This window comes from Caballeronia temeraria, from assembly GCF_001544795.2.
In the GTDB taxonomy this organism is placed as follows: Bacteria; Pseudomonadota; Gammaproteobacteria; order Burkholderiales; family Burkholderiaceae; genus Caballeronia; species Caballeronia temeraria.
In genome coordinates this window covers 1-56,379 of record NZ_FCOI02000012.1, presented here as the reverse complement: position 1 = coordinate 56,379, position 56,379 = coordinate 1, and the positions used below count along the sequence as shown (strand labels likewise).

At 62.5% G+C, this 56,379-nt stretch carries 53 protein-coding genes (1 of these 53 only partly in view); 23 read left to right on the top strand and 30 right to left on the bottom strand.

Translation table 11 applies throughout. The annotated features are described in order from the left end of the window. The 8 genes in view from AWB76_RS18445 to AWB76_RS18410 are tightly spaced (at most 33 nt apart) and all read right to left on the bottom strand, a layout consistent with a single transcriptional unit that may run on beyond the window. Window positions 1–490: the 5' portion of an SDR family oxidoreductase gene (locus AWB76_RS18445; protein WP_061161584.1), read on the bottom strand. It extends 320 nt beyond the left edge of the window; 490 of the gene's 810 nt are visible here — the first part of the coding sequence; the start codon lies at window positions 488–490; its stop codon lies off the left edge, out of view. Further along, on the bottom strand, window positions 487–1,347 hold the full coding sequence (locus tag AWB76_RS18440; RefSeq protein ID WP_061161583.1) for an IclR family transcriptional regulator: 861 nt from the start codon (window positions 1,345–1,347) through the stop codon (window positions 487–489). The genes AWB76_RS18445 and AWB76_RS18440 overlap by 4 nt, the downstream gene beginning before the upstream one ends. Next, on the bottom strand, window positions 1,344–2,204 hold the full coding sequence (locus AWB76_RS18435; protein WP_061161582.1) for an alpha/beta fold hydrolase: 861 nt from the start codon (window positions 2,202–2,204) through the stop codon (window positions 1,344–1,346). Before AWB76_RS18435 ends, AWB76_RS18440 begins: the two co-directional genes overlap by 4 nt. 7 nt (window positions 2,205–2,211) lie before the next feature. After that, window positions 2,212–2,739, bottom strand: a complete 528-nt coding sequence (locus tag AWB76_RS18430) for a cupin domain-containing protein (RefSeq protein ID WP_061161581.1) — start codon at window positions 2,737–2,739, stop codon at window positions 2,212–2,214. Window positions 2,740–2,772: 33 nt separating this feature from the next. Next, on the bottom strand, window positions 2,773–3,525 hold the full coding sequence (locus AWB76_RS18425; protein ID WP_061161580.1) for an SDR family oxidoreductase: 753 nt from the start codon (window positions 3,523–3,525) through the stop codon (window positions 2,773–2,775). Then, on the bottom strand, window positions 3,518–4,582 hold the full coding sequence (locus tag AWB76_RS18420) for an aromatic ring-hydroxylating dioxygenase subunit alpha (RefSeq protein WP_061161579.1): 1,065 nt from the start codon (window positions 4,580–4,582) through the stop codon (window positions 3,518–3,520). The genes AWB76_RS18425 and AWB76_RS18420 overlap by 8 nt, the downstream gene beginning before the upstream one ends. 18 nt (window positions 4,583–4,600) lie before the next feature. After that, entirely contained in the window at window positions 4,601–4,909 is a 309-nt protein-coding gene (locus AWB76_RS18415; protein ID WP_061161578.1) for a recombinase-like helix-turn-helix domain-containing protein, read from the bottom strand. Window position 4,910: 1 nt separating this feature from the next. Then, a complete protein-coding gene (locus AWB76_RS18410; RefSeq protein ID WP_035500201.1) occupies window positions 4,911–5,228 on the bottom strand; it encodes a non-heme iron oxygenase ferredoxin subunit in 318 nt (105 codons plus the stop codon). 425 nt (window positions 5,229–5,653) lie between these two features. On the opposite strand from AWB76_RS18410, the gene AWB76_RS18405 reads away from it, so the two are divergent. Next, a complete protein-coding gene (locus AWB76_RS18405) occupies window positions 5,654–6,727 on the top strand; it encodes a porin (protein ID WP_061161577.1) in 1,074 nt (357 codons plus the stop codon). 663 nt (window positions 6,728–7,390) lie between these two features. On the opposite strand, the gene AWB76_RS18400 is transcribed toward AWB76_RS18405, so the two are convergent. Next, complete coding sequence (locus AWB76_RS18400; RefSeq protein ID WP_061161576.1) at window positions 7,391–8,272, bottom strand: IclR family transcriptional regulator; 882 nt, start codon at window positions 8,270–8,272, stop codon at window positions 7,391–7,393. A gap of 124 nt (window positions 8,273–8,396) precedes the next feature. On the opposite strand from AWB76_RS18400, the gene AWB76_RS18395 reads away from it, so the two are divergent. The 3 genes from AWB76_RS18395 to AWB76_RS18385 all read left to right on the top strand — a co-directional run bounded on the left by AWB76_RS18395 (window position 8,397) and on the right by AWB76_RS18385 (window position 11,263). After that, on the top strand, window positions 8,397–9,251 hold the full coding sequence (locus AWB76_RS18395; protein ID WP_061161575.1) for a sulfite exporter TauE/SafE family protein: 855 nt from the start codon (window positions 8,397–8,399) through the stop codon (window positions 9,249–9,251). An 8-nt stretch (window positions 9,252–9,259) separates the two neighbouring features. Continuing rightward, a complete protein-coding gene (locus tag AWB76_RS18390) occupies window positions 9,260–9,535 on the top strand; it encodes a DUF1634 domain-containing protein (protein WP_244173395.1) in 276 nt (91 codons plus the stop codon). 105 nt (window positions 9,536–9,640) lie between these two features. Further along, window positions 9,641–11,263, top strand: a complete 1,623-nt coding sequence (locus tag AWB76_RS18385) for an FAD-dependent monooxygenase (protein ID WP_061161573.1) — start codon at window positions 9,641–9,643, stop codon at window positions 11,261–11,263. Here the strand turns inward: AWB76_RS18385 and AWB76_RS18380 are convergent. Next, window positions 11,244–12,068 carry a class I SAM-dependent methyltransferase gene (locus AWB76_RS18380; RefSeq protein WP_061161572.1) on the bottom strand — a complete coding sequence of 275 codons (825 nt, stop codon included), beginning with the start codon at window positions 12,066–12,068 and terminating at the stop codon, window positions 11,244–11,246. The genes AWB76_RS18385 and AWB76_RS18380 overlap by 20 nt on opposite strands. 164 nt (window positions 12,069–12,232) lie before the next feature. On the opposite strand from AWB76_RS18380, the gene AWB76_RS18375 reads away from it, so the two are divergent. The 3 genes from AWB76_RS18375 (at window position 12,233) to AWB76_RS18365 (ending at window position 17,051) form a co-directional block, all read left to right on the top strand. After that, on the top strand, window positions 12,233–12,979 hold the full coding sequence (locus tag AWB76_RS18375; protein WP_061161571.1) for a glucose 1-dehydrogenase: 747 nt from the start codon (window positions 12,233–12,235) through the stop codon (window positions 12,977–12,979). A gap of 96 nt (window positions 12,980–13,075) precedes the next feature. Continuing rightward, window positions 13,076–13,705, top strand: a complete 630-nt coding sequence (locus AWB76_RS18370) for a LysE family translocator (RefSeq protein ID WP_061161570.1) — start codon at window positions 13,076–13,078, stop codon at window positions 13,703–13,705. A 61-nt stretch (window positions 13,706–13,766) separates the two neighbouring features. Next, a complete protein-coding gene (locus AWB76_RS18365) occupies window positions 13,767–17,051 on the top strand; it encodes an adenylate/guanylate cyclase domain-containing protein (protein WP_061161569.1) in 3,285 nt (1,094 codons plus the stop codon). On the opposite strand, the gene AWB76_RS18360 is transcribed toward AWB76_RS18365, so the two are convergent. Continuing rightward, on the bottom strand, window positions 17,039–17,293 hold the full coding sequence (locus AWB76_RS18360) for a hypothetical protein (RefSeq protein WP_061161568.1): 255 nt from the start codon (window positions 17,291–17,293) through the stop codon (window positions 17,039–17,041). The genes AWB76_RS18365 and AWB76_RS18360 overlap by 13 nt on opposite strands. Window positions 17,294–17,631: 338 nt before the next feature. On the opposite strand from AWB76_RS18360, the gene AWB76_RS18355 reads away from it, so the two are divergent. From AWB76_RS18355 to AWB76_RS18330, 6 genes are all read left to right on the top strand, one after another. After that, window positions 17,632–17,874, top strand: a complete 243-nt coding sequence (locus AWB76_RS18355) for a DUF6723 family protein (RefSeq protein WP_061161714.1) — start codon at window positions 17,632–17,634, stop codon at window positions 17,872–17,874. 157 nt (window positions 17,875–18,031) lie between these two features. Continuing rightward, window positions 18,032–18,259 (top strand): hypothetical protein, encoded by a 228-nt coding sequence (locus AWB76_RS18350; RefSeq protein WP_061161567.1) that lies wholly within the window; start codon window positions 18,032–18,034, stop codon window positions 18,257–18,259. A 171-nt stretch (window positions 18,260–18,430) separates the two neighbouring features. After that, a complete protein-coding gene (locus AWB76_RS18345; RefSeq protein ID WP_061161566.1) occupies window positions 18,431–19,090 on the top strand; it encodes a recombinase family protein in 660 nt (219 codons plus the stop codon). 304 nt (window positions 19,091–19,394) lie between these two features. Next, complete coding sequence (locus AWB76_RS18340) at window positions 19,395–23,555, top strand: CheR family methyltransferase (RefSeq protein ID WP_061161565.1); 4,161 nt, start codon at window positions 19,395–19,397, stop codon at window positions 23,553–23,555. Between the two features lie 52 nt (window positions 23,556–23,607). Continuing rightward, window positions 23,608–24,612, top strand: a complete 1,005-nt coding sequence (locus tag AWB76_RS18335; RefSeq protein WP_061161564.1) for a chemotaxis protein CheB — start codon at window positions 23,608–23,610, stop codon at window positions 24,610–24,612. 18 nt (window positions 24,613–24,630) lie between these two features. Further along, on the top strand, window positions 24,631–24,861 hold the full coding sequence (locus AWB76_RS18330; protein WP_061161563.1) for a hypothetical protein: 231 nt from the start codon (window positions 24,631–24,633) through the stop codon (window positions 24,859–24,861). A 420-nt stretch (window positions 24,862–25,281) separates the two neighbouring features. Here the strand turns inward: AWB76_RS18330 and AWB76_RS18320 are convergent, their stop codons facing one another. The 7 genes from AWB76_RS18320 to AWB76_RS40430 all read right to left on the bottom strand — a co-directional run bounded on the left by AWB76_RS18320 (window position 25,282) and on the right by AWB76_RS40430 (window position 31,825). Then, entirely contained in the window at window positions 25,282–25,506 is a 225-nt protein-coding gene (locus AWB76_RS18320) for a hypothetical protein (protein WP_157696160.1), read from the bottom strand. An 82-nt stretch (window positions 25,507–25,588) separates the two neighbouring features. Further along, window positions 25,589–26,911, bottom strand: a complete 1,323-nt coding sequence (locus AWB76_RS18315) for a c-type cytochrome (RefSeq protein ID WP_061161560.1) — start codon at window positions 26,909–26,911, stop codon at window positions 25,589–25,591. After that, window positions 26,896–27,333, bottom strand: a complete 438-nt coding sequence (locus tag AWB76_RS18310; RefSeq protein ID WP_061161559.1) for a hypothetical protein — start codon at window positions 27,331–27,333, stop codon at window positions 26,896–26,898. The genes AWB76_RS18315 and AWB76_RS18310 overlap by 16 nt, the downstream gene beginning before the upstream one ends. Before the next feature lies 1 nt (window position 27,334). After that, complete coding sequence (locus AWB76_RS18305) at window positions 27,335–27,949, bottom strand: cytochrome c oxidase subunit 3 (protein ID WP_061161558.1); 615 nt, start codon at window positions 27,947–27,949, stop codon at window positions 27,335–27,337. After that, window positions 27,946–29,931, bottom strand: coding sequence for a cytochrome c oxidase subunit I (gene ctaD, locus AWB76_RS18300; protein WP_061161557.1), 1,986 nt, complete (start codon window positions 29,929–29,931; stop codon window positions 27,946–27,948). Before ctaD ends, AWB76_RS18305 begins: the two co-directional genes overlap by 4 nt. Further along, a complete protein-coding gene (gene coxB, locus AWB76_RS18295) occupies window positions 29,928–30,983 on the bottom strand; it encodes a cytochrome c oxidase subunit II (protein ID WP_074171373.1) in 1,056 nt (351 codons plus the stop codon). Before coxB ends, ctaD begins: the two co-directional genes overlap by 4 nt. A 497-nt stretch (window positions 30,984–31,480) precedes the next feature. Next, window positions 31,481–31,825: a hypothetical protein gene (locus AWB76_RS40430; protein ID WP_061161555.1), complete on the bottom strand. Its 345-nt coding sequence runs from the start codon at window positions 31,823–31,825 to the stop codon at window positions 31,481–31,483. 10 nt (window positions 31,826–31,835) lie between these two features. Between AWB76_RS40430 and AWB76_RS18285 the strand changes: the two genes are divergently transcribed. Then, window positions 31,836–32,732 (top strand): glycoside hydrolase family protein, encoded by an 897-nt coding sequence (locus tag AWB76_RS18285; protein ID WP_061161554.1) that lies wholly within the window; start codon window positions 31,836–31,838, stop codon window positions 32,730–32,732. Here AWB76_RS18285 and AWB76_RS18280 read toward each other — a convergent pair. The 3 genes from AWB76_RS18280 to AWB76_RS18265 all read right to left on the bottom strand — a co-directional run bounded on the left by AWB76_RS18280 (window position 32,710) and on the right by AWB76_RS18265 (window position 36,324). Then, window positions 32,710–33,330: a ParB/Srx family N-terminal domain-containing protein gene (locus AWB76_RS18280; protein ID WP_061161553.1), complete on the bottom strand. Its 621-nt coding sequence runs from the start codon at window positions 33,328–33,330 to the stop codon at window positions 32,710–32,712. The genes AWB76_RS18285 and AWB76_RS18280 overlap by 23 nt on opposite strands. A 21-nt stretch (window positions 33,331–33,351) precedes the next feature. Further along, window positions 33,352–35,148 (bottom strand): thiamine pyrophosphate-requiring protein, encoded by a 1,797-nt coding sequence (locus AWB76_RS18275; protein WP_061161713.1) that lies wholly within the window; start codon window positions 35,146–35,148, stop codon window positions 33,352–33,354. Between the two features lie 732 nt (window positions 35,149–35,880). After that, entirely contained in the window at window positions 35,881–36,324 is a 444-nt protein-coding gene (locus tag AWB76_RS18265) for an RcnB family protein (protein ID WP_061161551.1), read from the bottom strand. Window positions 36,325–36,500: 176 nt separating this feature from the next. Here AWB76_RS18265 and AWB76_RS18260 point away from each other — a divergent pair, with 176 nt between their 5' ends. Next, complete coding sequence (locus tag AWB76_RS18260) at window positions 36,501–38,453, top strand: potassium transporter Kup (RefSeq protein ID WP_244173393.1); 1,953 nt, start codon at window positions 36,501–36,503, stop codon at window positions 38,451–38,453. A gap of 3 nt (window positions 38,454–38,456) precedes the next feature. Here the strand turns inward: AWB76_RS18260 and AWB76_RS18255 are convergent, their stop codons facing one another. Next, window positions 38,457–38,675, bottom strand: a complete 219-nt coding sequence (locus tag AWB76_RS18255; protein ID WP_061161549.1) for a hypothetical protein — start codon at window positions 38,673–38,675, stop codon at window positions 38,457–38,459. 37 nt (window positions 38,676–38,712) lie between these two features. After that, entirely contained in the window at window positions 38,713–38,889 is a 177-nt protein-coding gene (locus tag AWB76_RS40985; protein ID WP_157696159.1) for a hypothetical protein, read from the bottom strand. Window positions 38,890–39,010: 121 nt separating this feature from the next. Here AWB76_RS40985 and AWB76_RS18245 point away from each other — a divergent pair, with 121 nt between their 5' ends. After that, window positions 39,011–39,388 (top strand): DUF3022 domain-containing protein, encoded by a 378-nt coding sequence (locus tag AWB76_RS18245; protein ID WP_061161547.1) that lies wholly within the window; start codon window positions 39,011–39,013, stop codon window positions 39,386–39,388. Window positions 39,389–39,399: 11 nt separating this feature from the next. Here the strand turns inward: AWB76_RS18245 and AWB76_RS18240 are convergent, their stop codons facing one another. Continuing rightward, window positions 39,400–39,984, bottom strand: coding sequence for a glutathione binding-like protein (locus AWB76_RS18240; RefSeq protein ID WP_061161546.1), 585 nt, complete (start codon window positions 39,982–39,984; stop codon window positions 39,400–39,402). Window positions 39,985–40,201: 217 nt separating this feature from the next. Between AWB76_RS18240 and AWB76_RS18235 the strand changes: the two genes are divergently transcribed. Continuing rightward, window positions 40,202–41,320: a GGDEF domain-containing protein gene (locus tag AWB76_RS18235; RefSeq protein ID WP_063936360.1), complete on the top strand. Its 1,119-nt coding sequence runs from the start codon at window positions 40,202–40,204 to the stop codon at window positions 41,318–41,320. 13 nt (window positions 41,321–41,333) lie between these two features. Here AWB76_RS18235 and metE read toward each other — a convergent pair whose 3' ends face one another. Further along, window positions 41,334–43,625 (bottom strand): 5-methyltetrahydropteroyltriglutamate--homocysteine S-methyltransferase, encoded by a 2,292-nt coding sequence (gene metE, locus AWB76_RS18230; RefSeq protein ID WP_061161712.1) that lies wholly within the window; start codon window positions 43,623–43,625, stop codon window positions 41,334–41,336. Between the two features lie 115 nt (window positions 43,626–43,740). On the opposite strand from metE, the gene AWB76_RS18225 reads away from it, so the two are divergent. Next, window positions 43,741–44,649 (top strand): LysR family transcriptional regulator, encoded by a 909-nt coding sequence (locus tag AWB76_RS18225; protein WP_061161544.1) that lies wholly within the window; start codon window positions 43,741–43,743, stop codon window positions 44,647–44,649. 3 nt (window positions 44,650–44,652) lie between these two features. Here the strand turns inward: AWB76_RS18225 and AWB76_RS18220 are convergent, their stop codons facing one another. Continuing rightward, window positions 44,653–46,308 (bottom strand): ATP-binding protein, encoded by a 1,656-nt coding sequence (locus tag AWB76_RS18220; protein WP_208606582.1) that lies wholly within the window; start codon window positions 46,306–46,308, stop codon window positions 44,653–44,655. A gap of 296 nt (window positions 46,309–46,604) precedes the next feature. Between AWB76_RS18220 and AWB76_RS18215 the strand changes: the two genes are divergently transcribed. Then, window positions 46,605–47,144, top strand: a complete 540-nt coding sequence (locus AWB76_RS18215; protein WP_061161542.1) for a DUF4142 domain-containing protein — start codon at window positions 46,605–46,607, stop codon at window positions 47,142–47,144. Window positions 47,145–47,174: 30 nt separating this feature from the next. Further along, the gene (locus AWB76_RS18210; protein WP_061161711.1) at window positions 47,175–47,558 is read left to right on the top strand and encodes a DUF1801 domain-containing protein; all 384 of its coding nucleotides are present in this window, start codon (window positions 47,175–47,177) and stop codon (window positions 47,556–47,558) included. Here the strand turns inward: AWB76_RS18210 and AWB76_RS18205 are convergent. Further along, window positions 47,555–48,385, bottom strand: a complete 831-nt coding sequence (locus tag AWB76_RS18205; RefSeq protein WP_063936359.1) for a class I SAM-dependent methyltransferase — start codon at window positions 48,383–48,385, stop codon at window positions 47,555–47,557. The two genes, AWB76_RS18210 and AWB76_RS18205, sit on opposite strands and share 4 nt — an antisense overlap. A 230-nt stretch (window positions 48,386–48,615) precedes the next feature. On the opposite strand from AWB76_RS18205, the gene AWB76_RS18200 reads away from it, so the two are divergent. Continuing rightward, the gene (locus AWB76_RS18200) at window positions 48,616–50,817 is read left to right on the top strand and encodes a TonB-dependent siderophore receptor (protein ID WP_082864471.1); all 2,202 of its coding nucleotides are present in this window, start codon (window positions 48,616–48,618) and stop codon (window positions 50,815–50,817) included. 214 nt (window positions 50,818–51,031) lie between these two features. Next, window positions 51,032–51,979, top strand: a complete 948-nt coding sequence (locus AWB76_RS18195; RefSeq protein ID WP_061161539.1) for a TauD/TfdA dioxygenase family protein — start codon at window positions 51,032–51,034, stop codon at window positions 51,977–51,979. A gap of 7 nt (window positions 51,980–51,986) precedes the next feature. Here AWB76_RS18195 and AWB76_RS18190 read toward each other — a convergent pair whose 3' ends face one another. Then, entirely contained in the window at window positions 51,987–52,490 is a 504-nt protein-coding gene (locus AWB76_RS18190; protein WP_061161538.1) for a DUF2165 family protein, read from the bottom strand. 248 nt (window positions 52,491–52,738) lie between these two features. Between AWB76_RS18190 and AWB76_RS18185 the strand changes: the two genes are divergently transcribed. Beyond that, entirely contained in the window at window positions 52,739–54,322 is a 1,584-nt protein-coding gene (locus AWB76_RS18185; protein WP_061161537.1) for an alanine/glycine:cation symporter family protein, read from the top strand. Between the two features lies 1 nt (window position 54,323). Here the strand turns inward: AWB76_RS18185 and AWB76_RS18180 are convergent, their stop codons facing one another. Beyond that, complete coding sequence (locus AWB76_RS18180) at window positions 54,324–55,073, bottom strand: carbonic anhydrase family protein (protein WP_061161710.1); 750 nt, start codon at window positions 55,071–55,073, stop codon at window positions 54,324–54,326. A 116-nt stretch (window positions 55,074–55,189) separates the two neighbouring features. Beyond that, the gene (locus AWB76_RS18175; protein WP_061161536.1) at window positions 55,190–56,086 is read right to left on the bottom strand and encodes a LysR family transcriptional regulator; all 897 of its coding nucleotides are present in this window, start codon (window positions 56,084–56,086) and stop codon (window positions 55,190–55,192) included. Between the last annotated feature and the right edge of the window lie 293 nt (window positions 56,087–56,379).

Sequence of the window (56,379 nt, the reverse complement as noted above, 5' to 3'; positions counted from 1 at the left end):
CCCGAGCGGATGAAGTCGCGACCATATGCGGCTCGGGCTGCAATGCGAGCAACGAATTCACGCAGACGATCGCGGGTGAGGGCGTGTCTTTCAGCATCGGCAGGAAGGCGCGCGTCGGACGGATGATGCTGAAGTACTTCAATTCCAGCTCGTCGCGCCATGCGTCGTCGGTGGTATCGGCGAAGGTGGATACGCGGCCTTGGCCCGCGTTGTTCACCAGCATGTCGACGCGGCCGAAGCGCGCCATCACTTGCGATGCGAACGCGTTCACCTGATCTGCGTCGAGCACATCGCAACGCGCTGCGAACAACGAGGCTTGTGGGAATTCGTTTGCGAGCGAGGCTTGCGCGTCATCGAGACGTTCGCTATCGCGCCCGCAAATAGCCACCGATGCGCCCGCCTGCAAGAACAATTTGGCCGTCGCGAATCCGATACCCGACGAACCGCCAGTAACCACAGCGACCTGTCCTGTGAGATCGATTTGAATCATTGCAACCCCAGAGATTTCATATAACGGTTCGATGCCGAAGCTCGCGCGGCCGGGCGATAGTTGAGCCGCATCGAGAGCGCATCGGCCGCTTCGCGAACCTTGTCGATGAGGCCGGTGCCGAGCAATGCGGCATCGATCTCGGGACGCGGGATCGTCGTGGTGATGACAGCGACGATGCGCCCCGTATCGTTGCGCACCGGCGCGGTGACGACCGAAATGCCGCGCTCGAACGACGACTGGCTCGTTGCGTAGCCGCGCTCGGCGTCTTCCTTCACGCGTTCATAAAGCTCTTCCACTGTTTCGGGCGTGGACTTCGTGAAGCGTTCGAGAGGCGCTTCCGGATAGAGCGCGCGCAATTCATCGAGCGAAAGATCGCCCATCAAAACGTGACCGTGTGTCGTCGCATGCGCGGGCAGGCGCGTGCCGACGTTCACTTTCACCGAGCTGAAGATGGGTGCGTGACTCTGCGCTTTCGCGACGAACACGACATCGCGGCCATCGCGAATGAGAATGTGACTCGTGAGACCGGTCGCATCGCGCAATGCTTCGATAATGGGCAGGCCGAGATCGGTCAGTTCGAGCGAGCTTAGGTATTCGAAGCCGAGACGCAGCACGGCAACGCCCAAACGATAGTTGCGATCCTTGTCCGCGCGCTCGAGAAAGCCGAGCGATTCGAGCGTTTGCAGCAGGCGGAAAACCGTCGTGCGCGGAATCCCCAGGCGCCGCGATAACTCGGGCGCACCGAGCACCGGTTCACGCGGCGAGAACTCGGTGAGAATCTTCAATCCGCGTTCGAGGCCCGGCACGATATAACTGGTTTCGCCCTTGTCGGCTTCTTCGGTGACGAGGGATGTCATTGCGGTACTCCGTCTCTCATGTGACATTCGATGCTCTGGCAAAACGCGTCGATCAGCGCCGTGTATGCAGCGGGCGATTCGGCGTACCCTGCATGGCCCGCACGCGGCATCACTTGCAGGCTCACGTGCGCCGCCTGCGCGATGCGCTCGCATGCGGCGGGCGGCGTGATCGCGTCTTCCGCGCCGACCGCAACCGCGATGCGTCCATGAAAGCGCGCGATGTCCGCGGCGAGATCGGCGTTCGCGAGCAGATGTGTCGCTTGCGCGTAGCCTTCGGGAATCACGCGCGCCATGTTCCAGCGGACCCATTCGCGCGCTTCGTCATCGGCGTATGGCGAGAGCATGTTGGCGCTGCGCTCGCGTGCGAGTCCTTGCGGGCCGAGTTCGTTCAGCATCTTCAAACGTGCATCCCGCTTCGCTTCACGCACGTCCTTCGATGCAGCGCCATAACCCGCCGCGGGCGATATCAGCAGCAGACCCGCGACGCGCTCCGGCGCATGCATTGCGAACGAACCCGCGACGATCGCGCCGAGCGAATGACCGACGAGAATGCATCGCGTGATATCGATTGCATCGAGCCATGCGCGTAACGCATTCGCATAGTCGGCGGCAACGGGCGCTTCAGCGATGACCGGCGTGGACACGCCATACCCCGGCGCATCCCACGCGAGCACGCGACGCTTCGCGCCGAGCGCAGCGAGCTGCCGAACCCACGACGCCGCGCCCGACCCGATCCCGTGCAGCAGCACGACCGGCAGGGTGCGCAGAGGCATCGCACCTGCTTCGCGATAACCCGTGATGCCATGTGCGGTATCGATATGCATGTCCGGAAAGCGCGCGAGCGTCTCGATGTTCATGACAGCCTCAGCGCTTCAGCTTCGCCAGCGGCGAATCCGGCGGATACGTCGGCGTGATGGGCTTCGATGCGCCCAGCATCACGCACATCAAGGCGTCTTCCTCGCCGATGTTGATCTCAGTGCGATACACGCCCGGCGGCACGGAAATGAGATCGCGCTCGCCGAGCACGGCTTCCCACGTCTGCCCGTCCTTCTCGCAGATGACCTTCATCTTTCCGCGCAGCACAAAAAAAATCTCTTCGACGTCGACATGGATATGGCTCGGCCCGATGTTGCCGGCGGGAATGACCATCGTCGAAAAGGTGAAGCTGCCTGCGGGAATCGTGTTCATGTCCTTCGCGACGCCCGTGCCGCCGGTGCCGACATAACGCATTTGCGCGCGGCGATACTTCGGGTCGTAATCGGCCTGGAACTTGAGTGCGTCCCAGTCATAGCGGCGCGTTTCGAGGCGCGCCACACGCGAGTCCATCCATTGTTCGAAGCTCGCTTCGGCGGGCTGATCCCACGACGTGCGTTCGATGTCTGCATCGGCCATTGCTTTCTCCAGATTTTATATAAGGTATGCGAATCAATTCATCACGAAGCCGCCGTTCACCGGCAGCAACTGGCCCGTCACGAAGCGCGCTGCATCCGAGAGCAGGAACAGCACGGGGCCGTTCACGTCGTCGGGCACTTGCGCGCGCGTCAGTGCGCGGCCTTTGAGGTAGTACTCGTGGCGCTCGGCGGGCACATACGCGGTGGCTTCCACTTCGGTGAGACCGGGCGCGATCGCGTTCACGGTCACGTTGTCCGCGCCGAACTCGCGCGCGAGCGAACGTGTCATCGCGATCACCGCGCCCTTGCTCGCGACGTAGGCGAGCAGCTTCGGCGCGCCCCACAAAGCCGTATCGGATGCGATGTTCACGATCGCGCCGCGTCCCGATGCCTTCAGATGCGGCAGGCACGCGACGCTCATCAGCCATGTGCCGCGCACGTTGACGTTCATCACCGCATCCCACGTTTGCGGCGTGAGTTCATCGGCGGACCTGCCGCCCGAGTTGGTGATCGCGGCGTTGTTGATGAGCGCATCGAGACCGCCCAGCACGTGCACGCTTTGCGCGACGAACTCGGTGATGCTTCGCGGATCGTTGAGATCGAGCGGGACGAAGTGTGCATCGCGCAGTTCACGCGCAAGCGCTGCGCCTTCTTCATGCAGCACATCGCCGAACGCGACGCGCGCGCCTGCTTGGACGAGCGCGCGAACGAACGCCGCGCCGAGTCCGCGAGCGCCGCCCGTCACGAGCACGCGACGGCCGTCGAGCGCCTTCGACGCATCACGCATGAGCGTGCTCCGTGTTCTTCGGCAATGCTTCGAGTGCAGCGAGATGCTGCTGCGCGCGTTGCTTCAACATGCGACGCACGCGCGTCATGCCGACATCGTGCTGATAGAGGAATTCGTGATCGCGCGCATTCGGCGCGAGGCTTTCGAGCACATAGCGATCTTGTTCGAGCACGGCCCAATGCAGCCCTTCAAGGCGATTGCGATACAGGAAGCGCCATGCATCGCGCTGCCATCCGGAGACCTTGCGCGTGCGCCAGAAGTAGACCTGGCAGTTGTCGTTATCGACCGGAGTCGCAAAGCCGACGATCCCGAAGTTGCCGCCCGGGCCGAACTTCTTCTTGTATGGAATCGCGAGACGCATCCACAGGCAGCCGGTTTCGCCGAGCTCGACCCAGTCGAAGTTCACGTCGCGCTGATTCACCTTCTCGAACATGAGGCCGGTGTCGGTCTTGCGCACGCGCATGTCGGCCTGCTTGTCGCCTTCGGCCATCGAGTGCGAGGTCGCATGGAGATACGCGCCGTGCATCGGGTCCATCACGTTGTCGATCGCGTACTGGTAATTGCACTTCCAGTGCGACATGCAGAGGAAGCTCGCGTATTCATCGCCGACGAGTTCTTCGGGCAGCACGAGCGGCGCGGGTTCCTTGTTGGCGTCATCGCCGAACCAGAGAAAGATCGCGCCCGCGTGTTCTTCGACGGGATACGACTTCACGCACTTCTGGCCTTCGAGCGGACACGCTGAAACGGCCGGCACTTTCTGCACGGTTCCGCTGCCATCCACTTCGATGCCGTGATACCAGCACGCGACGCTGCCGCCAAGATTCCAGCCGAGCGACAGACGCGCGCCGCGATGCGGGCAGCGGTCTTCGAGCGCGTGGACTTTGCCTTCGTTGTCGCGCCAGAGCACGATCTGATCGCCGAGACGCGTCAGGCCGATGGGCGCGTTCGCCACTTGCCAGCTCGGTGCAACGGGATACCAGTAATTGCGCAAGCCGCGATCGAGATAAGCCTGAACGGGATCGGCGGCGATGGATGTGGATTGCTGAGGGGACGTCATGGGAAAAGTGCTCCTTCTTTATTCGGCGAGCGTGCGCAGTTCGGCGGCGAGGCGATCGGCGGTCCATGCGGTGCCTTCCGGCGTGCGGAAGCCGTCCTTGTTCAGGCCCGCGACCACTTGCTCCAGCTCAAGCGCGCCCGCTTCGAAAACGCGTTCGAGTGCATCGCCGAAGTCGTTTTCGTATTGCGTCGGCTCGGCCTTGCGCGTCTGCCAGATGAAGTTTTCGGTCTCGCCCGGCTTCTCGATCACGCCCTTGCCCGCGACGTTGTTCGGCTGCGGCGCGAGCCACGGCTTGAGATGCGGGTTGAAAGTCACGACTTTTTCCATGTCACGCCACCTTGATCTGGATTTCCTCGCCGGCGAGGCGCACCGAATACGTCTTCAGGTCGCGGCCGCCGGGCTCTTTCAGGCATTTGCCCGTGGGGATGTGAAACACCGCTTCATGCAGCGGGCATTCGACGGTGTCGCCATCGACGAAGCCTTGCGTCAGCAGCGCATATGCGTGCGGGCAGACGTTCTCGAGCGCATATAGCTCGTCGCCCACTTTGTAGATACCGATTTCCGCGCCGTCATCGAGCTTGAATTCGATCGGTGCGTCTTCCGACAGATCGCCGGCATGTCCGGCGCAGCGCCATTGTTCAGACATCTTTCACCCTTTTCTCCGGTTCCTCTGTGTTCCACTAAAGGAACAACAGTTCGTGTATGGACATTATAAGAGCCGTCCGAGTGGGGGAAAATAAAAATGTGGATCTCTAGGTGAAAACACTGAACCCGGCGCGTTTAAAAGTCTGGGTCTGATGTAAGAACGCCCGTTCGACATTGATTTGTAAGCTTTTTTTGGCGAAAACGTTCCGTATTTTTGATGCCTCAGGGTCTACCCGACCTCGTCTCAAATTTATTGTTTTGGCGCAGGAAACCTCACTATACTTTCCATAGGCAGTACGTTGATCCATAGATGGAACATAACGATAGATCAACGAAATGCCGATGGGAAGCGCAATCACTGAGACAAGGCGGGACAGGCAAGCGGGCAGCGCCCGCCCTCGAACCATACGGTTAGGAGAACGAAGGGTGAAGCACATCATTGCAGCGGGGCTCATCGGAGCCGGGGTCGCGACCGGTGCGGCCGCGCAAAGCACGGTCACGCTTTACGGCAGCCTCGATGCCGGCATTGCATATATCAACAACGTCGGCGGGCATCCGAAGTGGATGGAGGAACAAGGCAACATGCAGCCGGACCGCTGGGGCTTTCGTATCGTCGAGGATCTGGGCGGCGGGCTGAAGACGGTCGCGCAACTGGAGAACGGGTTCTATACCAATACTGGCAACTTCGCGAAGGCCGGCACGCTATGGAATCGCCAGGCGTATCTCGGGCTGGATCAGGAGAATGTCGGCACGATTACGCTGGGTCATCAGACGCCGTTCAGCTTCGACATGCTCGGACCGCTGTCGACCGCGTATCTGGCGGCGAGCTGGTACGCGTTCCATCCGGGCAATATCGATCAGCTTGCGGACACGGGCGTCGTGCCGTACGACAACTCGGTCAAGTTCCGCTCGGCGAGTTTCTACGGCTTTTCCGCCGGCGCGATGATGGGCCTCGGCAACACGACGAACTTCTCGACGGGACGCAATTACGGCTTCGGGATCTCGTATGCGAATGGCCCGTTCAAGGCGGCGGCCACGTATTCGAACGAGCACAATCGCACGCCTGCAATCGCGACGATGGGCTTCTCTACGTTTCAGGGACAGCCCGCTGCGACGTACATGGCGGACAAGCAAGAAGAGATGGGGGCGGGCGCGTCGTATGAGATCGGCAAGTTCGTCGTGCATGGGCTTTATACGCGGGTGAAGCTGCAATCGAATGGACAGTCGGATACTTACCAGACGTACGATGCGGGGCTGACTTTCAAGCCGGTTGCGTGGAACTGGATTGCCGGTGGCGCGGCGACCACGACTTTCGTCGGCGGGAGATGGACGCAGTTCGAAATCGGCGATATCTATATGTTGTCGAAATCGACGCAGCTTTATGTTAATGCGCTCTATGAGCATGCTACGGGTGGGGCGAAGGCTGCGTTCTTTACCGCGGGAGTGTCGAGCACGGCGAATCAAGTCATCGTGCTTGCGGGGATTCATCACTCGTTCTGATTTTGGGTTTTTTGGTTTCGCCGGATCCCGTTTTCTTTTTGGTTTATTAGCGCTGCCCCTGTGCGGGGCGGCAGTTACTTTCTTTGCTGCTGCAAAGAAAGTAACCAAAGAAAGCAGCTTTTGAGGCCCGCGGTCACACGTAGTTTGGGTAGTTCTCTCGTCCTCGGCGGCCCTCGCCTAAAGAGTGCCCTCGAAGGACTAACCGGGCTTGGATGGCGCACGGTCTGACTAGCTAGTACTTTAAGAAGACTGGTTCAGCACGAAAGAGTTCCGGCACTGCGCTCCGCGCTGCCGTTTGGTCGGCAAGGGAAACCAACGGGTGGCAGATGCAGTGAGATGGAAGTATTAGCAAGGAAGCACGCGCGGCCCCGATGGACCCATCGGCCGCGCAGCGGGCCGGAGCTATTTGGTGCTGAACCAGCAAGTAAAGCGGCGCGATGTGACAGACCGTGCGCGATCCAAGCCCGGTGATTGTGATGAGGGCACTCTTTAGGCGAGTGCCACCGAGGACGAGAGAACTACCCAACGTGCGTGTGACCGCGGGCCTGAACGAGCTGCTTTCTTTGGTTACTTTCTTTGCAGCAGCAAAGAAAGTGACTGCCGCCCCGCACAGGGGCAGAGCCAATAGACCAATACAAAATCGGGATCCGCCGACAAAAAAACTCAAGCAAGCGCAGCAGTCCGATCCCCCGCCGAAGGGCGATAATTCAATCGCATAGAAAGCTCGACAGCCGCAGCGCAGACCGCCTGAACGAGTTGTCCTTTGTCAACATCAGCCCCGATATCCGACCGCGGCACGGTTGCCGCCACCGCCGCGACAATCGCGCCGGACTGATCGCGCACAGGCGCCGTGACCACCGATATCCCACGCTCGAACGATGCCTCGCTCAATCCATAACCGAGCGCCGCGCATTCCTGCACACGTTCATAAAGCTCATCGACAGTCCCAGGCGTGCGCTCCGTATACTTCTCCAGTTGCGCCTCGGGATAGAGCGCCTTGAGCGCAGCCATAGAGAGATCGCCCATCAACACATGACCATGCACGGTTGCATGAGCGGGCAGCCGCGTGCCGACATGCACTTTCACCGAGCTGAACATCGGCTCATGACTTTGCGCCTTCGCGACGAACACCACATCGCGCTGATCGCGGATCAGCAAATGCGTGGAAAGACCGGTTGCATCGCGCAGCCGTTCGAGAATCGGCGTGCCGAAATCGGTCAGTTCGAGCGAGTTCACATATTCGAAACCGAGCCGCAGCACCGCAACGCCCAGCCTGAAATTGCGATCGCCGTTCACGCGTTCCAGAAAACCGAGCGCTTCGAGCGTTTGCAGCAGACGAAACGTCGTCGTGCGCGGAATGCCGATACGCCGCGACAACTCCGGCGCACCCAGCACCGGCTCGCGCGCCGAAAACTCGGCAAGGATGCGCAAGCCGCGTTCGAGACCCGGCACGAGATAGCTGGACCCGCCGCCCGATGACGCATCTTCGTCCGTGGTGTCGAGGGTCTCCGCCTGATTGTCTTCCTGTTTGCTTCGTCGGGCCATGATCGGCTGTAGTTGTCGTCGTACGATGAGGAATCATAGCGCGAGAGCGCCCAGCCCCGACTTTTGCTACTCGTTATGACATGTTATATTAATGACTCTCCGATCTATCTTTGAGGCTGAAACGATGAGCTTCGAAGCCACATTCTGGCTCTTCTGCACGGGCCTCGCCGCAAGCGCGGCGGGCGGCATGCTGGGCATGGCGAGCGGTCTTTTCATCGTGCCCATTCTCACGATGTTCTTCCATATCGACATGCACGCGGCCATCGGCACGAGCATCGTCTCGGTGATCGCGTGTTCGTGCGGCGGCGCGGCCGCGTTTCTGCGCGGCGGTCTGACCAACGTGCGGCTCGCCGTCGTGCTCGAAACGGGCACCACGCTCGGCGCGCTCACGGGCGTGCTCGTCGCGGGCATCATTCCCGTGGCCGCGCTCGACTTTCTGTTTGCCGGCGTGTTGATGGTGTCGGCGTGGCAGATGTTCATCCGCCGCGAAGATCCCTCGGACAGGGCGCGGCCGATTCCATCGAAAGGACTCGCGGCCGCACTCGATCTCCATTCGAGCTATCCCGACACCACGCTGCGCCGCGAAATTCCCTACGAAGTGCGGCGCGTGCCCGCCGGTCTCTCGTTGATGTACGTGGCGGGCCTCGTGTCGGCGCTGCTCGGCATCGGCAGCGGCATCCTGAAGATTCCGGCGATGGACAACGCACTGCGTCTGCCGATCAAGGTATCGACCGCGACGTCGAACTTCATGATCGGCGTGACGGCCGCCGCCAGCGCGAGCGCGTATTTTCTGCGCGGCGAGATCGTGAGCGCGATCGCAGGACCGGTCGCGCTCGGCTCGGTGATCGGCGCGATCCTGGGCGCGCGCGTGCTCATGAAAGTGCGCAGCGAACGCCTGCGCCTATTGTTCCTTTCGATGCTGCTGCTCGTCGCGTGTCAGATGCTCATGCAAGGTTTCGGCATCGATCTGCTGCGATGAAAAACGCCATGCCTAGAACGCTCGATCGTCTGCTCGCAAGCTTTCTTCAGTGCGGCACATGGGCCGCGTGCGCGCTGATCGGCGCGGGACTCTTCGTCGGCACGAAGGTGCTGACGGCAGGCGTCGCGCTCTTCATCCTGCTGCCCGTTCTGCGCGTCGTCCTGATGCTCGCCGTCTTCGCACGTCGACGCGACTATCTCTACGTGACGATCGCCGCGACGGTGCTCGCCGTGATCGCGGCGGGCTGCGTGATCGGCATACGCCTCGGGCCGCTCGCGGGCTGAAATCGCGGACCGAGCAGCGAAGTCTGCACAAGCGCACACGCAGCGGTTATTCTGCCTGACGTCCAGTCGATGACATTCGCCGGTTTCCTCAGGAGAAGTCGCATCATGTTCGATACGACCGATGTGCTGATTGCCGGTGCGGGCCCCGTCGGCCTGATGCTCGCCACCGAACTGCGCCGCGATGGCGTGAACGTACGCATCATCGATGCACACGACGAGCGCGTGTTCTTCGTGAAGGCGCTGGGCGTCACGGCGCGCACGCTGGAGATTTTCGAGGACATTGGCATCGCGCGCGACGCAATCGAGGCAGGCGTATGGCTCACCGGCGCCGACACGTTCCAGGACGGCGCGCCAGCGTTCAGCGCGGAAGTGCCGCGCGCGGGACTGCCATACGGCGCGCTCTCGCTCGCGCAGTTCGAGACCGAGCGCATTCTCGAAGCAGCGCTCGCGCGCAACGGCGGCCACGTCGAATACGGCGCGACGCTCGTCGATTTCACCGAATCCGGCGATTTCATCGACGCATGCGTACAGGATGCATGCGGCGAGAGCCGCACGGTTCGCTGCCGCTGGCTCGTCGGTTGCGACGGCGCGCGCAGCACGGTGCGACGTCATCTGAACGTCGCATACGAAGGCGATCAGTATCCGCAGACCTTCATGCTCGCCGATGTCGATGTCGACTGGAATCTGCCGCGTGGGCGCATGGTTCGCTTCAACGTGTCGGGCGAGGGCGGCGCGGGATCGACCACGCTCGCCGCGTTGCCCGTGCGCGGTTCGGCGCGCCGCTATCGCCTCTCGATGGTCCTCCTTCCCGACGATGCCGCGCGCCACACGCTGAATTCCGCACCTGATTTCGACGAGATCACGCGCATCATGCTGCCGATCCTGCCGCAAGGCACGCGCCTTTCATCAATGCGCTGGTCGTCGGTGTATCGCGTGAGTCATCGAATCGCCCAGCACTATGCGCGCGGGCGCGTGTTTCTCGCGGGCGATGCCGCGCACATTCATCCGCCTGTCGGCGGGCAAGGCATGAACACGGGCTTGCAGGACGTGCATAACCTCGCGTGGAAGCTCACGCTCGCATCGCGGGGCCTCGCGAACGAGGCGCTGCTAGACAGCTACGAAGCGGAGCGGCGGCCGGTCGGACTCGATGTCGTCGAATCGACGAGCCGCGCGTTGAACACCGTCCTCGCGCACGGCGAGATCAAGCCCGCGATGCGCGAGACGCAATTGCTCGTGGGCTATCGCGGCAGCAGTCCGATCATCGCGGACGAATGCGCCGGCATGTCGCCCGAGTCGCCCGCGCCCGGCGATCGCGCGCCGCAAGCGGGCGGTCTCGTGGAGGCGTTCATCGGTCATGCGCAGCGGCTGCAGGATCATCTCGGACGCGGCCGTCATACGCTCATCGGCTATATCGACGATGATGCCGACGGCGCGCGCATCGCGGCGTTCAACGATGCCGTCGATGCATGGCGCACCGCGCTCGGCACGGCTGCAAGCGCGGTGCTGATCGTGTCGCCGCAGTTTGCAAAGGGCGCGTCGTTCGTGCCGGCGTGCGAGGAATATCGGACGTTGAGCGACAACGCAGGCCAGTTCGTCGATACATACGGCGCGAAGAACGGCATGGCGTGGGTCGTGCGGCCGGACGGGCATATCGGCTATAGAAGCGCGTCGTGCTCATCGGATGCGCTGATCGCGTGGCTCGAACGCTTCAGCACTGCACGGCGATGACATGCGCCTGAATCTTTCCATCGATATCGATGGAGCCGAAGCGCGCCGCGATGGCTTCGGCGCACATCGATGTCGCTTCATCGAGACTCGCGCCTGTGCGTGATTCGATTTCGTTGCGCAACGGCGTGCCCTGACAATACGCAATGGCCGCTGCATTCGCCGACGACGCACGGCTGCGTTGCGCGATGGTTTCGATGCGCGGTGTCGAGTCGAAGCCCGCGCATGCGAGGTCGTGCGAGATCGCGTGCCGATCGAAATAGCCGTGCGGCGTGCGTTTCATGAAGAGCGGCGGATCGTCGGGAAAGAGGCGGCCGAGCGCACCAGTGACGATGCAGGCAAACTCGTTTTCCTCGATACGATCCCACACATTGAACAGCAGCACGCCTCCGGGCCGCAGCACGCGATGCGCTTCCGCGAAAGCCGCCGTCTTGTCGGGAAAGAACATCGCGCCGAATTGACAGATGACGATATCGAAGCTTGCATCGTCGAAAGGCAACTGCAACGCGTTCGCCTGCCGCCACGTCACGGCGCGTTCGATGGGCGTCTGCGCGGCGCGATCGAGCATCGCCTGGTTCAGGTCCGTCGCGACGATCTCGACGTGCGCGGGCAACACATGCGCCAGCGCGCGCGTGACCGCGCCGGTGCCCGCCGCCGTTTCCAGTACGCGCGACGGTTCGAGCGCCGAAGCGCGAAATGCGATATCGGTGGCGTAGGGCGCGAAGAGCATCGGCACGAGAAGCTGCTCGTATAGCGCGGGAATCTGGCCGGCAAAATGGCTGTCCGTGCGAGGCATATTCGTGGTCATGCGTGGCCTCCGATCGATTATTCGCCTCAGCCCTCAAGTCTTTTCACTCTACGCTGCTTTATCGCCTTCGCAGAGATGACTACATTCACTGCCACGACGCCGGTTTCGCGGCACGCAAGACCGGCATACCTCTGCATTTAAATAACTTCTTCAAGGAATAGATCATGAGCAAACTCATTGGCAAGGTGGCGGTCGTCACGGGCGCATCGAAAGGTATCGGCGCGGCGATTGCGAAGGCGCTGGCGGCGGAAGGCGCATCGGTCGTCGTGAACTATGCGAGCAGCAAGGCGGGCGCAGATGCAGTCGTCGCGGAGATCACGGCATCGAAGGGCAAGGCGATCGCAGTCGGCGGTGATGTGTCGAAAGCAGCCGATGCGCAAGGGATCATCAAGGCGGCGATCGAAACGTATGGACGCCTCGACGTGCTGGTCAACAACTCGGGCGTCTACGAGTTCGCCGCGCTCGAAGAGATCACGGAAGAGCATTTCCACCGGCAGTTCAATATCAACGTGCTCGGCACGCTGCTCACCACGCAGGCCGCCGCGAAGCATCTGGGCGAAGGCGCGAGCATCATCAACGTGAGTTCGGTCGTGACGCGCATCACGCCGCCGACGAGCGCCGTTTATAGCGGCACGAAAGGCGCTGTCGATGCGATCACCGGCGTGCTCGCACGCGAACTCGGCGCGCGCAAGATCCGCGTCAACTCGATCAATCCGGGCGTCGTGGTGACCGAAGGCACGCACACCGCGGGCATCATCGATTCCGATTTCGACAAGGCCGCGCTCGCGCAAACGCCGCTCGGACGCCTCGGCCAGCCGGACGATATCGCATCGATCGCGGTGTTCCTCGCATCCGACGACGCGCGCTGGATGACCGGCGAAAGTCTCATCGCCAGCGGCGGCATGCGTTAAGCAAGTGTATCGACGGGCGACGCCGGTTCTGTATCTGGCGTCGCCGTGCATCGGCGGCGAGAATGCATCGATATTTTTATCGCCGGAGCCCGTACGATGCCTCACACGCCGCAACTGCTCGCATTCGGTCTCGTCGCACTCGGCATGGCGCTCACGCCAGGGCCGAACATGGTCTACCTGATTTCGCGTTCGATCTGCCAGGGCCGCACGGCGGGGCTCATCTCGCTTGGCGGCGTCGCGCTCGGCTTCGTGTTCTACATGTTGTGCGCGGCGTTCGGCATCACGGCGCTTCTCGTCGCCATTCCCTTTGCTTACGACGCGCTGCGTTTCGGCGGCGCGCTGTATCTGCTCTATCTCGCGTGGCAGGCCGTGAAGCCGGGCGGGCGCTCGCCGTTTCAGGTGCGCGATCTGCCTGTCGACAGCCCGCGCAAGCTCTTCACGATGGGCTTCGTCACCAATCTGTTGAATCCGAAGATCGCGGTGCTGTATCTGTCGCTGTTGCCGCAGTTCATCGATCCGTCGCATGGCGTGCTCGGTCAATCGCTCGTGCTCGGCGTCGTGCAGATCATGCTCAGCATCACCGTCAATTCGATGGTCGCCATGACCGCCGGATCGATCGCGCTCTTTCTCGCGCGCAGGCCCACGTGGCTGCTGATTCAACGCTGGCTGATGGGCACCGTGCTCGCCGGCCTCGCGATGAGAATGGCGACCGAAGCGCGGCGCTGATTCCCGTCCATCCACGCCACGCGCACTAGAATCAAGATAACCGTGGCGCCGGGCGAGGACGATGGACATCGCACAATGGTTGAGCGGGCTCGCGCTCGGGCAATACGCACGAACGTTCGCCGACAACGACATCGACGCCGCCATGCTGCCCGCGCTCACCGACGCGGACCTGAAGGAACTCGGCGTGCAGTCGCTCGGACATCGCAAGCGGCTGCTCGCGGCGATCGGGGCGCTCGCAGCCGCTACGCCTGCCGACGAACCCGCGCCGCCCGACGATCGCAGGCAAGTCACGGTTCTCTTCGCCGACCTCTGCGGCTACACGGCGCTCTCGCAAACAGTCGATGCTGAAGAGTTGCGCGAACTCGTGGGCTGCTTCACGGGCATCGTCGACGGAATCGTGCTCGCGTATGGCGGGACGGTCGATAAACATATCGGCGATGCGGTCATGGCGCTCTTCGGCGCACCGCGCGCGCACGAGACGGATTCGCTGCGCGCGGCCCGCGCGGCGCTCGATATCCACACGGCGCTCGCCGACTTCAGCGCGACGAGCACGCATCCGCTGAAGGCGCATATCGGCATCGCGAGCGGCGAAGTGGTGGCGGGCACGCTCGGGACGGCGGGCGCGCGCGAATACACCGTGCACGGCGATTCGGTGAATCTCGCTGCGCGCCTCGTCGCGGCGGCAAGCGGCGGTCAGACGCTCTTGTCCGATGGCGTGCATCGCGCGCTCGGCGATGGCGCGGTCTGCGAGTTCATCGGCGAAATGCGCTTCAAGGGCATCGATCTGCCCACGCGCGTCTGGTGTCTGCACAGCGCGGCGCGCGAACCGGTGCAGGCGAACCGCGGCCGTTTCGTCGGACGGCAGGTCGAGCTGGAACAGTTTCGCGTCATCGCGCGTGCGTGCGTCGCGCAGCGCGCGGGCCATGTCGTGTATGTGCGCGGCGCGGCGGGGATCGGCAAGACGCGTCTCGTCGAGGAAATGCGCGCGTTCGGGCTGACGCTCGGCTTTACGGTGCATCGCGGTCTGGTGCTCGATTTCGGCGTCGGCAAGGGACAGGATCCGGTGCGCGCGATCATCGGCGGTCTGCTCGGCCTGGCATCGTCCGCCGATGACGAAGCACGCGCCGCCGCCGATGGCTGCGTGAGCGCGCATGTCATCGAGCCGGAACAGCGCATGTTCCTGCACGATCTGCTCGATGTGCCGCAAACCGCCGAATGGCGCTCGCGCTACGACGCGATGGATCACGCCGCGCGCAAATGCGGCAAGGAAGCCGTCGTCGCCGCGCTGACCGCGCACGCATGCCGCCGCGCGCCGCCGATGATCGTCGTCGAAGACCTGCATTGGGCCGATGCGCAACTGCTCGGCTATCTCGCGGCATTCGCATCGGGCGTCGCCGATGGCGCGGGTTTGCTCGTGATGACCTCACGCGTCGAAGGCGATCCGCTCGATGCCGCATGGCGCGCGCGCCTGCACGACCGGCCGCTCGCGACGATCGATCTCGGTCCGCTGCGCCGCGAGGAATCGCTGTCGCTCGCGAGCCATTTCATCGACGCGACTCAGCGCGTCGCGCACGCATGCATCGAGCGCGCGGCCGGCAATCCGCTCTTTCTCGAACAGTTGCTGCATAACGTGGAGGAAGGCAGCGGCGACATGATTCCGCCGTCGATCCAGAGTCTCGTGCTCGCGCGCATGGACCGGCTCGCGGCGCGCGACCGGGCGGCGTTTCGCGCGGCATCGGTGATCGGGCAGCGTTTCGATGCGGCGCTCGTGCGGCATCTGATCGACGATCCCGGCTACGACTGCGGCGTGCTCGTCGCGAATGCGCTGATCGTGCCGGAAGGCGACAACTTTCTTTTCGCGCATGCGCTGATTCAGGAGAGCGCCTATTCGACGCTCCTGAGCGGCGCGCGGCGCGAGTTGCATCGGCGCGCGGCCGAGTGGTTCGGCAGGCGCGATCCGGTGCTTCACGCGCAGCATCTGGATCGCGCGGAAGACGAGCGCGCGCCGCGGGCATTGCTCGTGGCAGCCATCGCGCAACGTGCGGGACACTTCACGGAATCGGCGCTGCAACTCGTCGCGCGCGGGCTCGAGATCGCGCGCACGCCGCGCGAGCGTCATGCGCTGATGTGCTTCAAGGGCGAGTTGCAACGCGATCTCGGCGATATCGCGGCATCGATCGATACGTATCGCGCGGCCGTTGCGCAATCGCCCGACGACGCGTGTCTCTGCGACGCCCGGCTCGGGCTCGCCGAAGGCCTGCGCGTGAACGAAGGCCTCGCCGAAGCGCTTACGCTCATCGACGCCGCGCAGGAATCGGCGCAACGCGACGACCGCGTGAGCGAGCTTGCGCGTTTGCATCATCTGCGCGGCAACATTCTGTTTCCGCTGGGACGTATCGACGAATGCAGGATCGAGCACGAGCGCGGACTCGCGTATGCGAAGCGTCTGAACGCGCCCGAAGCAGAAGCGCGCGCGCTCGGCGGAGTCGCCGACGCCGCCTATGCGCAAGGCCGCATGAAGAGCGCGTTCGCGCATTTCAGCGGCGCGGTCGCGCTGGCGCGCGAGCATGGTTTCGGCCGCATCGAAGTGGCGAATCGCTCGATGATGGGCTTCAGCCGCATGTATCTCGACGAAGCCCGCGAAGCGCGCGCGGATGCCGTCGACGGTTCGCGCGAGGCGGCGCTCATCGGCCAGCCGCGCGCGCAATTGCTCTGCGAGACGCTCGGCGTGTTCGCCTGCTACGAACTGGGCGATGCCCACGCGATGCGCCTTCATCTCGACCGTGAACGCGCGCTTATCCGGCAGCTCGGCGCCCGCCGTTTCGAGGCGCAAAGCATGGAGATGCAAGGACGCCTGCTGCTCGACGACGGCGATCGCAAGGAAGCCGTGCGGATGCTGCGCGCGTCGCTTGCGCTGTGCCGCGAGGTCGGCATGCAGTTCAGCGCGCCGAAGACGCTGGGCGCGCTCAGTCTCGCCGTCGACGACGATGCCGAACGCGTTCGTCTGCTCGATGAAGGCGCGGACCTGTTGCGGCGCGGCGCGGTCGGTCACAACCACTTGTGGTTTCATCGCGATGCCATCGACGCGATGCTCGCCTGCAACGACACGGCGAGCGCGATGCGTCACGTCGAAGCGCTCGAACGCTACACGCAGGCCGAGCCGCTGCCGTGGTCGCAACTCTTCGCCGCACGCGGGCGCGCGCTCGCGGCGTGGTCCGCGAAACGCGACGAGGAAGCCGTCGCCCGCGAGCTTCGGCGCGTGAGAGAAGCGCTGGCGCAGGCCGGTTATGCACGGCATCTCGTCGCCGTCGATGCAGCGCTCGCGAGAGGCAGTCAGCCGGGATGATCGGTGTAGACGCGTCCGAGCAGGTCGTCGTATTCGTCGCAGCGCGCGGCGCAAATCGCCCTCAGCATGCGGAGAAAGGCGTTGCCATCCTCGAAATGGGCCACGAGCACGCGCGCCGTGCGCAGCGAGATGGATTCGAGCATCGGCCGGGACTCGTCGTCCTCGATCCTGAAGTTGAAGCGATGCACCTCCACGGACGAGGCATCGGACGGTTTTTCGTGAGACAGAATGGTGGCCCGCATCGGCGCTTCCTTCGTCGTTATTGTTATCGGCCTCGAAAGGGAATTCGCGCGTGGGGCGTCAGTCTTCCGGTTCCGGCGCCTGTGGCCTGCGGCGGAGCAAAGGACGCATGGGTTGCAGTGACATGGCCGCTCCGGACCGAACGTGTTGTCGTTCGCAGCAATGGCCATGCCGACGGTCGCGGCGCCAGGGCGCAGGCCGTCCGCGCAAGGGGCGGATTACGTACGGGGTCATCGCACGTTCGATAGCACACAATGAATCATCGACACAAAAAACGGTGATCCCGGTGAATGAATTGAGTGGCAAGCGCCCGAAGCTGGTCCTCTTCCCCACGCGCACGATGACGCCGACGCCGGGAACGAGCGAGAACGACTTCCAGATTTACGCTTCGTACCGGGGCAGCAGCGCGAGCGGTTTTTTCGGCACGCTGAAAGTCGTACGCAAGACCGACGGAAAACTGCTCTTTCCATTCGACGGCGCGGACACCATCGGTCCGTATCCGACGAAAGCCGCCGCAGTCGCCGCCGCGCTGGATCGTGGCGATCACGTCGTGAAGGGAGACATCGCGCGTCCGGAGTTGTGAACGTACGGTCGTTCCTTCTTTTGGGAACGTTTTCGGACGGGATTTGTTGCTGGTTTTCCCTAGTCGCCGGCCTATTCTTCTGATGGACAATTTGCGCATAGCCAAGGGCGGTCCGCACTGCCCAAAAGAGCGATCGTCGGATAAGAGAGAGGGCGCCATGAATCAGCCTCAGTTCACGTACCGCAGTTTCGTCATCATGCCGATGGCCGCGTTCGACGGCGGTCTGTACGCGGCGATGGCGATAGTCTGCGACAGCACCGGCCTGCAGCGCGCAACCGGCGTGCTTGGACATTTCGCCACCGCCGACGAAGCCCGCGCCTTTGCGCTGATGGCCGGCAAGGACGAAGTGGATCGCCGCATGTGGCATTCGACGGCCGCTGCCTGACAGCAACCTTGCGCACGTAGGGAATCCGCCCTGTACGCGACGCATCATGTGCGAAATGCACGGGTTCCGTACGTTGAAGGGGCTTCTTGCGCTGTCATACTTCATCCATCCGTGCGTCTTGCCCGCCGGGACATACGCACGATCTCCGCATTGAAAAAAAGGTCAAGGCCGATGGCGACTGTCGTATATGTCTTCGAAGAAAGCAGAGGCGTTCCGACGCACGAACGCGATTTGTTGGAAATAGATGCGGCAGGCTATTTCGTCGACATGAGCGCGGTCTTCGTCGAGCGTTGCAGTTGCACGATTCCCGCGGTCTCGCGTCCCGCGTTTCAGCGCGCCCTTCGCCGGCTGCAGACGGGCGACACGCTGATCACGACGCGACTCTGGTGCCTCGGTAACAGCGTGCAGGACGTTGTCGCCACGATCAACATGCTCGAGCGGCGCGGCGTCGCGACGGTTTGCCTCGCATACGGCAAGAGCGATCTGTGTTCGAAAGAAGGTTTTGCGTTCGTGGAAGCGCTGCGGCTCGCCGAAGAACTCGAGCGCGTCACACGTCGCAGCCGTGCCCGCGAGGCGGCAAGCGCCGCGAAGGAGCGAGGCGTCGCGCAAGGCCGCCCGAGTTCGCTCTCGCCGGCACAACAGCATCAGGCGATGCTCGGACTCGACGCCGGCCTCACGGTGACCGAGATCGCCCGCTCGCTCAATACGTCGCGCCAGACCATCATGCGGCTGCGCAATGCCCACGCGCAGCAATCTCAGGAAACCGCCATGCATGCGGTGATCCAGGCTCCGTCAGGGCCGGAACCGCTCGCCGCCAACGATTCGAAATAGGCTGATCGCGCGCTCATCCGGTCTGTCCGCCTGACTTCTTTCCCTGCGCGCGTGGCGCGTAGCGGCCGGTCCACGTCTCCTCGCTTCGGCGGCGCGTAAGAAATGCGTCGTGTCGATATCCGACCGCCGAATGCCCGCGTTGCATACACTACAATTCGATGCCGCACGAAGCGCGGCTGGCTCGCGGCGCAGCAACCCCGGTACGAACGACATGACAGCACGGCTGGCATGAGGGCTCACGAGTGAACTCAAAACAAATGCGTGACGATGGGAGAGAAAGGATGAACCCAGAGGAATCGGAGACATGACCAGCAGTCGATCGAAGGCGGCGGCTTCCGAAAATTTCGAAGCCCTGCCTTTCGCCGTAGTCGGGATGGGCGCGTCCGCGGGCGGCATCGAAGCGTTGCTCAATTTCTTCGATAACGCCCCGGCCGAAATGGACATGGCGTTCGTGGTGATCGTGCATCTGCCGGCGGATCATCTGAGCCGTGCGGACGAAGTCCTGCAACGGGTGACGGACATGCCCGTCACGCAGGTGTCCACGACGACGGCCATCGAGAAGAACCATATCTACATCAATGCGCCGGACAAGCATCTCGAAATGTCGGGCGGCTATCTCCAGGCCGTGGACCGCGCGGCCAGCGGATCGCCCACGACCATCGATCACTTTTTCGCCACGCTGGCGACGGCGCACGGCACGCGCTCGGTCGGCATCGTGATGTCGGGCTCGGGCTCGGACGGCGCGGCGGGACTGTCGCGCATCAAGGAAATGGGCGGCATCACGGTGGCGCAGAAGCCGGAAGATGCGCATTTCGCCGAAATGCCCCAGCACGCGATCACCACGCGCCAGGTCGATTTCATCCTGCCCGCGGCGGAGATGCCCGAGAAGCTGCACGATCTCTGGAACAACGCGAAGAAAATCTCTCTGCCGATCAGCGAAGGCGGCGAGGCGACAGAGAAGGAAGCGCCGCCCACGGCGGGCAGCGCCGAACGCGCGCTCGCCGACATCCTCATGCAACTGCGCGTGCGCACCGGGCACGATTTCCGCCACTACAAGCGCGCGACCATCCTGCGGCGCATCGAGCGGCGCATGCAGGTGAACGGGCTGCGCGACATCGGCGCGTATCGCGACTTTCTGCGCGCGAATCCGGACGAAACCACGTCATTGCTCGCCGACATGCTGATCGGCGTAACGCAGTTCTTCCGCGATCGCGATGCTTTCGACGCGCTGCGCCGCGATGTCGTGCCTCAATTGCTCGACGCGTCGAAGGGCGAGACGCAGATTCGCGTCTGGGTGCCCGGCTGCTCGACGGGCGAGGAAGCCTATTCGCTTGCGATCATGCTGGCGCAGGCGCGCGAAGTCGCCGGTTTCGAGACGACGTATCAAATTTTCGCCACCGATATCGACGAGCCCGCCATCGCGCAGGCGCGCAGCGGTTCCTATCTCGGCTCGATCTCGAGCGATATCTCCGCCGACCTTTTACGCCGCTATTTCAAGCAGGAAGGCGGCCGCTATCAGATCGTGAAGTCGGTACGCGAGCGGATTCTTTTCGCGGCGCACAGTCTGCTGCGCGATCCGCCGTTCTCGCATCTCGATCTGATTTCATGCCGCAACGTGCTGATCTATCTCGATCGCGCCGTGCAGCGGCAAGTGCTCGAACTCTTTCACTTCGCGCTGCGGGCGGGCGGCTATCTCTTTCTCGGCACGGCGGAATCGGCCGATACCGCCGACGATCTCTTCACCATCGTCGACAAGAAGAGCCGTATCTATCGCGCGCGCACGGTATTGAATCGCGTGAAACCGCCGGTTTCGTTTCCGTCGCTTAGTCCTGCGATGGGACCGCGCGAGGAACTCGCGGCCGCCGCCGCGCCGGTCAGCATGAACGCGGGGCCCGAAACGCCGGAGCGCCGCAGCTTCTCCTTCGCGGCGCTGCATCAGCGCGTGCTGGAAGAATATGCGCCGCCGAGCGTGGTCGTCGATCGCGATTCGAACATCGTGCATCTGTCCACGACAGCCGGGCGTTTCCTGCGTCACGGCGGCGGCGAACTGTCGTCGAACATCATGGCGCTCGTGCTGCCCGAGCTGAGGCTCGACCTGCGCACGACGCTCTTTCGCGCGCATCAGACGGGCGGCAGCGTGGAGGCGCGGCGCGTCAAGCTGAGTCAGGATGGCCGCGCCGTGTGGGTCAACATGACGGTGCGCCCGTTCCACGACAACGGCGTCAACGCCGACTTTTTCCTCGTGCTGTTCGATGAAGTGCAAGAGCACATGGCGGACGAAGGACTGCCGGAGCAACGCGGCCAGGACCCGCTCTTGTTGCAGCTCGAACGCGAACTGCAGCACACGCGCGAACAGCTCGCGACGACCATCGAGCAGCATGAGACGACCGTCGAGGAGCTGAAGGCGTCCAACGAGGAATTGCAGGCGATCAACGAAGAGTTGCGCTCCGCGACCGAAGAGCTGGAAAGCAGCAAGGAAGAGCTGCAATCGGTGAACGAAGAACTGACCACGGTCAACGCCGAGTTGCAAGCGCGTGTCGAGGACACGGCAAAGGCCAACGACGATCTGCAGAACATCATTGCGGCGACGGAAATCGCCACCGTGTTCGTCGACAAGCAGATTCGCGTCAAGCGCTTCACGACGAGCGCGACGCGCGTGTTCAAGCTGATCGATGTCGATATCGGCCGCTCGCTTTTCGACATCACGCATTCGCTGCGTTATTCCTCGCTCGCCGACGACGTGAAGCAGGCATTCGAAACGCTCAAGCTGATCGAGCGCGAAGTCGAAAGCTCGGACGGCAGGTGGTATCTGATGCGCCTTCTGCCTTACCGTACGGCCGATGACCGCATCGACGGCGCGGTCCTCACGCTTATCGACGTGACGGCGCGGCACGTGGCTGAAGAAACGGCGCGCATCGGCGAGGAGCGTCTGCGGCTCGTCGCGCAGTCGACTAACGATTACGCGATCATCGTGCAGGACCCGAACGGCACGATTGTCACGTGGAACGCGGGCGCGGAGCGTATTTTCGGCTTCAGCGAGAAGGAAGTGGTCGGCAGGAACATCGCGCTCATTTACCCGCCGGAAGACCGCAAGGCGAACGTGCCGGCGAACGAGCGCGAAGTCGCCGCACGCGAAGGCCGCGCCGACGACGAACGCTGGCACATCACGCGCGACGACCGCCGCGTGTATTGCACCGGCGTGGTGACGCCGATTTCCGATCCGTCCTTCACGGGCTTCGCCAAGATCGCGCGCGATCTGACCGAGCGCAAGATGCGCGAAGACGCGAACCGCGACGCGCTCGCGCACGAGCATGCCGAGCGCGAGAAAGCGTCGCTGTCGAATCAGCTCAAGGACGACTTCATCGCGATGCTGTCGCACGAACTCAAGCATCCGCTGAATCTCATCGGCATGAAGGCGGAGATTCTGCCGCGCCTGCCCGAGACGCGCGGCATCGAAGTGGTGCAGGAAACCGCGGATTCCATCCGCCGTGCGGTGCGCGGCCAGGCGCAGATCATCGACGATCTGCTGGATCTGTCGCGCGTGCGCACCGGCAAGCTCGCGTTGAGCATCGTGCCGGTGGACGTCGCGGCCGTGCTCGCGCGTATCGCCGATGCGAGCGAGAGTGAAGCCGCGCAACGCGAAATCACGTTGCGCGCGGGCGGCCGCGCCGTGCCGATCCACGCCTTTGCCGACGCCGTGCGCTGCGAGCAAATCCTGTGGAATCTCGTCTCCAACGCGTTGAAGTTCACGGATCGCGGCGGCTCGGTCGATCTGCGCATCGCGCGCGAGGGCGCGATGGTGCGCATCGATGTCATCGATACGGGGCAGGGCATCGAGGCATCCGCGCTGCCGCATATCTTCGACATGTACCGGCAAAGCGGACGCAATCCCACTTCGGCGGGACTCGGCATCGGACTCGCGCTCGCGAAGCAGCTCGTCGAAATGCATGGCGGGCGCATCGAAGCGCGTTCCGAAGGTCTGGGCCGTGGCACGACGCTGTCGGTCTGGCTGCCGGCCGCGGCTTCGCACGAAGCCGAGCCGTCGCGCAGCGCGGGGCGTGTGCGGCCCGTGACGGGGGCGCGTCTGCTGCTCGTCGATAACGACGTCGAAGCAACCGCGTCGTTCGCCGCGCTGCTCGAACTGGAGCAGGCGTCGGTGCGGATTGCATCGAGCGCGGAGCAGGGGCTCGAACTGCTCGCGCAGGGCGCGGTGGATGCCGTGATCTCCGATATCCAGCTGCCCGGCATGGACGGCTACGAACTCATCCGGCGCGTGCGTGCCGATGCGTCGCTCGCGGGCCTGAAGACGATCGCGCTCACCGCGTTCGGCCGCGACGAGGACAGGCACGCTGCGCGTCAGGCGGGCTTCGACGCGCATCTCACCAAGCCGGTCGATTTCCCCGAACTGCTCCATACGCTAGACGTGCTGCTCGAGCCGGGGCGGTCGAAGGAGCCCGCCGCATAAACCAGCCAGGTTCCGGTCCACGGATTGCTGCCGTAAGAGGACAGGAGGCGCTATGCGCTCACGGGACATCGTGGTGATCGGAGCATCAAGAGGCGGTTTTCAGGGATTGAAGGTGCTCGTGAGCCAGCTTCCCGCGGATCTGCCGGCGGCGCTTTTCATCGTGCTGCACATCGGCCGGCATGCGAGCGTGCTTCCCGAACTCCTCACGAGCTGGGGTCCGCTCGCCGCGCGTTACGCGACGCACGGCGAGAAGGTCGAGCGCGGCATCATCCTTGTCGCGCCGCCGGACCGGCATCTGGTGCTGGCGGAAGGGCGCGTGTGGCTCAACGAAGGCGCGAAGGAAAACTTCGCGCGACCCGCCGCCGATCCGCTCTTTCGCAGCGCGGCGATGGAATACGGCGCGCGTGTCGTCGGCGTCGTGATGAGCGGCGATCTCGACGATGGCGCCGCGGGTCTCGCCAATATCCGCTCGCAACGCGGCTTCACCATCGTCCAGGATCCGGACGATTGCGAGGCGCCCAGCATGCCGCGCGCCGCGCTCGGTTCATGCGGCGCCGATCTGCTGTGCGTGGAACGCGAACTGTCGCGCTGCATTCTGGCGGCGGTCGGAGGCATGTCGGCCACGGCAGGTTTCGAGGGAACGCAGATGAGCAGGCAAGTGTTCGAGCAGGAAGCGCGTATCGCCGTGAACGGGCTGTCGAGCATCGAGGCGCTCGACGAAGTGGGCGAGCGTTCTGCGCTGACCTGTCCTGATTGCGGCGGCGCGCTCTGGCGCATCAAGGACGATCATCCGATGCGTTATCGCTGTCACACGGGCCACGCGTTCACCGGGCTCTCGCTGGAGGACGGCATCGCATCGAATTCGGAGGAGGCGGTGTGGTCGGCGATACGCGCGGTGCATGAGCGTGTGATCTTCGCGAAAGAGCGGCAGCGCTGGGCCGAGCGGTCGGGCAACGCGGACCAGATCGAGATCGAACAGGCGCGCATCGACGAAGCGCAACGGCTCGTCGAATTGTTGCGCGAAGCGACGAAGTTGGCGCCCTCACCCGCGAAGTGAGCGCAAACGGAGGATTCGATGACGCTGGAAACTGAAAGCCTGGCGCTCGTTCGCGCCGATCGCGATATCGACAGCGGCAAGGCGCGCATCGAACGTCAACGCGCGCTCGTCGTGCATATGCGCACCAACGGTCGCGACACGAAAGCTGCGCTCGCGCTGCTCGGAACGCTCGAAGACACGCTCGTGGTCATGCTGCGGTTTCGCTCTCTGCTCGTGTCCCGCCTCGCACAGTTGAAGCGCGGCGTCTGAGCGTCATGCGTGATGCAGGCACGGCACGCGATGCCCGCCGCCGATGACGCGGCGCGCAGACGCCACGGCACAGGCATGCGGCGATGCACTCGCGCATGCGCGCCACGACGAGCGCATTCACACCCGGCGAGCGCGCCGCGCGGACTCTGCGCCGCGGCTCCTGATACAGCGACGCGCGCACGCCGTGAACGAATCGCTGCAATGCGTCCGCCGAACCGCTGACGCTCATGTAGGCCTGCTGTCCGATCCTGCCGTCGAGCAGAATGGTCATGCCGGATTCCTGGGCCATCTTCAACACATCGGATTGCATGATTTGACGGGCTGACATCGCCCTCTCTTCGGGCCGGTTTCGCGCGAATTTGTGCGAAGCCTTCATGCTTTGTCTTTAGCATTTGCCATGCCGTGAATGCGGTAAAGCGATCAGCTATACGTGCCGTCGACCTCTTTCGCCACCGTCTTGCGGAGCTGATAGAGCGCGCGAAAACTGGCAAGGAGATTCGTCAACAGCATCTCCGAATCTTCGGCGTCGCCGCCGCTGTGCCTGATCGATTCGACGCGCAACCGCTGCTCGGCGATGCGCTGCCCGCAAAACACGATATGCGTGTCGAGCCTTTCGAGCTCATCTAACGCTTTCCAGTTGGACATGACGTCGCTCGCGATCGATTGAACCATCTGCCGTGATCGAGGCAATGCGCTTCGATGAGTCATGGTACAACGCGCCGCTGCTTCAGGGTGACGTGTTCTTCGACACTGCATCGCGCATGATTTTGACGTCGCGCGTCGTGACGGGCGACGCATCGTTGCCCCATGCGGAGCGAACGAACGTCAGCACGCGGGCGACCTCCGTGTCGGTGAGCTTGTCGGCGAATGGGGGCATCTTTTTCGGCTGCGGCCCGTGTTCCGTCGATGGCGGGCGTCCGCCCTGCAACACCATCCGCACGAGCGAATCCGGCTTCTCCGAAAGCACTGCCGGATTGCCCGCAAGACGCGGAAATTTCAGTTCTTCGCCTTCACCGTTGCTCTTATGGCAACGCGCGCAGGCGCTTTGATAGAGACCCGCGCCGGGGCGTTCGTCGTCGCCGGTGTGCAACGCGGCCACGCTTTGTTGCGCTAAACGCGAGTGAGCGTCGTAGGCGCCGCCGTTTTCGCTCGCGGGCAGGCTCTTCAGATACGACGCGATCGCAAGCAGATCCTGATCGTCGAGATACTGCGTGCTGTCTTCGACGACCTGAACCATGCTGCCGAACGTCGCGAGGCCCGCGCCGTGTCCGGTCTTGAGAAACGCTGCGATGTCGCCGGGCGACAGACGGCCGAGCCCCGCGCCCTGCGCGCCGGTCAGGTTCGGTGCATACCAGTGGTCGTTCGTGCCGCCCGTGAGGTACGCGCGCGATGATTCGGTGAAGCCGCGTTCGTTGTAAGCAGGCCCGCGCGGCGTATGGCACGCGCCGCAATGCCCGAGCGATTGCACGAGATACGCGCCGCGGTTCCATTGCGCGTCGCGTTTGGGATCGGGCGTGAAGGGTTTGCTGGGCGCGAATGCGAAATTCCAGAATGCGAGCGCCCAGCGCTGACTGAATGGAAACGGCAGATGCGTTTCGGGTGCGGCCTGCGCAACGGGTTCCACGCCATGCATGAAATACGCGTAGAGCGCGCGCATGTCGTCGTCATCGATCTTCGAGAACGATGGATAAGGCATCGCCGGATAAAGATGCTTGCCGCCCGGCGCGACGCCTTCGCGCAACGCACGCGCGAAGTCCTCGTAGCTGTATCGTCCGATGCCATGTTGCGGGTCCGGCGTGATGTTGCTCGACCAGATCGTGCCGAAGGGCGAGCCCATCGGCAGGCCGCCCGCGAACGGATGCGGCTGCGGTTTGCCGGGCGCGGGCGGCGCGGTGTGACAGCCCGCGCAATCGGCGGCTTTCGCGAGATACGCGCCGCGCGTGACGAGATCGGACGTTTGTGCATGAACGAACGGCATCGTTGCAATCGATGCAAAAGCCAAGCACAGCACGCGGCGCCGGAGGGTCGTCACGATCATCGTCCTCCGCATGGCGACACGAGCATCCACGCGAGATCCGTCGCGATCAGCGCGAACACGAAGAGCACGCTCGCGAGCGCGCCCGCCCGCGCGATGAATGCATCGCGGGCTGCGTATCTGTCGATGGTTCCGTGCTCCTTCAGCATCGACGCGAGCGCGCTCGTGCGCCGCCAATTGCGCCATGCGATGGCTGCGCCCGCGAGACCGAGCAGCAACGTAACGAGCCCGAGTATGACGATGCCGTGTTCGAGCCAGGGCATCGCGGGCGCATTCATCGGGCGCTCGTGCGGAAAGCAGCCCCACGCGGCGATGGTCTGCGCGAGCGTCGTCTGCGTCATCCATGCGGCGGGCGCGAGCAGCAGGCCGATCAAGAGCGCCATGCCGCGCGGCTGCGCCGGATGCCGCTTCTCGTCGATGGGCGATGCGTCGTTCATCTCATCTCGCCAGCACATAGGGCGACAGATACAACGTCGCGAAGATGAAGAGCCACACGACATCGACGAAATGCCAGTACAAACCGCCGATGGTCAATGCTGCCGAACGCGCCCGGTCGAAGTAGCCGAGCGCCGTCCACAACAACAGGAACGCGAGCACGACGAGGCCGACGAGCACGTGCATCATGTGAAAGCCGGTGATCGTGAAGTACAGCGAGCCATAGAGATGCGTCGTCAGGCCATAGGGATGATCGGCCCATTCCTTGAGTTGTATGCCGACGAAAGTCACGCCGAGCGCAATCGCGATCGCGAGCATCAGCACGCCCATGCCGCGCTTGCCGCGCCGCACGAAGCGCTCGCTGCCCCACACGAACACGCTGCTCGACAACAGAATGCAGGTGTTCGCGATACCCAGCCCGAGCTTCGGCAAGCCTTCGGGCGGCCAGCGTTCGGTCGTCTGCGACGCGAGATAGAGATACGAAAAGATCAGATAGCCGAAGAGCGCGGCTTCGGTGGCGACGAGCGTGAGACATCCCCACCATCCGCCCGAACGTTCGCCCGGACTGCCGACAGGCAAACTCGCGCGCTCGGGCAGCGCTTTCGCGAGATCGCTCATGATGTCGCTCCGGATTCGCGCGGCTCTGCGCTGTCGTCGCGCTGGCCGAGTTCGCGGCGCGGCCACAACCATACGACGATGGCCGCGCCGCAGCCGATCAGCCCGAGCGCCGCGAGCCACCACGCGGTCAATGCGAGACCTGCGAAGAACACCAGCGACGCGACGCCCAGCCAGAAGGGCGCATACGAGTCCTCGGGCATCTTGAGTATCACGTCGGGGTCGCCGTCGAGCGCGGTGGTGCCGAGCGCCTCGCGTCCTTTGTCGAGCACATAGCCTTCGGTGAGACGCGAGCGCATCGTGCCGGAGGTGCGTGCTTCCCACAGCGGATGACGGCTCGCGATGCGCGGCGCGACCGCGAAGTTATACGGCGGCGGCGGTGATGAGGTCGACCATTCGAGCGTGGGCGCGTCCCAGGGGTTATCGCCCGCTACAGGACCGCGCCGCAGGCTGTAGACGAAGTCCCACATGAATACGAGCACGCCGAACGCGAACAGAAACGCGCCGATCGACGTGATCATGTTCACCGTGTTCCAGCCCATGTCGGGCGCATACGTGTAGATGCGTCGCGGCATGCCGAGCAAGCCCGCGATATGCATCGGAAAGAAGGCGATATTGAAGCCCGCGAACAGAATCCAGAATCCGATGCGCCCGATCTTCTCGCTCATCATGCGTCCCGTGAATTTCGGAAACCAGAAGTAGATCCCGCCGATGACCGGAAACACGTTGATGCCGAGCAACACGTAATGCAGATGCGCGACGACGAAGTAGGTGTCCGTGAGTTGCCAGTCGAAAGGCACGGCAGCCGTGAGTACACCCGATAATCCACCGATCACGAAGAGGAACACGAAACCGGCGAAATACAGGAAAGGCACGCGAAACACGGGCCTGCCGGTCCAGATCGTCGCGATCCACGCGAAGGTCGCCACCGCGCTCGGTATCGCGATCACCATGCTCGCCGCGCCGAAGAACGAGAGCGCGAGCGCGGGAATGCCCGTCGCGAACATGTGATGGATCCATACGACGAAGCCGACGACCATCGTCGCGACCGTCGACAATGCGACCGGCAGATAGCCGACGAGCGGCCGGCGGCAGAACACCGGCAGTGCATCGGAGACGATGCCCATCGCGGGCAGCACGACGGCATACACCCACGGATGCGCGAAGATCCAGAAGAGATGCTGCCAGAGCATCGCCCGGCCGCCGTTGACGACATCGAAGAAATGCGTGCCGATGCGCCGGTCGAGCCACAACAGGAAGAACGCAAGACTCACCGAGGGCACCGCGAGCAGATTTCCGCCCGACGCGGTGAGCGTGCCCCACACGAGCACCGGCACGCGATCGAGCGACATGCCCGGCGCGCGCATGCGCAGAAACGTGACGACGAAGTTCATCGATCCGACTGTCGTCGAGATGCCGAGCAGCACCATGCCGAGCGCATAGACATCGATGTTCGGCCCCGTGTTGTAGGTGAGTCCCGCAAGCGGCGCGTAGTTGAACCAGCCCGCGTTGGGCGCTTCGCCGAACGGAAAGCTTGCGTAGAGAAAGAGACCGGCGAAGAGAAAGATCCAGTACGACAGCGCGTTCAGGCGCGGAAACGCCATGTCGCGTGCGCCGAGTATCAGCGGCCACAGGTAGTTGGAGAAGCCGGACAGCACGGGCAGCGCGTAGAGGAAGATCATCGTCACGCCGTGCATCGTGAAGAGCTGGTTGTATTGCTCGGGCGTGAGCAGCGTCGCGTTCGGGCGCGCGAGTTGCACGCGCATGATGAGCGCCTCGATGCCGCCCGCGATCAGAAACGCGAACGCCGTGACGAGATAACGCAGGCCGATGCGCTTATGATCGACCGTCGAGAGCCAGCCACGCCAGCCCGGCGGTGTCTCCCATAGCTCGCGCAGATTGCGTTCCTGATCGCTGCCCGATTCGATGCGGCCGATAGTCAGCGTGCGTTGCAGCGGCGGCGGAGACGTGGCGTGTTCGGTCATTGCAGTGTCCGGAGATAGGCGGAAAGGGCGGCCGCTTCCGCTGTCGAGAGTGCGATGGACGGCATCAGTGCATCCGGCTTGATGCGCTGCGCATGCTGTATCCAGTCGAGCTGATTCGCCGCCGTGTTCGGCAGCACGCCAGCCGCGATGAGCCTGCGCGAATTCAGATGCGTGAGATCGGGCGCCTGCGCGCCGTTCGCATCGCTGCCGCGCACGGTGTGACAGCCTGCGCATCGATCGAGAAAGAGCTTCTCTCCGGTCCTCACGTTCGCGCTCGTATCCGACGCATGCGGCCGCGCTTGCGCTGCGTACCAGGCATCGAATTGCGCGCGCGGCTCCGCGATCACTTCGAAAGCCATGTGCGCGTGCTGCGCGCCGCAGAACTGCGAGCATTGCCCGCGATACACGCCCGCGCGATCCGCCTCGATCCATTGTTCATTGACGACACCCGGTATCGTCTGCGTCTTGCCCGCGAGACGCGGCACCCAGAATGCATGGATGACATCGGCGCTGCGCAGCTCGACCTTCACCGGTTCGCCCACGGGTATGTGAATCTCGTTGGCCGTGGTCACGCCCGCATCGCCGTCATTCGCGCGCGCATAGTCGATCTTCCACCACCAGTCGTAGGCCGTGACCGCGATGGTCAGCGCAGGCTCCCTGCGCGGCGACGCGACCGATTCGAGCGTGACGAGCACATAAGCGAGCGTTGCAAAGAGCGCCGCCGACGAGATACCGGTGCCGATCCACACCCAGTGCAATCCGCCGCCTTCGCCCTGCACGTGCGACGCGTCGCGCGCCGTGGGCGGTGGACGCCTGCGCACGATCGCTCCGACAAGCAGCACGCTGACGATCAGCGCGACGACGACAGTCAATGCCGCGAGCGCCCAGCCGAGGTGCATGGTCGGCGTGGCGGCAGGACCGTCGGCCTGAAGGAAATAGTTCAGCGGCGCATCGGCGTGTGCATTTGCGTGAAGGACAAGCGCGACGAAAGCAGCGATCACGGCGCGCGTGCTTCGCCTGGCACAATCGATCGCTCTGTGCGTGGCAAGCATCCGCATGAGTCTCCGCAAGGTAATGGGCTGTACGCGCGCAAGGCATTCCATGCAAAGCAATCCACGGTCCCAACGATAGGCTTACGAACAAACCCGGTTTTAGTGCTTTATTTCGCAGGTGGTTTTCATCAGTGGAATAAGCGCTATTGAATCGATATTTGATTTCGTTGATTTGTCCGCCATGCTTGAATAAGCCGGCACTAACGTTATGATGTGCTAACGTATTCGTGACAGGCATTATCGAATGCGTGTTCACGTCTTTTAGTCATTTCCGATTTTCCTCTCACACGCGCTCGTTCGATCGAGGCGTGAAGATTGTCTCGTGGCGTCCGTGCCTGAGCCATCGCGTTGTTTCGCGCATCGGCTATCGGGATGCTCCGCTATGTCCATATCGAAGCGAGGTTGCGTTCGTTCGACGCGCCTGCTCTCGTCGATTGTGTCGATGCGCGATGCGGGTGTTTCATTTCCGGCAATGAAGCAGACGCTCGATAGCATTTTTAATATTCCGAACCAGCCACGACGATGAATATTTCCATTTCATCCATAGCCCGCAAATTACTTTCGTTATTGTCGAGTTTCACGATCGTATTGATATTGTCGGCATGCGGTGCCGGCGGTAGCGATGGAAATGGCAGCGCAAGCACGACAGGCGGTTCGCAATCGACACCTTCGGGTGCGTCGAGTCCTTCTCCGGCATCAAGTCCTTCACCGGCTTCGAGTCCATCGGCGGCCTCGAGTCCTTCGGATGGCGGTGCGTCGGTGCCTTCGGCTGCATCGAGCCCGACGCCCGCGAGCGGCGGCGCGAGCACGGTAAAGCCCGTGATTACATCGGCAGGCAGCATCTTTTATGGCATGAACGGTCACGTCACCTGGCCCGGTCCATACTGGAATTCGACGCCGACGCAACAACTCGCGCAACTGAAGGATCTCAACGTCACGCTATATCGCAATGACGTTTCCAACGTGGCCGGCGCACAGACGCTCGCGAGCATCGCCAGGATGATGGCCAAGTCCGGCGTGACGGTGTATCCGGTGATCCTGCAGAACCTCGACTTCGCCGACGAGAACACGGCGTATCAGGCGAGCTATACGCTCGCGCAACAGATCGTGAATGTGCAGCACTATCCCTATTACGAAGTCACCAACGAGCTCGCGCCGACCTGTCTCGTCGGCTATGTCGATGGCGTGAACACGACCGACTACAAGAACGATTGCTTCATGCTCGCGCGCGGCGTGATTCGCGGTTTGATCGCGGGAATCAAGTCGGTCGATCCAGCCGGCAAGATCATCATCGGCGCCAATACCTGGATGCATCTCGGACTCGACACGATGCTCGCGAACGGCACGCAACCCGACGGCACAAGCGGGCATCCGGTTGTCACATGGGACATCACCGCGTGGCACTGGTACTCGGAGCAGGGCGATATCACGCACGCATGCGGCACGCTTTGCTATAACGTCATCGGCACGCTGCAATCGTTCGGCAAGCCGATCTGGATCAACGAAGTGGGCATTCGGCCGACCTTCCCCGGCACGGCCGATCAGGTAGCGACGTTCATGTCGAACAACATGCTGGGCGCGTTGCTCGCGATTGCGCCGCAGTACAACATCCAGTCGCTTCAGGTCTACGAGCTGTACGACGATCCGCCCACCGGTGAGGGCCCGTACGGCATCGTCCTCGACGATGGCGTGACGAAGAAGCCCGTCTATACGGCGATCAAGAATTTCATCGCGACGAATCCGCGATAAATGGCCAAAGCTGTTCGCCGAGGAAACCGGGCAGGCCCGCAGCCGCATCGCTGCGAGCGAGATCGAGCGCGCGTTCTAGCAAGGCATCGAATTGCGTGTCGTCGACGGGGTGTGGCAACTGCGCGCGAAAGAAATTCGCCCAGCGGAAATCGGCCAATGGCACATCGGTTTTTTCATAGCCGCCTGCATCGCGCACGAACGCTGCAAGACTGCGGAACGCGTCGTCCACGGCATCCCACATGTGCACGGGCATATCCTTGAAGGCAATGCGCCGCCCGTTCTCGTCATAGGGATAAACCCAAGCTTCGTTCTCCAGCGTCAGCCAGAAATTCGCGCGCGACATCGAGGATAAATCACGTAGAAGTACGAACGGAAGGTCCTGCACGTCGATTCGAGCCAGCGCGCAAGCGACATGATGATGGTCGATCACGTACGGCTCGCATGCCGGCCCAAGCACGATGGCGATCGGCTTTGCCGCGATCGCCATGTCCAACTCATGCGCGTTCAGCGCGCGATAGTCTGCCACCTTCTGCCGTATCTGACGCTCTCCGTGCGTCACTTGCGTCGGATGCAGATGATCGATGCGCAGCCTGTTCATGACGCTTTCCTTCGTCGATGATCACTTGTCCCTGTGCCCCGGCAGCACCGCGCCGAGCACCTGCTTCGCCGTATCGACGATGACGTGAGTCTGGCTCGGATCGCCCTTCATGAGCGTGGTCGCGAAAGCCTTCGCCTGCTGGATCGTGATATGCGGCGGCAGCGGCGGCACGTTCGGATCGGCCTTCACTTCGATCACGACGGGACGATCCGCCGCGAGCGCTTCGTCCCACACGGCGGCCATGCGCTCGGCATCGTCGACATAGATACCCTTCAGGCCGATCAGCTCCGCGAACTTGTGATAAGGCACCGATGGAATGTCCTGCGATGCCTCGAATTTCGGATCGCCTTCCATCACGCGCTGCTCCCACGTGACCTGATTCAGGTCTTCGTTATTGAGCACCATGCAGATCCAGCGCGGATCGGTCCATTGCTTCCAGTACTTCGCGACCGTGATGAGCTCGGCCATGTTGTTCATCTGCATGGCGCCATCGCCGACGAGCGCGATCACCGGCCGCTCCGGATGCGCGAACTTCGCCGCAATCGCATAAGGCACGGCCGCGCCCATCGATGCGAGTCCGCCCGAGAGCGAGCACATCATGCCGCGCTTCACCTTCAGATCGCGCGCAAACCAGTTCGCGACCGAACCGGAATCGCTCGTGACGATCGCATTCGCGGGCACACGCGGCGAGAGCTCCCATATCGTGCGCTGTGGATTGACGCCGGTTTTTGCGGGTTCTATCGCGCGTTTTTCGAGCTTCTTCCACCAGTCGCCGAGCCAGCCTTCGATGTCCTCGCGCCATGCGCCATCCGTCTTCTGTTGCAAGAGCGGCAGCAGCGCACGCAAAGTCTCGGCGCTGTCGCCGACGAGATTCACTTCCATCGGATAGCGGATGGAAAGCATGTCGGCCTTGATGTCGATCTGCACGCCGCGCGCCGCGCCTTCATTCGGCAGAAACTCGGAATAAGGGAAGCCCGAGCCGATCATGAGCAGCGTGTCGCATTCGGTCATCAACTTGTAGCTCGGCTCGGTGCCGAGCAGGCCGATCGAACCGGTGACGAAGGGCAGATCGTCCGGCAGCGCGGCTTTTCCGAGCAGCGCCTTCGCGACGCCCGCGCCGAGTTTGTCCGCGACGGCGATGACTTCATCGGTCGCCTGCAGCGCGCCAGCGCCGACGAGAATCGCGACCTTCTTGCCCGCATTGAGCACATCGGCGGCTTGTTGCAGATCGTCGGCATAAGGCACCGTCTTAGGCGCGCGATAACCGACGCCTGAATGCAGCGTGCCATGCTTGCGTCCCGGCGGCTCGTATTCGAGGTCCTGCAAGTCGTTGGGCAGAATGAGCGCCGTCACCTTGCGCTCGGATAGCGCGATACGCACGGCGCGATCGACGAGATGTCGCATCTGTGAGGGCACGCTCGCCTGCTGCACGAAAGCGCCGGCGACGTCCTTGAACATTGCGGGCAGATCGACTTCCTGCTGATAGTGACCGCCGAGTGCTGCGCGCGCCTGCTGGCCTGAAATCGCGAGAACGGGCATGTGATCGAGGCGCGCATCGTAAAGACCGGTGAGCAGATGCGCCGCGCCCGGTCCCGATGTCGCGATGCATACGCCCAGCTCGCCGGTGAACTTTGCATGCGCGGACGCCATGAAGGCGGCCATCTCTTCATGGCGTGCCTGAATGAATTCGATTTTGCCTTTGGCGCGATTGAGCGCGCCGAATACACCGTTGATGCCGTCGCCGGGATAGCCGTAAATGCGGCGCACGCCCCAGGCATGCAGCCGGTCGATCAGGAAATTGCCGACGGTGATAGCCATGATTGAAGTCTCCGGATAGCAGATCGAAAGGAACCGCGCTGCCGGCGCGCTCAGGCGACGCAAAGGCGGCTTCGCATGCGAGCCGTGCGCAATGCCCATGCCGCTCTCTTTTAATGGCCGCCAGCGCCCGGGATTGACGATTGCTATAACGCGCTCGAAAGCACCCGAATTGCAGAACGCCGGATTACTGAGGAAGGGAAACGCGTGCTACGGAAACACTCGAATTTCGAGGTCACTGCTGTGGCAGCTTAATGGAAGGGTTGGATGGTATGGAGAAATGCGTTGAGGTAAGGCGCAGAACCGTTTAGTCGCGCCCAAAAGGCGTGCGTAAAGAACAATTGGCTGTATTCCCGTTTTGGCATATAAACCAATTATTATTCGAATGAAAATTCGGGAGTGCAGATGCTTATACGCTGTGTATCTTGCAACAAGCTCATTTACTCGGATGACGCTCTCCAAGACGGTACGTGCCCTGCATGCGGGTCCACGAATACTGAGCAGATCGCAATGGGCTTCGTCTTCGATCAGACGGTGACTATGCCGGTTCGGCCGGGCAAGGCGATGGAACGGCTCGATCCGCCCGATACGATTCGTAGGAAGGCTCCATAGCCTGTACGAAACGGATAGCTTTGAACGTGCGCTGCGACCCCCTCTCGTTAAAGCGCATTTTGCCCGCCTTTGCAGGCGGGTTTTTCTTTGTGCGCGTTCAGAAGAACGAGGGGACCGCGTCGGTCAATTCGACAGCACGACCTGCGCGATGACGCCCGATGTTACCGCGACGAGCAGATAATCGGCGCCGACGCCGACCCACTGATAACCGCGCGGCGGCTGACGCAGGCCGTGGCCGTGCCAGTCGTCCACGACATACTGGCGATTGCGATAGTCCTCCGAGAGCCGCTGGCCCTTGCGCCAGTCGGAGTGGCGCGGCTCGTTGAACGCGTGCTCGGGCGGGCGCGGGCCGCTGTGGTCGTTCATTTCAGGACCGTGACCGGGACCGCCGGGGCCGCCTTGCACACGGGGACCACCTTGAGCGCCGGGACCGCCAGGGCCGCCGGGTGCGCCATGCGAATCGCGGTAACCATCCGGACCACCCGGTGCGGGCTGGGCGAAGACCGCACCCGCTGTCAGTCCAATGCTCGCGCAAACCAGCGCGGCGACGATTCGACTCTTCTTCATTTTCTTTCCTCTCAAAGTTGGCAAAGAGATGTTTTCGATGCCGGGACTTTACGCACTGAGAGGAGGAAATGGCGTGAGCATGTGTAAGCAACGCTTACCTTAAATTACGCGATAAGGGCCGCACGGAATGCGCCTTGCTAAGCGATCGGAACGGCATACCGGAGATGCACAGTCGCATGACATCGACATCGAACGATGCTCGTGAGCATCACGCCCCGCGCCCCGCGCGCGATGACGTACCTGCCCAGCCAGCAGCGCCGAAGAAAGCGCTGACGGGCCTCATGCTGGGTGCGCTCGGTGTCGTGTTCGGCGATATCGGCACGAGCCCGGTCTACGCGCTCAGACAGGCCGTGAGCGAGACGGGCACCGTCGACGCATCGATCGTGATGGGCATACTGTCGATGATCGTATGGGCCGTGGTCATCGTCGTGATGGGCAAGTACGTGTGCTACGTGATGCGCGCGGACAACGAAGGCGAGGGCGGCATCGTCGCTTTGACGGCACTCGCGCGCTCGGGCTACGAGCAGCAGGGGCGGCGCGTACCGCATCCGTTGCTGATGGCCGGACTGTTCGGCGCGGCGATGTTCTACGGCGATTCGATGATCACGCCCGCCGTGTCCGTGCTGTCCGCCGTCGAAGGTCTGGGTCAGGTGAGCGCGAAGTTCGAGCCGTTCATCGTGCCGCTCGCGGTGGCGATTCTCGTCGCGCTCTTCCTGTTTCAGTCGCGCGGCACGGCGGTCGTCGGCAAGTCGTTCGGGCCCGTGATGCTGGTGTGGTTCGTGTATCTCGCAGCGGTGGGCGTCTATCGGATCGTCGAGCATCCGGATGTGTTGCGCGCGCTTTCACCCGGCTATGCATGGTCGCTCGTGCTCACGCATGCGGCGCTCGCGTTCACCATACTCGGCGCCGTGATTCTCGCGTTGACGGGCGCCGAAGCGCTCTATGCCGACATCGGTCACTTCGGCCGGCCCGCGATCCGGCTCGCGTGGCTCGTCGTCGTGTTTCCATCGATCATCATCGGGTACTTCGGGCAGGCCGCGACGATCCTGCATCAGCCGGGATCGGCGAAGCAGCCGTTCTTTTTCGCCGCACCTTCGTGGGCGCTGATCCCGACCGTTCTGATCGCGATGATCGCCACTGTGATTGCGTCGCAGGCCGTGATTTCAGGCGCTTTCTCGATGACGAGCCAGGCGATCGAACTCGGCTTCCTGCCGCGTCTGCGCGTGATCGAAACATCGGCGTCGCACCGCGGGCAGGTGTATGTGCCCGCCGTGAACGCGGTCCTGTTCGCGGCCGTGATATTCCTCGTGATCGCATTCCGCAGCTCGGACCGGTTGACGTCCGCGTATGGCATCGCGGTCGGCCTCACGATGCTCATCACGACCGTGCAGATGGTCAGCGTCACGCGCAACATCTGGCGCTGGCCGTGGCGCGCGGTTGCGGCGCTCAACGTGCCGCTTATCGCAATCGACGTGCTGCTCGTCGCGGCGAACGTGCGCAAGATTCCGCAAGGCGGCTGGTTTCCGGTCGCGATCGGCATCGTGCTTTTCGTGTCGATGGCGACGTGGCGGCGCGGCCTTGAACTCGCGCAACTGCATTCATCGCACGCGCCGCCACTCGCCGATTTTCTGCGCGATGTGCTCGAAGGTCCCGATCCGCCCGCGCGCGTTCGCGGCACTGCCGTCTATCCGGGCGGCACGCCGGGCGCGACGCCTTCCGCACTCACGAGCAATGTGCGCCATAACCGCGTGCTGCATCAGACCACGGTGATCTTCGCGAATCGCTCGGAATCCGCGCCGCGCGTGGATGAGCACACGCGCATCGAAGTGCGCGATCTTGGCGCGGGCTGCTATGAGGTGATTTCGCGTCATGGTTTCGTCGAGCGGCCGAATCTGCCGCGCCTGCTTGCATCGCTCGATGGACAACTTGGCTCATGGCGATTCGATCCGAAGCACACGACGTTCTTCCTGCCGCGCGACGAGGCGATGCCCGGCTGCTCGCACGGACAGATGGCGCGCTGGCGCGAGCGCCTTTTTGGTGCGATGTCGTTCCATTCGGCATCGAGCGCGGAATATTATGGATTGCGAAGTGAAGATTTCGTAGAACTCGGCGTTCAGGTCGTGCTCTGATTTTCATTCTGCGACGTCGCCTGCCGGCAGCATGTCGGCCTTGGCGTTCGCGTGAGTCTTAGCCGCCTGCATCGCGGATTCCGCGCTTTCTACAGGACGATCGCGCATTTCGGTGAAGCCGTCCGCATCGATGGTGTAAGACCAGGTGCATTGTCCTGTCGGATCGGAATCGATCGTGATCTCGACATGGTGCCCGTTGCGAACATAAGTCTCGGTAGACATGATGTGATCTCTCGTTGAGTGACAGGCGCGCGGTCGTTCACGTCTTGCTGGAATCGGGCGGGACGGGATTCTTATCCTGCGACGAAGGCAATGCGTTTTCCGACGCTTCGTGTTCACGCTTGTCGCGTTCGTCGAGCTGACCTTGCTTCGTGTCCCCGACGGGTTCGTCCATGTCGTCGGCGGTGGCGTGCGGGACGGGCTTGTATTGCGCCATGATGGCCTCCGGATTCGTGATGTGACAGATCGGACGCAGCAAGTGCCGGACCTGTTCGCATCGCATCGGCGGGTGCGCGGCTTGCTGCGCGATACATCGCAAAAGCATTCAGGAGAGAGGGATGAAAAGTGCCGATCAGATTCAGCGCATGGAGGAATTGCAACAGGCCTTGTCGGACGCATTCGAAGGCCCCAAGAATCCGGCCGTGGGCGCGCTCGACGACGGCGACGATGTCGTGGCCAACGTGTCGTGGGTCGTCGAGACGGGTCGCGACACCACACTCGATTCGCGTTGCAGCGCATCGGTGCGCTTCGCCGCGCGTCAGATCGAACGATATGCGGCGATGGACACTGCCCAGCGCATCATCGTGCAGGATCGCATGATCACGCGCGTGCGCGATGCGTTCGACAATTCGCGCGCGGGCCGGACGGACGCGAACGAATGCTCGCTCGCGATCCTCGCCGACGACGACTGGTTCGACGTGCCCGCCACGCTTTGACGCGCGATGCGTTATTCGAGCCCTTCGTGCTCGAACGCGAGCTTCACGGCGGGCCGTTCGCGCATGCGCTTGTAAAAAGCCTGAAGTTCGGCGGGCGCGTCGACGCTCATCTTTTGCGCCCACATCAGCATCGTGAAGAGGTAGGCATCCGCGACGCTGACTTTATCGCCGAAAAGGTAATCGCCGCGCATCGTCTTCGCAAGGAGCGCAAAACGCTGGCCGATTTTCTCGCGCGCCGCGGTGGCTTCCGCATCGGATGTCGGGCGGAAAACGCGTCCAAACTGCTTGTGAATTTCGGTCGATATGAACGCGAGCATTTCCAGCAAGCGCATACTGCCGTCGTCGCCGGAAGGGCCAAGCGATGGCGCTTTCTGCGCGACCCACGAAAGAATGGCGATGTTCTCGGTCAGCCGCTTGCCGTCGTCGAATTCGACGACGGGCACGTAACCCTTCGGATTGATGTCGCCAAACGGCGTGCCGTCTTCGGTGAGCTTCGCCTTGAGGTCGACTTTCACGCGATCGAAATTCAGGCCTGCTTCATGCATCGCGATGTGATCGGCGAGACTGCACGCTCCGGGCGCGTAGTACAGTTTCATGATGCGTGTCTCCTTTGTGAGAGCGGTGGCTGGAACGTCATCCGGCGAGCAAAGGACATGCCGCAACCTAAAGTTTCGCCAGCCGCGTGCCGATGATTAGAAAGTGCCGTTTTCGCAGCGGTCGAAGGCGAAAGGTATGATACGGCCGTTTGCCGCCAAGCTCGGTTCGCCTTCTATGACAGCCGATGTCCGGCCATCGCATGTGGCGGACTTTTCCATGTTCCACACACCTGACACTGAAACCCTGCGCCTTTGCAGCGTGCTCGCGAGCACGGCGTTCGGGCTCGTCTTCGCTCTGGTGCGCTTCGGACGGCGCGTCGAGCCGCATTTCGCGCACTGGTCGGCGAGCGCGTTTCTCTACGCAGCCACGCTGACCGGTTTCGAGCCCGCGCGAGGCAACGCGGCTTTGATCGGACTGCTGCTCGGCGCGCTCGCGGCCAGCAACATGTTGATCGTTTCCGGCTTGCGCGCGTTCGACGGCAAGCCGCCATTCCCTTCGTGGATGCTCGCGCCGGTTTTGATCTGCGTCGGCGCGCATGTTTTGCCGATATGGATCGGCGGCCACGGCCCGATCGCGTCGATGTTCACGCACGCAGGCGACACCATCAGCGTCGCGATATCGGCGGCGATCACCGGCGCGATGCTGTGGTCGAGCGGCAAGCGCGAGCAAAGCCGCGCGCGGCGCATCGCGGGCCTCGCGATGCTCGCGTATCTGCCGGGCTATGCGGTGACGCTTGCGGCGTACGCATCGACGGCGCCGGGCATCAATTACCTCGCGTTGATCCCGATGCTTTCAGATCAATTGCTGCTGGGCGTGCTCAATCTCGGCCTGCTGGCGATTCCTGCCGAGCGCGCGCAACAGCGTCTGCGTGACGCCGCGCTGCGCGATCCGCTCACGGGCGTATGGAATCGCGCCGGTTTCGACGCGCACGCAAAGCGTCTCGCTGCGCCCGGTGCCGCCGTGCTGGCCATCGATCTCGATCACTTCAAGCAGATCAACGACCGGCACGGTCATCTCGCCGGCGACAATGTGCTGATCGAGCTTGCGCGGCTCGCGGGCGCGGAAGTCGCATCGCTGGGCGGCGAGTTCGGGCGGCTCGGCGGCGACGAGTTCGTCGCGATCCTGCCGGCGTCGCGCGCATCGGATGCGCAGGTCTGCGCGAACCAGATTCACGCTGCGTGCCGCACCTACACGGCAGGCATGCCGGAATGGACGACGAGTATCGGCGTGTCGCAGATCGGCGCTTACGAGGAGAGTCATCACGACGCATTGCAGCGGGCGGACGTCGCGCTATATCGCGCGAAGCTCGCAGGCCGCAATACGCTGACCGTCTGAAGCCAAAGCCCGATCACGCCGACGCGCGCAACGCATGCGCGGCCGCGACCATGTTGCGCAGCGCCGGAATCACTTCATCCCATTGACGCGTCTTGAGCCCGCAGTCGGGATTCACCCAAAGACGCTCGCCCGGAATACGCTCCGCGGCTTTTTTCATCAGCGCGACGATATGCGCTTCGCTCGGGATATTGGGCGAATGAATGTCATACACGCCCGGACCGATCTGGTTCGGATAGTTGAAATTGTCGAAGGCATCGAGCAATTCCATGTCGGAGCGCGATGTTTCGATCGTGATGACATCGGCGTCCATGTCGGCAATCGACGCGATGATGTCGTTGAACTCCGAATAGCACATGTGCGTGTGAATCTGCGTTTCGTCCCGCACGCCGTTCGCCGTGATGCGAAACGCTTCAACCGCCCAGCGCAGATAATCGTGCCATTGCGCGCGGCGCAGCGGCAGCCCTTCGCGCAATGCAGCCTCGTCGATCTGGATCACGCGCACGCCGGCCTTTTCCAGATCGAGCACTTCCTCGCGGATCGCGAGCGCGAGTTGCTGGCACGACACCGAACGCGGTTGATCGTCGCGCACGAAAGACCAGTTCAGGATCGTGACGGGACCGGTCAGCATGCCTTTCATCGGCTTCGTCGTTTGCGCTTGCGCGTATTCGATCCATTCGACGGTCATCGCCTTCGGGCGGCTGATGTCGCCGAAGAGAATCGGTGGCTTCACGCAGCGCGATCCATACGACTGCACCCAGCCGAACTCGCTGAACGCGTAGCCGTCGAGTCGTTCGCCGAAGTATTCGACCATGTCGTTGCGTTCGACTTCGCCATGCACGAGTACATCGAGACCGAGCGCTTCCTGTTCTTTGACGGCGCGCGTGATTTCGCGTTCCATCGCGGCCCTGTAGGCGGATTCATCGAGTTGACCGTTCTTGAACTGACTGCGCGCGTGGCGGATTTCGTTCGTCTGCGGAAACGAGCCGATGGTCGTCGTCGGATAAGCGGGCAGATCGAGCAGCGCGGCCTGCTTTTGCGCGCGGGTTTCATAGGTGCTTGCGCGCTGGCCGAGGGTCGCGTCGATCTTCGCGATTGCGGCTTTCACCGAAGGGTTATGCACGCGCGATGAAGCGCGGCGGCTCTCGATGGCGGCCGCGTTGTGCGCGAGCGCATCGGCGACGGAAGCGCGGCCTTCGTTCAACGCGCGCGCCAGCACATGCAGTTCATCGAGCTTTTGCAGCGCGAACGCGAGCCACGATTTGATTTCGGCATCGAGCTTCGTCTCGCTGGCGAGATCGACCGGCGTATGCAGCAGCGAGCACGAAGGCGCAATCCATAGCCGGTCACCGAGCGATGCATGCAGCGGTTCGAGCCAGTCGAGCGCGGCGTTCAGATCGGTCTTCCAGATATTGCGGCCATTGATCGCGCCGACCGACAGCACCGACGCATCCGGCAGCAGCGAAGCCGCGGCGCTCGCTTCATCGCGTGTATTGATCGCATCGATATGCAAGCCATCCACCGGCAGCTTGCAGGCGAGTTCCAGATTCTCCTGCAACTGGCCGAAGTAAGTCGCGAGCAGGAGACGCACGCGCCGCGCGGAAAGTGCGTCGTAGGCGGTGACGAATGCATCGCGCCATCGCGTATCGAGTTCGGTGACGAGCGCGGGTTCATCGATCTGCACCCACTCGATGCCGAGCGCCGCGAAGTGATCGAGCAGCGCCGCGTAGACGGGCAGCAGACGCGGCAGAAGGGCGAGCTTGTCCGAGTCGTCCTTCGCTTTGCCGAGCCACAGATACGTCACCGGCCCGATGATGACGGGCTTCACGTTCACGCCGAGCGCGCGTGCTTCACCGAGCTGCTCGACGAGACGCGACGTATCGAGCGTGAAATGCGTGGCTGCATCGAACTCGGGGACGATGTAGTGGTAGTTGGTATCGAACCACTTCGTCATTTCTCCGGCCGCGACGCCGCCACAGCAAGCGGCGTGCTCCTCCGCGCCTTCGCACGAACGCCCGCGCGCGACGCGGAAGGTGTTGTCGAGCGTATCGCCATGAAAGCCGCGCACGCGCTCAGGCAGATTGCCGAGCGTGAAACTCATGTCGAGCACCTGATCGTAGAACGCGAAATCGCCGGCCGGCACGAGATCGAGGCGCGACTGATGCTTCCAGTGCCGCGCGCGAAGTTGTGCGCCAACCGCCTTCAGTTCGTCGCGCGACGATTGATTCTTCCAGTATTTCTCAAGGGCGAACTTCAGTTCGCGTTTCGCGCCGATGCGCGGAAAACCAAGATTGTGTGTCGTGACCATCGTGCGTGTTCTCGTCGAAATGAGCATGAGTTGCAGCGATGATAGAATTTTCGATGCATGAATAAAAATGGTTTAATTTCATGCATCGATTAACTTTGTTCATGGAGAAATACCGATGCTCGAACGCGCGCATCTGATGGTCGTGAGAGAAGTCGAGCGGCAAGGCTCGTTGACCGCCGCCGCGGACGTGCTCAATCTCACGCAGTCCGCGTTGAGTCACACGGTAAAGAAGCTGGAGCAGCAATTGGGCACGCCGCTGTGGACGCGCGAAGGGCGCAGCATGCGGCTCACGCAGGCGGGGCAGTATCTGCTCGGTCTCGCGAATCGCATGCTGCCGCAATTCGAACTGGCCGAAGCGCGCATGAAGCAATATGCCGATGGCGAACGCGGCACGCTGCGCATCGGCATGGAATGTCATCCGTGCTATCAGTGGCTGCTCAAGGTCGTGTCGCCGTATCTTGCGCGCTGGCCCGATGTCGATGTCGACGTGAAGCAGCGCTTTCAGTTTGGCGGCATCGGCGCGCTGTTCGGTTACGACATCGACGTGCTCGTCACGCCCGATCCGATGAAGAAGCCGGGCTTGCGCTTCACGCCTGTGTTCGACTACGAGCAGGTGCTCGTCGTGCCCGAAGCGCACGCGCTCGCGGCTGCCACGCATGTCACGCCGGAGCAGGTCTCGCAGGAAGTGCTTATCACGTATCCGGTCGAGACCGATCGCCTCGACGTCTACACGCAGTTCCTCACGCCCGCGAATGTCGTGCCGCGCAGGCACAAGACGATCGAAACGACTGACATCATGATGCAGATGGTCGCGAGCGGACGCGGCGTCGCGGCGCTGCCGCGCTGGCTCGCGGAAGAGTACGCGGACCGCATGCCGCTCGCCGTGCTCAAGCTCGGCAGAAGGGGCATTGCGAAGCGGATCTTTCTCGGCACGCGTGAGGCCGATGCCGGCATCGATTATCTGTCGGCGTTCATCGCGCTTGCGAAGAAGGCGGACTGGGCGAAGGCGCGCGTGTCGCGTTGATGTTCAGCCTCGCGTATCGAGCGCGTAACGGATGGTGCGTGCGAGGTCGTCGATGGTGAAGGGCTTCCTCAGCAGCACGACGCCTTCGTCGAGCCGCCCTTCGTGAAAGATGATGTCGCGCGTATAGCCCGATGCAAAGACCACGGCCGCGTTATATGGCGGCGCGCTGGCGATCTTCGCAAGCGCGTTCGGACGGATCGTGCCGGGCATCACCACGTCGCTGAAGAGCAGATCGACGTTGCCGTTCTTCTGCAGGACCGCGAGCGCCGCCTCCCCGTCCTGCGCGGACAGCACCTTGTAGCCGAGTTGCGCGAGCATGTCGATGGTGGCGAGGCGCACGTCGGCATCGTCCTCGACGACGAGCACCACTTCGCCGCCACGCGCGGCGCGTGGCCGTGCGGTGCCCGCGTCGGCCGGCTCCGCCTGCGTGCAGCGTGGAAAGTACAACGCGACGGACGTGCCTTCGTCGACCCGCGTCTTCACGTCCACGCAGCCCGCGCTCTGCGATACGAAGCCGAACACCATGCTCAAACCCAGCCCCGTGCCCTGGCCTTCTGCTTTCGTCGAATAGAACGGCTTGAACATGCGCGCCTTCACGTTCTCGGCCATGCCGGCGCCGTCATCGGTGACCACGAACTTCACGTAATCGCCCGCGGGCAATGCGAGGCCAGTCGTGTGCTCATCGCCGAGGGTTGCGTTCTCGATTTCGATCAGAATGTTGCCGCCGTCGTGAATCGCGTCGCGCGAGTTGATGACGAGATTGAGCAGCGCGTTTTCAAGCTGATGCCGATCGACGAACAGGTTCCACGTCTCGCATGAAACCGATGTCTTCAGCTTGATCGATTCGGGCAGCGCGCGCTGCAGGAACTCGCACATATCCGCGACGAGTTTCGCCGGATTGACGACCGCAGGATTGAGCGGCTGACGCCGCGCGAAGGCGAGCATTTGCGCGGCGAGTTTGCCGCCGCGCGCGACGGCTTCGCTCATCACGTGCAGCCTGCGCGCGAGATCGGGTTTATCGCGCGTGGCGAGCTGGATGAGCTGCAAGTTCGCCGAAATGATCTGCAAGACGTTATTGAAGTCGTGCGCGACGCCGCCTGTGAGATTGCCGATCGCCTCGAGCTTCTGCACCTGGCGAAAGCGCTCCTCGGCCTCGACGCGCGCGGTGACCGCTTCGGCGACGCGTTCCTCGAGCGTCTGCGTGAACTTGAGCAGCTTCTCTTCGGCGAGCACCTTGCGCGTCGTTTCGACGACGATGGCGATCACGCCGGCCGGATGACCGTCGTCTTCGGCGACAGGGCTGTAATGCAAATCCATCCATACGTCTTCGGGCTGGCCGTTGCGATGCAGCGTCAGACGCTTGTCGGAATAAGACAGCGTCGCGCCCGACAAACAGGTGTCCACGACATGACGATTGAACGCAGCGATCTCCGGCCATCCGTCTTCAACAGGCTTGCCGAGCAGGAACGGATGACGGCCGCCGGCGAAGTCCGCGTAGGCGTCGTTGTAGATCATCGTGCCGGGCTGGCCCCAGAGCATGACGAGCGGCACCGGCGAGGCGAGTAGCAGTTGCACGGCTGCGCGCAGGCTTTTCGACCATTGATCGATCGGGCCCATCGCCGTGTGCGACCAGTCGAAACTCGCTATGCGCGAAGCCATCTCGCCGCGCCAGCCATCGCATTCGAAAGATTGCTCGGGCCAGGCCGTTTCGGATTTCATAGGATGAACGATACTTGAAGGTGCCGCTGCGCTTCGGGGGAAGTCGCAGGTGTTGTCCTGAGGCGGAGGCTACATCTTAGTTCAAGCGTGCCGCGAAACTCCATACTGGACGTGGATTTGCGGCCGTTGCGTGACTTAAAGGCATGGGTATTGAACACATTTGGGCAGCTATCCGGACGGAACGTGGACATGTTTCAAGGTAAAGTCAGCGGCGTCGATAGAATCGGGAGTCGCGGATGAAAGGCAAGCGCATCGCGGCGGCGCTGTTAGTGCTGCTGTCGTGGACGGCTTGTGTGCCGGCAGAAGAGCCGCCGCTATCGGATGAACAAATGCTCGGCGTTGTTTTCGTCGCCAATCAGGCGGAGATCGCCGCGGCGAATCTGGCATTGCGCAAGACGCGCTCCAGCAGCTTGCAGGTCTTCGCAAAACGGATCGTATCGGAGCATGCACAGGTGAATCAGGAGATCTTCACGCTAACGCAGAGATTCGGCACGCAGCCGCAACGCAGCGCAACCAGCGATGCATTGATGAAGCAGAGTACCGACGACATCGCCGAGCTCGACGAAACCAGCACTTACGATTTCGACGAAGCGTATCTCGAACACGAAGTGGCCTTCCTGCAGAAGCTGGTGAATACCGTCAACGGCTACATTCGCACGGCGCGCAGCGCGGACGCGCGGACCTTGCTGATTCGTTCGCGCCCGTCGTTCATCTTTCATCTCGATCAGGCTCAACGGCTGCAGATCACGATAGGCAGTCCGGGCCTCATTCGCTGACGTCGCTAAAGAACAAGAATGGAGAAGCGCATGAATGCATCGGAACGAATCGACGAATTGATCGCGGGCATCCCCGATTGGCGCGGCGCGACCTTCGCCAGGATGCGCGAGATCATCCTCGCGGCGGATGGCGGCATCGTGGAGGAATGGAAGTACATGGGCAGCCCGGTCTGGTATCGCGACGGCATGATCGCGGTCGCCAATGCGCATAAGGGAAAAGTGAAGCTCACCTTCGCACACGGCGCGAGCCTGCCCGATCCCGAGAAGCTCTTCAACGCGGGACTCGAAGGCAATGCGCGGCGCGCGATCGATTTCTTCGAAGGCGACGAGATCAACGCGCGTGCGTTGCAAGATCTCGTGCGCGCTGCAATCGAGTTGAATCAGACGAAATCGAAGAAGAAAGCGACGCGCTAAATCACACGCGCCCATGCGCCGATGAAAGCGGGCGGCTGCATGACGCCATCGAGCGCGACGATCTCAGCGCGCAGACGCTCGGCGAAAGTATCGATACCGACCGCATCCGCCTTCACGATGCCAAAGCGTTCCGCGAGCGGCAGCAGCGTGCGCAATACCTCGGCCAGATACTGATACGCGAACGAATCGGGACCGCCTTCGAACCGCGCGGAAAGCAGCATGCGCGGGCCGGGCAGGCCTGCGCGGCGAAACGTCGAATACAGCTTCGATCCCATGTCGGTCTCGACACCGGCGCGCGCGAACGTTTCCAGGATCAAGTGCAGACCTTGCGTGCATAGCGGCGATTCGGGCATCGAGCGCGCCGTGCTCATGTCCATCTCGTGAAAAACGAAGAGCGTGTCCGCGCCCGCTTGTGCGGCGAGGCGGCGCAAGGTCGCGGCGGGATCGGGCAGATGCAGCAGGATGAGCCGGCCGACGATCGCGTCGACGGATTCGGCGAGATCGAAATCCGCGACGCTCGCGACCTGAAACCGCACGTTGTCGAGGCCCGCGTGCCGCGCCCGCTCGCGCGCTTTCTCGATGATGCCCGGCGCCTGATCGATACCGAGCACCGATCCGTTCGGCCCCACGAGCGATGCGGCCAGAAACGAGACATCGCCTGCGCCGCAGCCCAGATCGAGCACGCGCATGCCGGGCGCAAGACCCGCGCGACGCAGGATGTCTTCCGTCAGATCGGCGACGAAACGCGCCTGATTTTCCAGACGCTGCACTTCCGGATCGGAATGGCCGAGCACGTAGCCGCCGGCCGAAGTGGGGGAAGGATTCATGGGCGCGACCTCGCCATGTTCGGCCGGTTCCCGGGCGGGCGGCCTCTTTCATGGTAGTGCGTCCGCGAAAGGACTCGCCGGCCTGTCCGCATTATTCAGCGGATCGACGTCGTTTCCTGTGCAAAAGTCTCGAATCACTCCTTTACAAATACAAAACGTCCCGTCAAAATGCGCACGCAAATAATAACGAGTCGCATTCACGCACGCAGCAATATTCAAGAGAAATGAGCATGAAATCAGGTATGACGAGCCCGGTCGCGATGCGGCCCTTGAAACTGGCTGCCTTGCTGCTGTTCGCGGTGGCGCCGCTTGCCTACGCGCAATCGGCGGACGCGCCGTCGGGCGCATCGGCGCCGTCGGCGTCAGCGTCGAACGCGCCGGCCGAAAGCACGCTGCCCGCCGTGAAAGTCACGGCGCAGAACGTCGACGAACCGTATGGTCCGACGAAAGGCTACGTCGCGAAGGAATCGACCGCGCTCAAGACCGGCACGTCGCTGCTCGAGACGCCGCAGTCGGTCTCCGTCGTCACGCGCGAGCAGATGGATCAGCAGCATGCGCAGACGCTCAACGCGGCCGTGCGCTATGTGTCGGGTGTGACGCCCGAAACGCGCGGCGGGATCGCGACGCGCTACGACATGCTCAAAGTGCGCGGCTTCGACGCCGACAAATACTGGAACGGCCTCAAGCTGCTCGACAACGGCTGGTACGCGGTGCCGCAGATCGACCCGTATCTGATGGAGCGCGTCGAAGTGCTCAAGGGGCCGGTCTCCGTGCTCTACGGTCAGGCGGCGGCGGGCGGCCTGCTCGATCAGGAAAGCAAGATGCCGACGGTCGTGCCGCTGCACGAAGTGGGCATCGAGTTCGGCAACTACGCGCACAAGTCGGCCAAATTCGATTTCTCCGGACCGATAGCGGGCGATGATCGCTATCTGTTCCGCATCACCGGTATCGCGCGCTCGGAAGACGGGCAGGTGCAATCGACGTACAACAAGCGCATCGCGATTGCGCCGTCGTTCACGTGGCGGCCGGACAACAAGACATCGCTCACGCTGTACGGGCTGTATCAGCACGATCCCGACAGCACGTCGTATGGCAGCGTGCCGCCGCAGGGCACGGTGCTCTACAACCCGAACGGCAAGCTGCCGAGTGATTTCTACGACGGCGATCACAACTTCGAGAGCTTCAATCGCGTGCAGGAAGCGATCGGCTACAAGTTCGATCGCAAGCTCAACAACGCGTGGACCTTCCGCTCGAACGGCCGTCTGCTGCATCTCGCGCAGGACTACAAGAGCGTCTATGCTAGCCAGCTCGAAGACGATTTGCGCACGCTGGATCGCGGCACGGCGGCGTCGAAGGACAACCTGAACACCGTCCAGCTCGACAACCAGATCGAAGGCAATATCTCGACGGGGCCGATCGATCACACGGTGCTGTTCGGCTTCGACTACCAGCATTACGCGAGCAACTTCGATGCGGGCTTCGGCACCGCGCCGTCGCTCGACATGTTCGCGCCGAACTACAACCAGGCGATTACGCCGCCGGACCGCTATCACCAGATTCTGAGCGGCACGCAATACGGCGTGTACGCGCAGGATCAGGCGCGCTGGGGCAACGTGATCCTCACGCTCGGCGGACGCGAGGACTGGGCAAGCAGCGATTCGAACAACACGACGTACGGCATCGTGTCGCATCAGTTCGATCGCGCGTTCACGGGCCGCGCGGGCCTCACGTATGTGTTCGACAACGGCATCGCGCCGTATGTCAGCTACACCGAATCGTTCACGCCGCAAGCGGGCACGGACATCAACGGCAATCAGTTTTCGCCCGAGAAGGGGCGTCAGTATGAAGTCGGCGTGAAGTTCCAGCCGAAGGGCTACAACGCGTTCTTCTCCGCCGCGCTGTTCGATCTGACGCGCAAGAACCTTCTGACGGTCAACGCGGCCAACCCGAACTTCCAGTCGGCGGTCGGCGAAGCGCGTTCGCTCGGCGTCGAACTCGAAGCGAAGGCGAGCCTCACGGATTCGTTGAACGTCACGGCGAGCTATACGTATCTCAACACGAAGTACACCAAGGACAACAGCGGTCTCGAAGGCAAGTTCCTGCCCGCGATTCCGCAGAATCAGGCTTCGTTGTGGGCGTATTACACGGTCAATCGCGGACCGCTCGCCGGTCTCTCGATGGGCGCGGGCGGGCGCTACACCGGTACGACGTATAGCAGCGACAACAGCTTCAAGGTGTCGAGCTTTTTCCTCGTCGATGCCACGCTCAACTATGACCTCGGCCGCGCCATGCCGCAGTTCAAGGGCGTCGATCTTTACGTGAACGCGCAGAACCTCTTCAACAAGGAATATGTCGCGTCGTGCTACTACGGCAGCTGGTGTGCGTTCGGTTACGGACGTCAGGTGTTCGCCGGCATGAACTATCACTGGTAAGCACGTTTCATCGCACTGCGGCTTGATTCTCGCGCGGTGCATCGAATCGTCGTGAGCGCCTCCCCGGCGCTTATCGCGAACGAAGCTATCCGTATCGGGATTTCTTCGTTCGCGTGTGAGGAAGCGGCGAGTACATTGGTTGCTCGCCGCGCTTCCACGATATCCCCGCACTCGAAAGCGCTGTCTATCTATTCCATATAAGAAGGAATGCGAAATGAATGCCGTTGCTATCGAGAACGAAGCGGAATTGGCGATCAACCCGTTGTCGGCGCATATCGGCGCGGAGATTGGCGGCGTCGATCTCACGCGTCCTTTGTCTTCCGCGCAAGTCAGTGCGATTCGTGCCGCGCTGCTCAAATGGCGCGTGATCTTCTTCCGTGAGCAATTCCTGAGTCACGAGCAGCACATCGCATTTTCGGCGCAGTTCGGCGAGCTCACGGTAGGGCATCCGGTGTTCGGGCACGTCGACGGGCATCCGGAGATCTACTCGATCTCGAAGTTTCGCAAGGCCACGCGCTTCGCAGGACAGTCAGTGCTGCGTCCGTGGACCGGCTGGCACACGGATGTGACGGCCGCGGTTAATCCGCCGTTTGCATCGATTCTGCGCGGCGTGACCATTCCGCCATACGGCGGCGATACGCAATGGACCAATCTCGTGATCGCCTACGAGAAGCTCTCCGCGCCGTTGCGCACTTTCGTCGATGGTCTGCGCGGTGTGCATCGCTTCGCGCCGCCACAAGGCGCAAGCGGCACCGATGCATTCACGAAGGCCGTGACGGATCACACGCTCGTGAGCGAGCATCCGCTCGTGCGCGTGCATCCGGAGACTGGCGAGCGCGCGCTGTATGTGAGCCCGGGCTTTCTCAAGCACATCGCGGGACTGGCGCCGCGTGAAAGTCAGGTGTTGCTCGAACTGCTCTGGGAGCATGTGACGCGGCCTGAATTCTCGGTGAGATTCAAGTGGGAGCCCGGCAGCATCGCGTTCTGGGACAACCGTTCGACTGCGCATCTCGCACCGACGGATATCTTCGATCTCGACTTCGATCGCCAGTTGTATCGCACGACGCTCGTCGGGGATGTGCCGGTCGGACCCGACGGACAAAAGTCAGTGTCGATCGAAGGAACGCCCGTCGGCGCGGCGGCTGCGGTGGCGTTGAATTGATCGGCGTTCATGCGGTCGACGGATGAAGCGATTCCGCGCGCGTCACGAAAACCAGAATCACCAAAAACGTGATGAAGAAGCGGAACGCACTGTCGATTCCGTTCCATTGCTGCGACTGCCACATGTCGAACCATTCGCCGCCGATCGTCATGAAGCAGACCTGCCAGGTGAGATAGCCGAGCGTGAGACCCGCGATCGCTGAGCGCTTCGCTCGCGCGAACGCGGCGTTGTCTTGCCGCAGCGCGCGCCCCATCGCGATAACGCCGATCCAGCACAGCAAGGCGGTCAGCGTCTCGAGAAAGATGATCACGTCATAGCCGAGATGCTGCAGCAGCGGCGACGTGATCGCGCGATACATATTGGCGTTGCCGGGAAACGTCGTGTCCATGCGCAGGACGTGCTCGACGAATTGCAGATTCGTGCCGTAGTCCGTCAGGTTGCCGAAGCTGACGAGCGAGGCCAGCAGGGCCATCGAAGCCACGACGAGAATCTTCGCGAGTCGTTCGATCATCTTCGTTCTCCGGACGCGTTGTGCACGTGATTCTCCAATAAAAGGATCGGGCAAGCATGACGTTTCGTAGCAACTAACGGTCATGTTTTGCCGCGTCGGCCGGACAACGGAGAGCGAACCGTATAATCCCTGCCTCGCATACGTTTGCGTGTCCATGAATGCACGCCCGCCAGCGTCGAATGACGTTGGTTAATTAACATTTGGAAGGCCTGTTCGTGGCAGGCTGAAGCAAGAAAGGAACGCCCCGCGTGGAAAGTCTCTTCCAGTCCGTGAATGCATTGTTTGCCTGCATTGCGCCCGTCTCGGATTTCTTGTGGGATTTCCCCACTAATTTCAAGGCTTATTCGCAAATCCCGGTGCTCGGGAAGTTTTCGTTTGCGATTCTCTTGCTCGTCGGCGTCGGTATTCATTTCACCATTCGCACGCGTTTCATTCAGACGATGAACGTCGGCAGGATCGTGCGCATGATGCTGCGCAGGCAGTCGTCGAAAACCGGCGTCAGCGCGCTCGCATCGTTCATGCTGGGACTGGCGATGCGTGCAGGGCCAGGCAACATCGTCGGCATTACGGGCGCGATTTCCGTCGGCGGGCCGGGCGCGTTGTTCTGGATGTGGGTCGCCGCGTTCTTCGGCATGGCGACCGCGTTCATGGAATCGACGCTCGCGCAGCTCTTCAAGGAGAAGAAGCACGACGAATTCGTCGGCGGTCTGCCGTTCTATGGGCGGCGCGTTCTCGGCGACAGGCGCATCGTCGGCACGTTTCTGTCGCTCGTGTTCATCGTCTATGCGCTTTTCAATGTGCCGCCGCAAACATTCAACGTGTTCACCGCAATCGGCACGATTGCCGATACGGTCACCGGCACGCATCTCGCACGTCAGTCGACGGTGTATTACGTCATCGCGGCCGTGCTCGTCACGGCGTGCTCGTTCATCATCATGGGCGGCATTCGCCGCGTGACCGCTTATACCGATGTGCTCGTGCCGATCAAGGCGACGCTCTTCTGTGTGATGTCGCTCGTTATCATCGTCATCAATCTGCCGCTGATTCCGTACTTCTTTCATGAAGTGATCGTCGGTGCATTGGCGCCGCATGCGTTGTTCGGCGGCGCAATCGGCACCGCGCTCGCGCAGGGCGTCAAGCGCGGGCTGATGTCGAACGAAGCGGGGCAGGGCACCATCACGATGGCCGCCGCGATCGCCGACAACGATCACCCCTGCGAACAAGGCTTCGTGCAAAGCCTCGGCGTGTTCTTCGACACGATGGTCATCTGCACGATGACCGGCTTCATCGTCGTGATGGCGCACGTGTGGACCGGCACGGTGGACGGGCAGGCGTGGGAATCGGTGAGGGCATCGAAGATCACGGTCTATCTCGCATCGGTTGAAACGCTCGTGCCGGTGTCCGTCGCGCATGTCGTCAAGATCGTCATGTGCGTGTGCTACGGGCTCTTCGCGTTCACCACGCTGCTCGGCATGATTTCGTTTGCTGAAATATCGGCTAACTTTATTTCGCGCAGCAAAGGTTTCATTACCGGCATTCGCGTGGTCGGCTCGCTCGTGTTCGTGCCGTTCGGCGCGCTCACCGTGCTCGCAGGGCTCGAATTGCCGAATCTGTGGGCGCTGTCCGATCTGATGAATATCGTGATGGTGCTGCTCAACGTGCCGATCCTGCTCATCGGGCAAGGGCTCGTGTACAAGGCGCTCGCGAACTATCGGGCGGCACGCGGCGGCCCGTTCGTGTCGGAGGATATTGGCGTGCGGACCGCGTACTGGTCGGCGAAACGCGATGCCGTCGCAAAGACAGAAGACGTTCGCGAACGCGTCGAAAGCTAAGTCAGGAAATGAAGAATTCCACGGCGCCCGTGCTGATGTCGTACATCGCGCCGGCAATCTTGATCGCGTGCTGGCTTTCCAGTTCCTTGAGCACGGCGCTGTCGCGGCGGATATTCGCGAGCGTCAGTTCGACGTTCTTGCGCGCGACTTTATCGACGAACGGATAGTTGGTGGCGGTGCGTTCGCCGTCGTATTGCGTGGCATCGACAGCCGGTTTGATGCGCGCGAGCAGTCCCGTGAGATTGCCGAGTTCGACATTGGAAATCGCGCCTTTGATCGCACCGCACGACGTGTGCCCCATCACGAGCACGACCTTCGCGCCCATCACCTTGGTGGCGAATTCCATGCTGCCGAGGATGTCGGCATTCTCGATATTGCCCGCGACGCGGCAATTGAAGATATCGCCGATGCCGAGATCCATGATCACTTCGGCAGGCGCGCGCGAGTCGATGCAACTGAGCAGCACGGCCGCGGGATATTGTCCCTTCGCACTCGCTTTCTGTTCCGCCAGATAATTGCGCGCTTTGCGTTCGCCTCGGCGGAAGCGTTCGTTGCCGCGCTTCATCGCTTCGATGATCTGTTCGGGCGACATGGCGTCGCGCTGCGCATGCGTCAATGCGTCGGCATGTGCGGATGTCATGAAGAGCGGCGGCGCGGCGAGACCGGCGATAGTCGCACATGCAACTGACTTGAGAAAACCCCGGCGGCACGCGGGCGTGCATTGCAGCGGATGCTTCATTTCTTCGCGCATGACCTGGCTCCTCCATCTGATCCGACGGGATTCGGCCTTCTCGACGCTCTTCTTGCGAAATGAAGTGTTGGACGAAAATTCGTCGAATGCAATGCGCGCTTGTTCTGATGACAATGTCAGGTCGATGACGTAACGACTTGCTTGGCGATGTCGAGAAAGTTGGCGTTCTTCGCGGCGGTCGCATCGATGCGCGATGCCAGCGCGAGACGAATGCTGATGGCGCTGCCGAGTGCATCGACGTAGGCGACGCCATCGACCTGAATCTGACACACCGACGCCGGCACCAGCGACACGCCGAATTCCGCCGCGACCAGATTGACGACCGATGAAAGCTGCGGCGCCTGCTGTCCGGCGATCGGCTCGAATCCGGCCTCACGGCACGCACCGATGATGACATCGTGCAGCGTCGGGCTCGCTTCGCGCGGAAGCATCACGAAAGGATCGTCGGCCAGCGCCGCGAGTTGCACCTTGCGCTTCCTCGCGAGCTTGTGCGTGGCGGGCAGCACGATTTTCATCGGCTCGATCGCGATGTGATTGATCTGCACGCCGGCGGGCGACTGACTGCCGAGCCGAACGAACGCGACATCGACGCGGCCGGCGTCGAGATGCGCGAGCAGTTGCGCGGTGTTGCCTTCGGTAAGCGTAAGCGTGACGTTCGGATAAGCCTGCCGATAAGACCGTATGAGCTTCGACACGACAGGATTGAAAGCCGCCGATCCCGTGAAGCCGATATTGAGCTGCCCGATCTCCCCGCGCCCCGCACTCTGCGCCTTTTCGACGGCGAGACGCGCGTCGTCCAGAAGACGTTTCGCATCGACGGCGAACGTCTCGCCGGCTTCCGTCAGCACGACGCCATGCCCCGTGCGGCGAAAAAGCCGCACGCCGAGCTCGTTCTCCAGTGCGTGGATCTGCTGACTGAGCGGCGGCTGGCCGATGCCGAGCCGTTCGGCGGCGCGCGTCACGTTGCGTTCCTCGGCAACCGCCAGAAAGTAACGGATATGGCGCAGTTCCATGCGATAGTCTGTGAGAGCTATATCAGAAAGACGAGATAGATATTGGACAGTATATCAATCGCGCGACAAAATACCGCTATCGCGCAGTGCGCGGGCTAGAACTATCCCCGAATACATCGCCGATCGCTCGAGAAGCGAGTCAGGCAGGACGGGTCGCGCCCGTGTCGAGCATGTGTCGTGCATCGGCGGCGCGCGAATCGTCAATCAGTTTGGGAAGGGGTCTAGCATGGCTGAAGCCGTAAAAAAACCAAGGCCGGAATACCGGAACATCGGGATCGGCGAGATCGCGAAGT

Excerpts from the sequence above, each read along its gene's own strand:
- AWB76_RS18375 (WP_061161571.1), top strand. The coding sequence starts at position 12,233 with ATGAGCAAACTCATTGGCAAGGTGGCGGTCGTCACGGGCGCATCGAAA.
- AWB76_RS18240 (WP_061161546.1), bottom strand. The coding sequence starts at position 39,984 with ATGAAACTGTACTACGCGCCCGGAGCGTGCAGTCTCGCCGATCACATC.
- AWB76_RS40985 (WP_157696159.1), bottom strand. The coding sequence starts at position 38,889 with ATGGCGCAATACAAGCCCGTCCCGCACGCCACCGCCGACGACATGGAC.
- AWB76_RS18370 (WP_061161570.1), top strand. The coding sequence starts at position 13,076 with ATGCCTCACACGCCGCAACTGCTCGCATTCGGTCTCGTCGCACTCGGC.
- AWB76_RS18385 (WP_061161573.1), top strand. The coding sequence starts at position 9,641 with ATGTTCGATACGACCGATGTGCTGATTGCCGGTGCGGGCCCCGTCGGC.
- AWB76_RS18395 (WP_061161575.1), top strand. The coding sequence starts at position 8,397 with ATGAGCTTCGAAGCCACATTCTGGCTCTTCTGCACGGGCCTCGCCGCA.
- AWB76_RS18195 (WP_061161539.1), top strand. The coding sequence starts at position 51,032 with ATGAATGCCGTTGCTATCGAGAACGAAGCGGAATTGGCGATCAACCCG.
- AWB76_RS18440 (WP_061161583.1), bottom strand. The coding sequence starts at position 1,347 with ATGACATCCCTCGTCACCGAAGAAGCCGACAAGGGCGAAACCAGTTAT.
- AWB76_RS18200 (WP_082864471.1), top strand. The coding sequence starts at position 48,616 with ATGAAATCAGGTATGACGAGCCCGGTCGCGATGCGGCCCTTGAAACTG.
- AWB76_RS18380 (WP_061161572.1), bottom strand. The coding sequence starts at position 12,068 with ATGACCACGAATATGCCTCGCACGGACAGCCATTTTGCCGGCCAGATT.
- AWB76_RS18360 (WP_061161568.1), bottom strand. The coding sequence starts at position 17,293 with ATGCGGGCCACCATTCTGTCTCACGAAAAACCGTCCGATGCCTCGTCC.
- AWB76_RS18190 (WP_061161538.1), bottom strand. The coding sequence starts at position 52,490 with ATGATCGAACGACTCGCGAAGATTCTCGTCGTGGCTTCGATGGCCCTG.
- AWB76_RS18245 (WP_061161547.1), top strand. The coding sequence starts at position 39,011 with ATGAAAAGTGCCGATCAGATTCAGCGCATGGAGGAATTGCAACAGGCC.
- AWB76_RS18215 (WP_061161542.1), top strand. The coding sequence starts at position 46,605 with ATGAAAGGCAAGCGCATCGCGGCGGCGCTGTTAGTGCTGCTGTCGTGG.
- AWB76_RS18430 (WP_061161581.1), bottom strand. The coding sequence starts at position 2,739 with ATGGCCGATGCAGACATCGAACGCACGTCGTGGGATCAGCCCGCCGAA.
- AWB76_RS18220 (WP_208606582.1), bottom strand. The coding sequence starts at position 46,308 with ATGGCTTCGCGCATAGCGAGTTTCGACTGGTCGCACACGGCGATGGGC.
- AWB76_RS18345 (WP_061161566.1), top strand. The coding sequence starts at position 18,431 with ATGGCGACTGTCGTATATGTCTTCGAAGAAAGCAGAGGCGTTCCGACG.
- AWB76_RS18410 (WP_035500201.1), bottom strand. The coding sequence starts at position 5,228 with ATGTCTGAACAATGGCGCTGCGCCGGACATGCCGGCGATCTGTCGGAA.
- AWB76_RS18340 (WP_061161565.1), top strand. The coding sequence starts at position 19,395 with ATGACCAGCAGTCGATCGAAGGCGGCGGCTTCCGAAAATTTCGAAGCC.
- AWB76_RS18415 (WP_061161578.1), bottom strand. The coding sequence starts at position 4,909 with ATGGAAAAAGTCGTGACTTTCAACCCGCATCTCAAGCCGTGGCTCGCG.
- AWB76_RS18225 (WP_061161544.1), top strand. The coding sequence starts at position 43,741 with ATGCTCGAACGCGCGCATCTGATGGTCGTGAGAGAAGTCGAGCGGCAA.
- AWB76_RS18280 (WP_061161553.1), bottom strand. The coding sequence starts at position 33,330 with ATGAACAGGCTGCGCATCGATCATCTGCATCCGACGCAAGTGACGCAC.
- AWB76_RS18175 (WP_061161536.1), bottom strand. The coding sequence starts at position 56,086 with ATGGAACTGCGCCATATCCGTTACTTTCTGGCGGTTGCCGAGGAACGC.
- AWB76_RS18260 (WP_244173393.1), top strand. The coding sequence starts at position 36,501 with ATGACATCGACATCGAACGATGCTCGTGAGCATCACGCCCCGCGCCCC.
- AWB76_RS18420 (WP_061161579.1), bottom strand. The coding sequence starts at position 4,582 with ATGACGTCCCCTCAGCAATCCACATCCATCGCCGCCGATCCCGTTCAG.
- AWB76_RS18310 (WP_061161559.1), bottom strand. The coding sequence starts at position 27,333 with ATGAACGACGCATCGCCCATCGACGAGAAGCGGCATCCGGCGCAGCCG.
- AWB76_RS18205 (WP_063936359.1), bottom strand. The coding sequence starts at position 48,385 with ATGAATCCTTCCCCCACTTCGGCCGGCGGCTACGTGCTCGGCCATTCC.
- AWB76_RS18320 (WP_157696160.1), bottom strand. The coding sequence starts at position 25,506 with ATGTCCAACTGGAAAGCGTTAGATGAGCTCGAAAGGCTCGACACGCAT.
- AWB76_RS18210 (WP_061161711.1), top strand. The coding sequence starts at position 47,175 with ATGAATGCATCGGAACGAATCGACGAATTGATCGCGGGCATCCCCGAT.
- AWB76_RS18350 (WP_061161567.1), top strand. The coding sequence starts at position 18,032 with ATGAATCAGCCTCAGTTCACGTACCGCAGTTTCGTCATCATGCCGATG.
- AWB76_RS18255 (WP_061161549.1), bottom strand. The coding sequence starts at position 38,675 with ATGTCTACCGAGACTTATGTTCGCAACGGGCACCATGTCGAGATCACG.
- AWB76_RS18400 (WP_061161576.1), bottom strand. The coding sequence starts at position 8,272 with ATGGCCCGACGAAGCAAACAGGAAGACAATCAGGCGGAGACCCTCGAC.
- AWB76_RS18330 (WP_061161563.1), top strand. The coding sequence starts at position 24,631 with ATGACGCTGGAAACTGAAAGCCTGGCGCTCGTTCGCGCCGATCGCGAT.
- AWB76_RS18265 (WP_061161551.1), bottom strand. The coding sequence starts at position 36,324 with ATGAAGAAGAGTCGAATCGTCGCCGCGCTGGTTTGCGCGAGCATTGGA.
- AWB76_RS18390 (WP_244173395.1), top strand. The coding sequence starts at position 9,260 with ATGCCTAGAACGCTCGATCGTCTGCTCGCAAGCTTTCTTCAGTGCGGC.
- AWB76_RS18285 (WP_061161554.1), top strand. The coding sequence starts at position 31,836 with ATGAACGGTCACGTCACCTGGCCCGGTCCATACTGGAATTCGACGCCG.
- ctaD (WP_061161557.1), bottom strand. The coding sequence starts at position 29,931 with ATGACCGAACACGCCACGTCTCCGCCGCCGCTGCAACGCACGCTGACT.
- AWB76_RS40430 (WP_061161555.1), bottom strand. The coding sequence starts at position 31,825 with ATGCTGCCTGCCGATGTAATCACGGGCTTTACCGTGCTCGCGCCGCCG.
- metE (WP_061161712.1), bottom strand. The coding sequence starts at position 43,625 with ATGGTCACGACACACAATCTTGGTTTTCCGCGCATCGGCGCGAAACGC.
- AWB76_RS18365 (WP_061161569.1), top strand. The coding sequence starts at position 13,767 with ATGGACATCGCACAATGGTTGAGCGGGCTCGCGCTCGGGCAATACGCA.
- AWB76_RS18235 (WP_063936360.1), top strand. The coding sequence starts at position 40,202 with ATGTTCCACACACCTGACACTGAAACCCTGCGCCTTTGCAGCGTGCTC.
- AWB76_RS18305 (WP_061161558.1), bottom strand. The coding sequence starts at position 27,949 with ATGAGCGATCTCGCGAAAGCGCTGCCCGAGCGCGCGAGTTTGCCTGTC.
- AWB76_RS18315 (WP_061161560.1), bottom strand. The coding sequence starts at position 26,911 with ATGCGGAGGACGATGATCGTGACGACCCTCCGGCGCCGCGTGCTGTGC.
- AWB76_RS18335 (WP_061161564.1), top strand. The coding sequence starts at position 23,608 with ATGCGCTCACGGGACATCGTGGTGATCGGAGCATCAAGAGGCGGTTTT.
- AWB76_RS18275 (WP_061161713.1), bottom strand. The coding sequence starts at position 35,148 with ATGGCTATCACCGTCGGCAATTTCCTGATCGACCGGCTGCATGCCTGG.
- AWB76_RS18425 (WP_061161580.1), bottom strand. The coding sequence starts at position 3,525 with ATGCGTGATGCGTCGAAGGCGCTCGACGGCCGTCGCGTGCTCGTGACG.
- AWB76_RS18355 (WP_061161714.1), top strand. The coding sequence starts at position 17,632 with ATGACGCCGACGCCGGGAACGAGCGAGAACGACTTCCAGATTTACGCT.
- coxB (WP_074171373.1), bottom strand. The coding sequence starts at position 30,983 with ATGCTTGCCACGCACAGAGCGATCGATTGTGCCAGGCGAAGCACGCGC.
- AWB76_RS18180 (WP_061161710.1), bottom strand. The coding sequence starts at position 55,073 with ATGCGCGAAGAAATGAAGCATCCGCTGCAATGCACGCCCGCGTGCCGC.
- AWB76_RS18435 (WP_061161582.1), bottom strand. The coding sequence starts at position 2,204 with ATGAACATCGAGACGCTCGCGCGCTTTCCGGACATGCATATCGATACC.